At 27.8% G+C, this 40,853-nt stretch carries 38 protein-coding genes and 1 tRNA gene; 31 read left to right on the top strand and 8 right to left on the bottom strand.

The features are described from left to right. The 7 genes from GXK56_RS24565 to GXK56_RS24535 form a co-directional block, all read left to right on the top strand. Positions 1 to 170, top strand: a 170-nt coding sequence (locus GXK56_RS24565; RefSeq protein ID WP_202127940.1) for a transposase, incomplete at its 5' end; no start/stop codon positions are given. A 291-nt stretch (positions 171 to 461) separates the two neighbouring features. Continuing rightward, positions 462 to 1,067: a transcriptional repressor LexA gene (gene lexA, locus GXK56_RS24560; RefSeq protein WP_160692446.1), complete on the top strand. Its 606-nt coding sequence runs from the start codon at positions 462 to 464 to the stop codon at positions 1,065 to 1,067. 58 nt (positions 1,068 to 1,125) lie between these two features. Continuing rightward, complete coding sequence (locus tag GXK56_RS24555) at positions 1,126 to 1,398, top strand: helix-turn-helix domain-containing protein (protein ID WP_202127939.1); 273 nt, start codon at positions 1,126 to 1,128, stop codon at positions 1,396 to 1,398. A 322-nt stretch (positions 1,399 to 1,720) separates the two neighbouring features. Continuing rightward, entirely contained in the window at positions 1,721 to 2,359 is a 639-nt protein-coding gene (locus GXK56_RS24550; protein ID WP_160692444.1) for a hypothetical protein, read from the top strand. An 18-nt stretch (positions 2,360 to 2,377) separates the two neighbouring features. After that, positions 2,378 to 2,932, top strand: coding sequence for a hemerythrin domain-containing protein (locus GXK56_RS24545; protein WP_160692451.1), 555 nt, complete (start codon positions 2,378 to 2,380; stop codon positions 2,930 to 2,932). Positions 2,933 to 3,271: 339 nt separating this feature from the next. Beyond that, positions 3,272 to 4,909, top strand: coding sequence for a hydroxylamine reductase (gene hcp / locus GXK56_RS24540; RefSeq protein ID WP_160692442.1), 1,638 nt, complete (start codon positions 3,272 to 3,274; stop codon positions 4,907 to 4,909). Between the two features lie 238 nt (positions 4,910 to 5,147). After that, positions 5,148 to 6,392 carry an Nramp family divalent metal transporter gene (locus GXK56_RS24535; protein WP_160692440.1) on the top strand — a complete coding sequence of 415 codons (1,245 nt, stop codon included), beginning with the start codon at positions 5,148 to 5,150 and terminating at the stop codon, positions 6,390 to 6,392. Positions 6,393 to 6,461: 69 nt separating this feature from the next. Here the strand turns inward: GXK56_RS24535 and GXK56_RS24530 are convergent, their stop codons facing one another. From GXK56_RS24530 to GXK56_RS24520, 3 genes are all read right to left on the bottom strand, one after another. Then, the gene (locus GXK56_RS24530; RefSeq protein WP_160692438.1) at positions 6,462 to 7,283 is read right to left on the bottom strand and encodes an ABC transporter permease; all 822 of its coding nucleotides are present in this window, start codon (positions 7,281 to 7,283) and stop codon (positions 6,462 to 6,464) included. Next, positions 7,277 to 7,981 (bottom strand): ABC transporter ATP-binding protein, encoded by a 705-nt coding sequence (locus GXK56_RS24525; protein WP_243156252.1) that lies wholly within the window; start codon positions 7,979 to 7,981, stop codon positions 7,277 to 7,279. Before GXK56_RS24525 ends, GXK56_RS24530 begins: the two co-directional genes overlap by 7 nt. Before the next feature lie 74 nt (positions 7,982 to 8,055). Then, positions 8,056 to 8,424, bottom strand: a complete 369-nt coding sequence (locus tag GXK56_RS24520; RefSeq protein ID WP_160692434.1) for a GntR family transcriptional regulator — start codon at positions 8,422 to 8,424, stop codon at positions 8,056 to 8,058. A 338-nt stretch (positions 8,425 to 8,762) separates the two neighbouring features. Between GXK56_RS24520 and GXK56_RS24515 the strand changes: the two genes are divergently transcribed. From GXK56_RS24515 to GXK56_RS24465, 11 genes are all read left to right on the top strand, one after another. Further along, complete coding sequence (locus tag GXK56_RS24515; protein ID WP_160692432.1) at positions 8,763 to 9,809, top strand: PocR ligand-binding domain-containing protein; 1,047 nt, start codon at positions 8,763 to 8,765, stop codon at positions 9,807 to 9,809. Between the two features lie 156 nt (positions 9,810 to 9,965). Next, positions 9,966 to 10,904 carry a quinolinate synthase NadA gene (gene nadA, locus GXK56_RS24510; protein ID WP_160692430.1) on the top strand — a complete coding sequence of 313 codons (939 nt, stop codon included), beginning with the start codon at positions 9,966 to 9,968 and terminating at the stop codon, positions 10,902 to 10,904. Positions 10,905 to 10,906: 2 nt separating this feature from the next. Continuing rightward, entirely contained in the window at positions 10,907 to 12,214 is a 1,308-nt protein-coding gene (locus tag GXK56_RS24505) for an L-aspartate oxidase (RefSeq protein ID WP_160692428.1), read from the top strand. Beyond that, entirely contained in the window at positions 12,189 to 13,028 is an 840-nt protein-coding gene (gene nadC, locus GXK56_RS24500) for a carboxylating nicotinate-nucleotide diphosphorylase (protein ID WP_160692426.1), read from the top strand. The genes GXK56_RS24505 and nadC overlap by 26 nt, the downstream gene beginning before the upstream one ends. 199 nt (positions 13,029 to 13,227) lie before the next feature. Continuing rightward, entirely contained in the window at positions 13,228 to 13,518 is a 291-nt protein-coding gene (locus GXK56_RS24495; protein WP_160692424.1) for a nucleotidyltransferase domain-containing protein, read from the top strand. A gap of 10 nt (positions 13,519 to 13,528) precedes the next feature. After that, complete coding sequence (locus GXK56_RS24490) at positions 13,529 to 13,900, top strand: HI0074 family nucleotidyltransferase substrate-binding subunit (RefSeq protein ID WP_243156249.1); 372 nt, start codon at positions 13,529 to 13,531, stop codon at positions 13,898 to 13,900. 146 nt (positions 13,901 to 14,046) lie between these two features. Further along, entirely contained in the window at positions 14,047 to 14,781 is a 735-nt protein-coding gene (locus GXK56_RS24485; RefSeq protein ID WP_160692420.1) for a 4Fe-4S binding protein, read from the top strand. Positions 14,782 to 15,127: 346 nt separating this feature from the next. Further along, positions 15,128 to 15,559 (top strand): universal stress protein, encoded by a 432-nt coding sequence (locus GXK56_RS24480; RefSeq protein ID WP_160692418.1) that lies wholly within the window; start codon positions 15,128 to 15,130, stop codon positions 15,557 to 15,559. Between the two features lie 336 nt (positions 15,560 to 15,895). Beyond that, positions 15,896 to 16,135 (top strand): TIGR04540 family protein, encoded by a 240-nt coding sequence (locus tag GXK56_RS24475; RefSeq protein ID WP_160692416.1) that lies wholly within the window; start codon positions 15,896 to 15,898, stop codon positions 16,133 to 16,135. A gap of 31 nt (positions 16,136 to 16,166) precedes the next feature. Next, complete coding sequence (trpS, locus tag GXK56_RS24470; protein ID WP_160692414.1) at positions 16,167 to 17,186, top strand: tryptophan--tRNA ligase; 1,020 nt, start codon at positions 16,167 to 16,169, stop codon at positions 17,184 to 17,186. 39 nt (positions 17,187 to 17,225) lie between these two features. After that, positions 17,226 to 17,696, top strand: a complete 471-nt coding sequence (locus tag GXK56_RS24465) for a DUF3284 domain-containing protein (protein ID WP_160692412.1) — start codon at positions 17,226 to 17,228, stop codon at positions 17,694 to 17,696. Between the two features lie 42 nt (positions 17,697 to 17,738). Here GXK56_RS24465 and GXK56_RS24460 read toward each other — a convergent pair whose 3' ends face one another. Next, the gene (locus tag GXK56_RS24460) at positions 17,739 to 18,965 is read right to left on the bottom strand and encodes an aminopeptidase (protein WP_160692410.1); all 1,227 of its coding nucleotides are present in this window, start codon (positions 18,963 to 18,965) and stop codon (positions 17,739 to 17,741) included. A gap of 296 nt (positions 18,966 to 19,261) precedes the next feature. On the opposite strand from GXK56_RS24460, the gene polA reads away from it, so the two are divergent. The 4 genes from polA (at position 19,262) to GXK56_RS24440 (ending at position 23,606) form a co-directional block, all read left to right on the top strand. Beyond that, positions 19,262 to 21,865 carry a DNA polymerase I gene (gene polA / locus GXK56_RS24455; RefSeq protein ID WP_160692408.1) on the top strand — a complete coding sequence of 868 codons (2,604 nt, stop codon included), beginning with the start codon at positions 19,262 to 19,264 and terminating at the stop codon, positions 21,863 to 21,865. A 306-nt stretch (positions 21,866 to 22,171) separates the two neighbouring features. Beyond that, entirely contained in the window at positions 22,172 to 22,771 is a 600-nt protein-coding gene (gene coaE, locus GXK56_RS24450; RefSeq protein ID WP_160692406.1) for a dephospho-CoA kinase, read from the top strand. A 15-nt stretch (positions 22,772 to 22,786) separates the two neighbouring features. Further along, positions 22,787 to 23,422: a lytic transglycosylase domain-containing protein gene (locus tag GXK56_RS24445; protein ID WP_160692404.1), complete on the top strand. Its 636-nt coding sequence runs from the start codon at positions 22,787 to 22,789 to the stop codon at positions 23,420 to 23,422. A gap of 99 nt (positions 23,423 to 23,521) precedes the next feature. After that, positions 23,522 to 23,606, top strand: a tRNA-Leu gene (locus GXK56_RS24440). An 84-nt stretch (positions 23,607 to 23,690) separates the two neighbouring features. Here the strand turns inward: GXK56_RS24440 and GXK56_RS24435 are convergent. After that, positions 23,691 to 24,293 (bottom strand): tyrosine-type recombinase/integrase, encoded by a 603-nt coding sequence (locus GXK56_RS24435; RefSeq protein ID WP_160692449.1) that lies wholly within the window; start codon positions 24,291 to 24,293, stop codon positions 23,691 to 23,693. A gap of 378 nt (positions 24,294 to 24,671) precedes the next feature. Between GXK56_RS24435 and GXK56_RS28390 the strand changes: the two genes are divergently transcribed. Together GXK56_RS28390 and GXK56_RS24430 are read left to right on the top strand one after the other, a co-directional pair. Continuing rightward, the gene (locus GXK56_RS28390) at positions 24,672 to 24,932 is read left to right on the top strand and encodes an MCP four helix bundle domain-containing protein (protein WP_243156247.1); all 261 of its coding nucleotides are present in this window, start codon (positions 24,672 to 24,674) and stop codon (positions 24,930 to 24,932) included. A 146-nt stretch (positions 24,933 to 25,078) separates the two neighbouring features. Continuing rightward, positions 25,079 to 26,389 (top strand): methyl-accepting chemotaxis protein, encoded by a 1,311-nt coding sequence (locus tag GXK56_RS24430; protein WP_243156246.1) that lies wholly within the window; start codon positions 25,079 to 25,081, stop codon positions 26,387 to 26,389. Positions 26,390 to 26,626: 237 nt separating this feature from the next. On the opposite strand, the gene GXK56_RS24425 is transcribed toward GXK56_RS24430, so the two are convergent. Next, entirely contained in the window at positions 26,627 to 27,661 is a 1,035-nt protein-coding gene (locus GXK56_RS24425; RefSeq protein ID WP_202127938.1) for an alpha/beta hydrolase, read from the bottom strand. A 305-nt stretch (positions 27,662 to 27,966) separates the two neighbouring features. Here GXK56_RS24425 and GXK56_RS24420 point away from each other — a divergent pair, with 305 nt between their 5' ends. The 4 genes from GXK56_RS24420 (at position 27,967) to GXK56_RS24405 (ending at position 36,697) form a co-directional block, all read left to right on the top strand. Then, the gene (locus GXK56_RS24420) at positions 27,967 to 30,264 is read left to right on the top strand and encodes a YhgE/Pip domain-containing protein (protein ID WP_160692400.1); all 2,298 of its coding nucleotides are present in this window, start codon (positions 27,967 to 27,969) and stop codon (positions 30,262 to 30,264) included. Positions 30,265 to 30,290: 26 nt separating this feature from the next. Next, a complete protein-coding gene (locus GXK56_RS24415; protein ID WP_160692398.1) occupies positions 30,291 to 32,588 on the top strand; it encodes a YhgE/Pip domain-containing protein in 2,298 nt (765 codons plus the stop codon). Between the two features lie 166 nt (positions 32,589 to 32,754). Further along, positions 32,755 to 34,677 carry a HAMP domain-containing sensor histidine kinase gene (locus GXK56_RS24410; protein WP_160692396.1) on the top strand — a complete coding sequence of 641 codons (1,923 nt, stop codon included), beginning with the start codon at positions 32,755 to 32,757 and terminating at the stop codon, positions 34,675 to 34,677. Continuing rightward, positions 34,670 to 36,697, top strand: a complete 2,028-nt coding sequence (locus GXK56_RS24405; RefSeq protein WP_160692394.1) for a HAMP domain-containing sensor histidine kinase — start codon at positions 34,670 to 34,672, stop codon at positions 36,695 to 36,697. Before GXK56_RS24410 ends, GXK56_RS24405 begins: the two co-directional genes overlap by 8 nt. Positions 36,698 to 36,790: 93 nt before the next feature. Here GXK56_RS24405 and GXK56_RS24400 read toward each other — a convergent pair whose 3' ends face one another. Next, positions 36,791 to 37,576, bottom strand: coding sequence for an HAD family hydrolase (locus GXK56_RS24400; protein ID WP_160692392.1), 786 nt, complete (start codon positions 37,574 to 37,576; stop codon positions 36,791 to 36,793). A gap of 359 nt (positions 37,577 to 37,935) precedes the next feature. On the opposite strand from GXK56_RS24400, the gene GXK56_RS24395 reads away from it, so the two are divergent. Next, positions 37,936 to 38,667 carry a phosphatase gene (locus GXK56_RS24395; RefSeq protein ID WP_160692390.1) on the top strand — a complete coding sequence of 244 codons (732 nt, stop codon included), beginning with the start codon at positions 37,936 to 37,938 and terminating at the stop codon, positions 38,665 to 38,667. A 68-nt stretch (positions 38,668 to 38,735) separates the two neighbouring features. On the opposite strand, the gene GXK56_RS24390 is transcribed toward GXK56_RS24395, so the two are convergent. Next, positions 38,736 to 39,008: an acylphosphatase gene (locus GXK56_RS24390; RefSeq protein ID WP_160692388.1), complete on the bottom strand. Its 273-nt coding sequence runs from the start codon at positions 39,006 to 39,008 to the stop codon at positions 38,736 to 38,738. 281 nt (positions 39,009 to 39,289) lie between these two features. Here GXK56_RS24390 and ndk point away from each other — a divergent pair, with 281 nt between their 5' ends. Then, entirely contained in the window at positions 39,290 to 39,706 is a 417-nt protein-coding gene (ndk, locus tag GXK56_RS24385; RefSeq protein ID WP_160692386.1) for a nucleoside-diphosphate kinase, read from the top strand. A 192-nt stretch (positions 39,707 to 39,898) separates the two neighbouring features. Then, positions 39,899 to 40,756, top strand: coding sequence for a YcdB/YcdC domain-containing protein (locus tag GXK56_RS24380; protein ID WP_160692384.1), 858 nt, complete (start codon positions 39,899 to 39,901; stop codon positions 40,754 to 40,756). Positions 40,757 to 40,853 lie beyond the last annotated feature (97 nt).

The following is a 40,853-nucleotide window of genomic DNA, read 5'->3' as shown; positions in this document are numbered from 1 at the left end:
GAGTTCTAAAAAGTGATTATGAATTCAATAGATTTTTAACACGTGGAAAAAATAGTGTTAAAACTGAATTTGTTTTGCTTTGTTTTGGTTACAACATTAACAAATTACATTCCAAAATACAAAACGAAAGAACTCAACAGCATCTTCATGAATTAAAATCTACTGCCTAATTATGGAATAAAGTAACTGGGCTTATTTGAATGCGCTTAAAAGTCAGGAATCTTTGAATAATTGATGTCAAATTTAAAATTTTTGGAAATTTATTAGTTTAGACCGAAAAGGAGCATCGCTCCTGATTAAAATTTAATCATTTTGCAACACTCCCTTTTTTATTTACAAAATAATCTAAATGTAGTAACATTATATCGAACAAATGTTTGCAAGAATGAATGTTCTTGTGTGAAATCATAAATAATAAACTAAAGAAGGTATATTTTTATTAGAATAGCGAGGTATAAAGAATGGAAGAAGAAAGAAATAAACAAACTGAAATATATGAATTTTTAAAAGATTATACAGAAAATAAAGGATATCCACCTTCAGTTAGAGAAATTTGCGAAGCTGTAAATTTATCATCAACTTCAACTGTTCATGGACATTTAAAAAGATTAGAGGGAAAAGGATTAATAAAAAGAGATCCAACTAAACCAAGAGCATTAGAAATAGCAGAACTTTCACCCCCTAAAAAGGAAATGATTGATATACCTATAATAGGTAAAATAACAAAAGGAAAGCCAATACTTTATCATGATAATATAGAAGATACGTTTCCTATTCCATTAGATTACATAAGACATGACAAGGAACTTTATATGCTTAGGGTTAAAGATAAAGGAATGATAAAATTAGGGATTAATAGCAATGATTTAGCTATATTAGAAAATACTAAAGAAGTTACAGATGGAGAGATAATAGCAGCAGCTATAAATGATCATATTAAGATAAGAAGATTCTATAAGGAAGAGAGTTGTATTAGATTAGAACCTGAAAATAATGCAATTGAAACTATACTAATAGATGAGTGTACAATATTAGGTAAGTTGGTTGGAATATTTAGATCATTTTAATAGTAGAAAGAATGAAAATGTAGTAAGAGCTAAAAAGTAAAGGAGTTGGAGAATTATAATGGAGAAAAAATTAAAAGAACAAATTATTGATTTACTGAAAGAAATAGTAGAATCACTAAAGCAACCTAAAAATGAAAAGATACAAAAGATAACTTTCACAATTCAGGAAGCTGCACTTTATATTGGTACTTCACGCGAAAAGATAACCGAACTAGTATATAAAACAAATACTGATTTTCCATATTTTAAAGTTGGTGCTAAAACGCTAATAGATAAGAAATTATTAGATAAATGGATTGAAAAAATAACATATGAACATAGAGAGTTGTAATGAAAATAAAAATCTAGGATTATTCTTGGATTTTTATTTTTTTAAATTAAATAGTTTTTATCAATTTTCCATATAAAGTTTGTATTAAAAAATATGAAAATTGTAACATATGATACATAAAAGAAATGATAATTAGAGTATTATTACATCATAGAAAAAGCATAATACTAATTGTAGATATAATAAAAAAATGAATTCGTCAAAAAAACGTCAAAAACAAATGAATAAAATTATAGTATTTTGCACATTTTGAAAAATAATTAAAAAAGAAAAATGGCTTAACTGCAATATATTAAGCCATTTAAATGTAGGAGGAAATGATATGAGTTTATTTTTAGGAAAAATACATTATTGGTTATTTAATAAAATAGTTTGGTTCGAAGGTTTAGAAAAAGATGTAATAGAACTTGCAAAAAGTGAAAATCTTAATATAGAAGCTATAAGTGCAGAAATAGCACAAAAATATGGAGATATGCTTCCAGATAAGCCTTTAGAAGATATGATTGATACAGGAAATATTCATGGCTGGTTACAAGAAAAAATAACATGTGCTGAAGGAAGAATGGCAGCTTGGACTTTTAAAGTTCTTGAAAATGATAAAGATGGATTAAATAAATTAGAAAAGATTTATATTGAGCAAGGGATTAAGGCAGGTAATGAAGTGAAAGAAGCTTCAGAAGAAGTTGACAATGCTGTAGATATGTTCAATAAAATAAATGATTATATTTTAGATGGAATGCCTTGTGATAGAGTAAATGAAGTTATCATATCAGAAGAAAATATGGTTAAATGGGTTAGAAATGTATGTGTTCATAAGAATATATGGGAAAAAGAAAAGGTATCTGTTGATTTATTTTATAATTTAAGAGGTTTATGGATTAAATCATTTGTAAATACCATTAGTAGTGATTTTAAATATGTAGAAGATGAAGACAATACATTTACAATAGAGAAAAATTAAAAATAAGGAGTTGTTATGATGAATGCTATTGAAATAATGATGGAAGAGCACCAATGCATCTTGCGTATGCTTAAAGTAGTAAGAAAAGCATGTTATAAAGTGTTAAAGGGTTCTGAAATAGACTATGAAGATTTTTATTTAATAATCGACTTTATAAGAAATTATGCTGATGGACATCATCATAATAAAGAAGAAATAATGCTCTTTAATAGAATGGTAGAAAATTTAGGAGCTTTAGGTGAAAAAACTATAAAGTATGGAATGTTAGTAGAACATGATTTAGGAAGACTTTATGTAAATAATCTTGTTGCAGCCATTGAAAAAACAAAAGAGGGCAATGAAGAAGCGAAATTAGATGTAATAGCAAATGCTATTTCATATGGTGAGTTACTACAAAGACATATAGATAAGGAAGATAAAGTTATATATAATTTTGCAAAGAGAGAATTAAAGGCTGAAGTTATTGAAGTGATTGATAAAGAATGTTTAGAGTATGAAAATACTAACACAGAAGTTAAAGATAAAAATATTCTTATCTTAGAAAAATTAGAGAATAAGTATACACCAATATAAAGAGCAGCTATGCTGCAATAAGGAACTTCTCACCAATATAAAGAGCAGCTATGCACTTCTGAAAGGAGCAGCTATGCTGCAATACGGAACTTATCTGCAATTAGGTATTTAAATATAGGTAAGAAGTAAAAGAGAATGGTTTATCCATTCTTTTTTATGTTGAAAAAAGCTATTAAAAGTAAATCGATTCATAAAATTTTTGAAATAAAAAATAGTGTGTAACATATGAAACATACTATTAAACTATTTCAAGATAAAATAAGCTTACAGGGTTGGTAATTAACCCCTTGGTAAATTAAAAATAAATAATAATAATATATAAATGGAGGAGATTTTAGGATGGATAATAAAATGTTTTGTTTTCAATGTCAAGAAGCAGCAGGATGTACAGGTTGTACTGTAAAAGGTGTATGTGGAAAAACTCCTGACCTTGCAAAAATGCAAGATTTATTAATATATGTAACAAGAGGATTATCAGAAGTAGCAACAAGAGCTAGAGCAGAAGGAATTGAAGTATCACAAGCTATAAATACTACAGTAACAATGAACCTTTTTACTACTATAACTAATGCTAACTTTGATAAAGAAGTATTTTATGGAAGAGTTAAAGATACTTTAAAATTAAAAGAAGAATTATTAGGAAAATTAAGTAATAAAGAAAACTTAAGTGGGGCTGCTTTATATACAGCTGAAACTAGAAGTGAAATGGAAGCTAAAGCAGAAACAGTTGGAGTTTTAGCTACTGAAAATGAAGATATAAGAAGTTTAAGAGAACTTATCACATATGGATTAAAAGGATTATCTGCATACATGAAACATGCAAATGCTTTAGGATATGAAGATGAAAATATCTGTGCATTTATGCAAAAAGCATTATCATTAACAGCTGATAATAATGTAACTATAGATGAATATATTGGATTAACTTTAGAAACTGGAAAATTTGGTGTTGATGGAATGGCTTTATTAGATAAAGCTAATACTGAAAGCTACGGTAATCCAGAAGCAACAAAAGTTAATATTGGAGTTAAAGGAAATCCAGGAATATTAATTTCAGGACATGATTTAAAAGATTTAGAGCAATTATTAATACAAACAGAAGGAACAGGAGTAGATGTTTATACTCACTCTGAAATGTTACCAGCTCATTATTATCCAGAATTCAAGAAATATTCAAATTTAGTAGGTAACTACGGAAATGCATGGTGGAAGCAACCAGAAGAATTTGAAAGTTTTAATGGACCAATACTTATGACTACTAACTGTATAGTTCCTCCAAGAGATAGTTATAAGAATAGATTATATACTACAGGTTCATCAGGATATGAAGGATGTACTCATATTACTGCTGATGAAAACGGAAAGAAAGATTTCTCTGCAATTATTGAACAAGCTAAGACATGTGAAGCACCAGTTCAAATTGAAGAAGGAGAAATCGTTGGTGGATTTGCTCATAATCAAGTATTAGCATTAGCTGATAAAGTAGTTGACGCAGTAAAAACAGGAGCAATAAAGAAATTCTTTGTTATGGCAGGATGTGATGGTAGACAAAAAGCTAGATCATACTACACAGACTTTGCTGCAGCACTACCAAAAGATACAGTTATCTTAACAGCAGGATGTGCAAAATATAAATATAATAAATTAGACTTAGGAGATATCGGTGGAATTCCTAGAGTTCTAGATGCAGGACAATGTAATGATTCTTACTCATTAGCAGTAATTGCATTAAAACTTAAAGAAGTATTTGGTCTTGAAGATATAAATGAATTACCAATAGCATTTAATATTGCATGGTATGAACAAAAAGCTGTAATAGTATTATTATCATTATTACACTTAGGAGTGAAGAACATTCACTTAGGACCAACACTTCCAGCCTTCCTTTCACCAAATGTAGCTAACGTTTTAGTTGAAAACTTTGGTATTGGCGGAATTACAAATGTTGATGATGATATCAAAATGTTTTTAAACTAATACTAAGATTAAAATAAACCATCAAGAATTTATAGAGATTATAAATTCTTGATGGTTTATTGATTGTGTCTAATTATCAATGTTTAATACTTAATAAGTATGATAAACTTACAAAATTTACTGTGAATTGTGGATTATAAAATATAATATATATATAATTAATAATAAAAAGGTGATATAATTAAAAAAAGAGAATGAGAATAATTATCAATTAAAAGAAAGGATTTAAATATATATTATGAAGAAAGATAATTTTATTTATAAATGGAAAAAGTTCACAGGAAATGAATTTTTAAAATATGTAGGACCAGGAATTTTGGTTACAGTAGGATTTATTGATCCTGGTAACTGGGCATCAAATATTGCAGCTGGATCTAGCTATGGTTATAAATTACTTTGGATTGTTACGCTATCAACAATAATGCTTATCTTGCTTCAGCACAATGCGGCACATTTAGGTATAGTAACTGGACTTTGCATTTCGGAAGCAATAAATAAACATATGAAACCATCTATTGGAAAATTAATAACTGGAACAGCAGTACTCGCAGCTATAGGTACTGCAATGGCAGAAATATTGGGAGCAGCTATAGCATTAAAAATGTTATTTCATATACCTATAAAAATAGGTTCTACAATATCCGCAATACTAATTATATTTATGTTATTTACAAATTCATATAGAAGAATAGAAAAAGTTATTATAGGTTTTGTATCAATAATAGGGCTATCATTTATCTTTGAGACAGCACTTGTAAATGTTAATTGGGGTGAGGCAGCAAAAAGTTTAGTGATTCCTAATATTCCAAATGGTTCATTGCCAATAATAATGAGTGTTTTAGGTGCAGTTGTTATGCCTCATAATTTATTTTTACATTCTGAAGTAATTCAAAGTAGAAAGTGGAATTTAAAGGATAAAACAGTAATTGAAAAGCAACTAAAATATGAATTTATGGATACTTTGTTATCAATGATAATAGGTTTTGTTATAAACAGTTCAATGATATTAGTTGCAATAACATTTTTTGATAATGGTGTTAATGTAACAGAACTTGAACAAGCCCAAGTAATGTTAAAGCCATTATTAGGAAGTAGTTCGGCTTTAGTATTTGCAATAGCTTTGCTTTTTGCAGGAATAGCATCTTGTATTACTGCAGGTATGGCAGGAGGATCTATATTTGCTGGCTTGTTTGCAGAAGAATATGATATAAATAATAAGCACAGTAAAGTAGGCGTATTAATTACTATTTTATTAGCTTTATTAATAATATTTTTTGTTGATAATCCATTTAATGGTCTGGTATATTCACAAATGTTATTAAGTGTACAACTTCCTATAACTATTTTTAGTCAGCTATATTTAACTTCATCAAAAAAGGTTATGGGAGAATATAAAAATACATTAACAGAAAATATTATTTTATGGATTATTGGTGGAATTGTAACAATTCTAAATATTATGTTATTAATAAGCAGCATTTAAGGTATGTGAAAAACCTCGTTATGCATTATGAAAATATGCTAACGAGGTTTCTAATTTTATCTGTTTTAATTATTCTAAGTTTAATTTATTTTTTAATATATAAGTTGTGATTATAAAATATGCTATGAAGAATAATAAATTAAATACAGTAACTCCAATTATAAAACCATGAACTACTATAAATGCAGAAGCACCATTTAAATGTATATTTTGTAAATGATCAAGGCGGTTACCTATAATTGAAAAAGTTAATCCTACAATACTAGAAATTGCTCCTGAAATGAAACTTAAACCTATAAATGCACCAAAAGCGGAAAGTATTCTGTGTTTACTAAACAAATGCCCAATTGATATTGAAGCATAAATCATTGAAAGAGATCTTAAAAGAGCAACAAGCATTAAAATAATTATTTCAAAAATAAATACATAAAGCTGCATACCGATTTCTGAGTAACCTTTTGATAGTGCATCAAACATTTCTGAGAAGAATTTACCAAACTCTACAGGATCAAATGCCATTATAAGTATAGAAATAATTGCAACAAAGCCACTTATAATATTCCAAAAACCAGCAATCGAAAGTTTACTTGTTATGTTTGTTATTGTACTTACAGGTATAGTATTCATTAAATAGCCTTCATCTCCAAGTAAATTTTTATAAAATCTTTGGATTATTACAAAGAAAGTAACTATAAATACTGCAGCCATTGTACATCCGTAGCCAAAGATACTAAGAATAAATGGTATTGAACCAAAACCTTCAAGTTTATGAGCAAGACCTGCTCCTATAAAAATTTTATTAATAATTGCAAAGGCTAATAATGCAATGTAAAGAGGAATAAGGGTTCTAGCCGTAGCTTTTAATTCGTATTTCATTAATTTTCCTAACATCTAAATACCTCCCTAAATAGAGTATCAACACTCTTACCTTCATTTTCTCTAATCTCATCAACACTCTTAGTTAAGAATATATTTCCATATGAAATAAAGACTACATCATCTAATATTCTTTCAATATCTGAAATAAGATGAGTTGATATAATAATAGTAGCATTTTCATTATAATTAGTTATTATAGTATTTAAAATATAATCTCTAGCAGCTGGATCAACGCCAGCTATTGGTTCATCTAATAAATATAAATCAGCTTCTCTACTCATTACTAAAATCAGCTGAACTTTTTCTTTGGTACCTTTAGACATAGTCTTTAATTTATCATTAGGATTAATATTTAGTTTTTCAAGCATAGCATATGCTTTTTCAGGATTAAAATTATCATAAAAATCTTTGAAGAAATTAATAATATCAGAAACCTTCATCCAGTCATTTAAATAAGTACGTTCAGGTAAATATGATACAATTTTTTTTGTTTCAACTCCAGGTTTGTTTCCAGCAATTAATATTTCTCCACTAGATGGTGTTAAAAGACCATTTGCAAGCTTTATAAGTGTACTTTTTCCACTCCCATTAGGTCCCAATAAACCAACGATTCTTCCGCGATTAATAGTTAAATTAATTCCTTTTAGAGCTTGTGAATTAGCATAAGTTTTAACTAAATTTCTACATTCTAAAATAGGGCTGTTATCCAAGCTACTATTTGCAAAGTCAGAAGTTGAATTAATTTTATTATTGTCGTAAAGCATATTATTTTCATCATTATTCATTATTTCATCTCCTTAGATATTATTTTTATAAGTTCTATTGCTTCTTGCTTTGTATATCCTATTTTTTCCATATTAAAAAGGAATTTTTGAATTTGTTCTTTGGCTAAACCATTTCTAATATCTTTAATCATATTACTATCCTCCGTAATAAATCTGCCACTAGTTCTTTGTGTATAAACCAAACCTGTTCTTTCTAGTTCTGTAAGTGCTTTTTGCATTGTGTTAGGATTAACCGATGCATCACTTGCCATTTCTCTAACAGATGGTAGTTTTTCACCAACTTTATATATACCTGAAACTATTCTAAGTTGAATTTGTTCCATAAGTTGTAGATAAATTGGTCTTTCGTCATTAAAGTTCCATGACATAAGCTCACTCCTTTTTCAAAAAGTATTTTGTATTATTGTACTAAGTCGTTAATACAATAATACAATCAAGATTAATATTTGTCAATAGATGGAATGGAATAATTTATTTCAAAAAAATTACAGAAAAGTTAAGTGAATAGTGTGATAAATACAAAAAAATCAAAAAAATAATCCAAAAACATTCAAGTTAGTAAAAATTAAGTCGATAATTAAAATGATAAATAAAACGAATAAAAAAGGATGTAAAAGAATTTTAGAGATTAATTCAAAATAATGTCTAAAAAAATCGGAAGAATAAAGGATTTATTAATATTTTCTAAAGGGAAAGGAAGATTGCTATGATAAAAATGTTAGATGATAATCGCTTGGATATGGATGAGTTAGAGATAAAGGACATAATAGATATTAAATTGCTTCAAAAATTTCAAGATGATTTCGCTTTTGCAATGAATTGTGCTAGTGTTACAGTGGATAAGAATGGAACGCCTGTAACAGACCCAAGCAGTTACACAAGATTTTGTGATGGTTTTGTTCACTCTACTAAAAAGGGTGATGATAGATGTGCTGCATCTCATAAGAGAATGGGAGAAGAGGCGGCAAGAACTGGAAAACCATATGTAGGTGCTTGCCATGCAGGCCTTGTAGATTTTGCCGCACCTATTATTGTAGAAGGAAAATTAATAGGAACAGTTTTGGGTGGACAAATGTTAACAGAAAAACCTAAAGAAAATAATTTTATACAAATTGCAAAAGAGATTGATGTAAATCCACAAGGCTTTGTAGATGCAGCTAATGAAGTTAACATAGTAGATTTTAGACATATAGAAAAAGCTGCGAATGTGCTATTTATTGTTGTAAATTCCTTGGCTAAAAATGGATATAATCAAATTGAATTAGATTTAGTAGCAAAAAGATTATCAAATAACTCTATGAAAGTATCAGCAACAGTAGAAGAGCTTTCTGCATCAGCAGCAGAAATCGCATCTCAACAAGGAGAATTAAACAATGAAATAGCTCAAGTAGGAGTGGTTACAGAACAAATAAATACAATACTTGATGCTATAAAAAGTATTGCAGCTCAAACCAAAATGCTTGGACTTAATGCTTCTATAGAAGCTGCACGTGCAGGAGAAGTTGGTAAAGGATTTTCTGTCGTAGCAAAAGAAATAAAGAATTTAGCTGAAAGTTCAAGAGAAACAGCTAAAACAATTTCAGACCTAACAACTAAAATACAAGAATCAGTGAATGGAACTATTAAAAATTCTAAAATAACTTTAGAAACGACTCAGGAACAATCAAAGGCTATGGAAGAAGTTAGTGCGAATATCCAAGATTCTGTATATATAGCAGAGCAATTAAGTGGTATGATGGAAAAATTAAAATAATAATAAGTAATAATCATCTTAAAATGACCAAGTGTATACTGTTTGTTTTGAGGTGATTTTTTTATGTTTAATTTAGTTGAACATATAAAATTGTAGTGATATAATATGTTTATTGGTGTATATACACCTGTAAAAGTAAAATGAAGAGGTGTAAATATGGAGAGAGATTTAGTACAAGAAATATTAAGACTGAAGAAAGAAAGAAATGCGATTATTCTTGCTCATTTTTACCAGCCGGGAATTATTCAAGAATTAGCAGATTATGTGGGGGATTCATATTATTTGAGCGAAATTGCTAGAGACTGCAAGGAAGAAGTTATAATGTTTTGTGGAGTTAGATTTATGGCAGAAAGTGCAAAGATTTTATCACCTGAGAAGAAAGTTATAATGCCATGTCTTAGTGCAGGATGTTCTATGGCAGATATGGCGAGCGGTAAAGGGGTAATAGAACTTAAGGAAAAATATCCAGAGGCATATGTAGTGTGTTATATAAATTCAACATATAATGTAAAAGCACATTGTGATTTGTCCGTAACATCCTCAAGTGCATTAAACATATTAAAAAATGTACCTAATAAGCAAATACTATTCTTACCAGATAGAAATTTAGGGGGATATATTGCTGAGTTTTTCCCAGAAAAAGAATTTATATTATGGGATGGATTTTGCAGATGCCATAATAAAATAAGCAGAGAAGATATATTGGAAGAAAAAGAAAAACATAGAGAAGCTAAAGTGTTAGTTCATCCAGAATGTACAAAAGAAATAAGAGATATAGCAGACTATGTTGGAAGTACAAGCGGAATTATAGAGTATGCAACTAAAGATGAAGGTAATGAATTTATTGTAGGAACAGAAGAAGGAATTTTACATGAATTAAAAAAGAAAAATCCAAATAAAAGTTTTTATATTCCGGGAGATAGCATTTGTTGTCAAGACATGAAGAAGACAACCCTTGAAAATTTGCATGATACCCTATTAAATATGAAAAATGAAATAATTTTAGATGAAGAAATTAGAATAAAGGCTTTAAGATCTTTAGAGAATATGCATAAATTAGGATCTGTAAAAGCTGAAAAGGTATCAGGTAATTAAAAATGAATAAATTTATTGATGTACTAATAATAGGCTCAGGGGTATCAGGCCTTTATTGTGCATTAAATTTAAGAAGAGATTTAAATATATTAGTAGTATGCAAAGAAAAAATAAGCTGTAGTAATACCTATCTTGCACAAGGAGGGATATCCGTTGCAAGGGGATTTAAAGATATCCCAGTTTATATAGAGGACACATTAAAAGCTGGAAAATATAAAAATGACTTAGAAGCTGTTAAAGTTTTAACCTCTGAGTCCATGGAAAATATAAATTCATTAATTGAAATGGGAATGAAATTTGATAGAAATGAAGACAATACTTTAGATTTCACTAAGGAGGGAGCACATTCCATAAACAGAATAGTGCATACCAAGGATAACACAGGAGAAAGTACAGCTAAAATTCTCATAGAGAGAGTAAAAGAAAGAGAAAATATAAGTGTTTATGAAGATACATATTTTGTAGATATAATAGTAAAAGGCTCCAAATGCATCGGTGCCATATTAGTAAGAGAAAATGAGCAGATAAATATCTATTCTAAAACAGTTATATTGGCAACCGGTGGAATAGGCGGATTGTTTAATAATTCAACTAATCAAAGGATATTGACTGGAGATGGAATTGCAGTTGCAGTTAAACACAATTTAAAGTTAAAAGACTTGAATTATATTCAAATTCATCCAACAGCTTTTTATGAAGAAAAAAGTAATCAAAGAAGATTTTTAATATCTGAATCATTAAGAGGTGAAGGTGGAATTCTCACTAATGTAAGAGGTGAAAGATTTATTAACGAACTTTTGCCAAGAGATGTAGTATCAGAAGCAGTATATGAACAAATCAGACAAACTGAAACTCCATATGTAAATTTAGATATAAGATTTTTAGGAAAGGATTATATAGTAGAAAGATTTTCAACTATATATGAAGAGTGTTTGAAAAGGGGAACAGATATAACAAAAGAGTGTATAAAGGTTTCACCAGCACAACACTTTTTTATGGGTGGCATAAAGGTAGATTTAGATTCAAAAACATCTATGGAAAATTTATATGCAGTTGGAGAGACAAGCTGTACAGGAATACATGGAGCAAATAGGCTTGCAAGTAATTCACTACTTGAAGGATTGGTATTTTCAAGAAGAGCTGCTTTTTCTATTAATAAAATTGTGGATAATGTAGATATTGAAGTATTGCCAGTAAACCAATTAAGCCAAACTATAGATGAAATAGCTGTTGAAAACAAAGAATTGGTTATGAAGGTCATAAAGGAAAGTGGGGGAAAGCTGGATGCTGAATTTCTTAGTTATAGATAAGATAATAAAAGATGCACTTTTAGAAGATGTTCCAAGTGAGGATATAACAACAAATTCTATTATAGGTGAAGATAGTACTGCTACAGTAGAGTTATTATGCAAAGAAGAAGGTATAGTTGCAGGACTTCAAGTCTTTAAAAGAGTATTTGATATATTAGGAGGAGTAGAAGTTCAATTATTTAAAAGAGATGGAGATAAGGTATTCTTCAAAGAAAAAGTAGCGTTTTTAAAAGGAAATACAAGAAATTTGTTAGTTGGAGAAAGGGTAGCATTAAATTTGCTTCAGAGAATGAGTGGAATAGCTACATTAACAAATAAGTATGCATATGAAATTAAGCATACAAATACAAAGCTATTAGATACGAGAAAAACAACACCAAATCTTAGAATATTAGAAAAGTATTCCGTAAAAGTTGGTGGCGGATGTAATCATAGATTTAATTTATCAGATGGAGTTATGCTTAAGGATAACCATATAAGTGCAGCTGGTGGAATAAAGAAGGCCGTTGATTTCGCACGAAGTAATTCTTCATTTGTTAGAAAAATAGAGGTGGAAACAGAAAATTTAGAAATGGTTAAAGAAGCGTTAGAAGCTGAAGCAGACATAATAATGTTAGATAATATGAATTTAGATTTAGCAAGACAAGCAATAGAGATAATAGGTAATAAGGCTTTAACAGAGTTTTCTGGAAATGTAGAGCTAAGCAATATTAAAAAAATTGCAGAACTAGGTGTAGATTATATATCAGTAGGTGCATTAACCCATTCATCAAAAATATTGGATTTTAGTATGAAAAATTTAACTTTAATTTAGAAAGTAAAGAATAGTTATAGGTGAATCATATGCATCTATAACTATTTTTGTATAGTGTTTCATATATCGATACTAATATAGTCGTATATTTTATTGAAACAATTAATATAAGTGGTTTATAATAATATTAAAATTAAGCAGTCATAATGATTTAGGAATATAAAAATAGTAATGTTTCCTAAATGCGGAGGGAGATACTTTGAATTTAGAAAAGAGAATAATTGATGAAATTAAAGAGATTGCAAGCAGATATCAATGTATAAAAAAAGTAACGCTTTTTGGTTCAAGGGCAAGAGGAGATAATGGAAGTAAAAGTGATATTGATTTAGCTGTATATTCAGATGGGTCTATATCAGAATTCATTGAAGATATTGAAATGAATACGCATACTTTGTTGGAATTCGATTTTTCAGATATGAATTGTATAAAGGATGATTTTTTTAAAGAACAAATAAATAGTGAAGGAATAGTAATTTATGAGAAGTATTGATTTTAAATATATGAATTTAAAAAGAGCTTATGATAGACTTTTGGAAGTGAGAAATTTATATGATGGTAAAGATGATATAGTTAGAGATAGTCTTATTCAAAGGTTTGAATTTACCTATGAACTTACGCATAAGACTCTAAAGGAATTCATGAAGTACCTAGGAGTAACACTTGAAAATTCATTTCCGCGAACAATATTTAAAAAGGCATATGTAAATAACTTAATTTCAGATGATTTAGTTTGGATAAGTTTATTAGAAGATAGAAATTCTACTTCTCATATTTATAATGAAAAATTAGCTGATGAAATAGCTGATAGAATTGTGAATAAATATGTTGATGCTATTGGTGAACTGGTTGTAAACTTAGAAAAATTAAAATAATATTATTCTGTCACAAATGAAACAGAAATAAAAGTTACATTTTTGTATAATAACATCATAAAGTAAATCCTTTGATACAAATAGTGAAGAAGAACGGTTTATTTAATATAAATATAATTCTAAATAATAATAGGATGGTGAAATTTATGATAAGAAGAGTGATCAAGATAGATGAGGAAAAATGTAATGGTTGTGGACTTTGTGCAAGTGCTTGTCATGAGGGGGCAATTGGAATTATAAATGGAAAAGCTAAGTTGTTACGTGATGATTATTGCGATGGACTTGGAGATTGTCTTCCATCATGTGCAACAGGTGCTATAACTTTTGAAGAACGTGAAGCTGAGCCTTATGATGAAGAGGCTGTAAAAATAAATATGGAAAAGAGAAAGGCAGAACAAAAGAAAATACAAATGAACAATAATGAAAAAATATCTTTTGGATGTCCAGGATCTCAATCAAAGGTAATTAATCATAATAAAGTAGAGGTTAAAAAGGAGATAGCAATTGGTGAAATTGGTTCACAATTAAATCAATGGCCTGTTCAAATTAAACTTGTGTCACCAAATGCGCCTTACCTTAATAATTCTAATCTACTTATAGCAGCAGATTGTACAGCTTATGCATATGGTGATTTTCATAATAAATTTATAAAGAATAGAATAACATTAATAGGATGTCCAAAACTTGATGAAGGTGACTATTCAGAGAAGTTAACAGCTATTTTAAAAATGAATGAGATAAAAAGTCTTACGGTAGTAAGAATGGAGGTTCCTTGCTGTGGTGGAATAGTAAATGCAGTTAAAAATGCACTTAAGGCAAGTGATAAACTAATTCCTTGGCAAGTAGTAACAATTTCAACTGGTGGAGAAATTATTGAATAAGATTAAATTATAATTAAGATGTATTTTTGTCAGGACTTCTGATAAAAATACATCTTAATCTTTATTGGTAATAGTCACCACTTTATTAATGGAAAAATATACACCTATGAAAAGAGCAGCTATGCTGCAATACGGAACTTTCCTGCAAATAAAATCATTTCACCAATAAAAAATAGAGGATATTAAGGCCATTATGTAGAATAATTATGCACCTATGAAAAGAGCAGCTATGCTGCAATACGGAACTTTCTTGCAAATAAAATCATTTCACTAATTAAAAATAGAGGATATTAAGGCCATTATGTAGAATAATTATGTTAACTAGATATTTAAAGGGGGAGTATATATGAATAAGAGGAAAGTATTAGTACCAATAGATGGAACTGAAAGAAGTATGCATTCTTTAGAATTTGTTAGGGAGATATTTCCAAAAGAGTCTGCTGAAATACTTATCATGCACGTAAAAGAACTGGTATTGATAAATGAAATGATAGTTGCGGATGAAATTAAATTTGCACAGGAACTAGGCGAAGAAATACTAGAAGCAGCAAGAGAAAAGATGAAAGATTACAAGACAGAAACATATTTTACTTTTGGATATCCAGGAGATGAGATTATAAAGAAGGCAACTGAAGAAAATGTGGGAATAATAGTTATGACAAAGTCTACTAAAAGAGGGTTAACTAGAATTATTGGATCAGTAACAACAAATGTTGTAAAACGAGCAAAATGTATTGTAATGATAGTTCCTAATGATTTCACAATTAGTATTAAATAATTTTATAAGTCGTATGAAAATAAATTTTAAAACTATCTTATAAAAGTTTTATTTTAGGGTATTATTTAAATAAAATAAAAAATAATAGACCAGCATGCTTATCTATTTTGCACCATATTGTATTGGCAATTCTGATAATAGCTCGCTACTAAAAGAATTTTCCATTTGTCTGATACGAAGTAGATGTAGCTTTTTGGTCTATTATTTTGTTTTATGTGTATTAGGTTTGAATATGGAATTTTCCTATATATAATGATATAATAAATCGAAACTTATTTACTAAGATAGATTCAAATAAATCTTTAAAAATATATTTTTAGTGTTAAGGAGAAAGAGATGAGAGCAGTTTACAGAAACCCTAAAGAATTAGCAACATGTTTAAAGGATATCGTAGATACATATGAAGATGATTTAATTTCATATGAAAAGATGGAAGAAAGAATCGTGAAAATTGTTGAAGCTAATAAGGAAGCTATTTATAAAGAAAAAAACATGTCAGTAAAAATAGCTAATGTTTTAGGAGATAAAAGGGTAGAGATCATAAATAAGATAGTACAAAATAAAACAGAAGCTTAGTTATTATTTGCGTTTTAGGAGTGAATTTTAAATGGATAAGAAAATTATATTGACAGGAGATCGACCTACTGGAAAGTTACATATAGGACACTATATTGGGTCTTTAAAAAATAGAGTAACATTGCAGGAATCAGGATTATATGAAAGCTTTATAATGATTGCAGATCAACAAGCTTTAACAGATAATGCAAGAAATCCTGAAAAAATTAGAAACAGCTTAACAGAAGTTGCATTAGATTACTTGGCAGTTGGAATTGATCCAAGTAAATCAACTATATTTATACAATCACAAATACCTGAATTGAATGAGCTTACTATGCATTATTTAAATCTTGTTACATTATCAAGATTAGAAAGAAATCCAACAGTTAAGCAAGAGATAAAACAAAAGAATTTTGAAAATAGTATACCAGCAGGATTCCTAATTTATCCTGTAAGTCAGGCTGCTGATATAACAGCCTTTAAAGCAACTACAGTTCCAGTTGGAGAAGATCAATTGCCTATGATTGAACAAACTAGAGAAATTGTAAGAAGTTTTAACTCAATATATGGAGAAGTTCTAGTTGAACCAGATGCGGTTCTACCAAGTTCCAATGCAGGAAGACTACCAGGTACTGATGGAAAGGCTAAAATGAGCAAATCAATAGGAAATTGTATATATTTATCTGATGATGCAGATACAATTAAAAAGAAAGTTATGTCTATGTATACAGATCCTAATCATATTAGAGTAGAAGATCCAGGGCAAATTGAAGGAAATACTGTATTTACTTATTTAGATGTTTTTGCACAAGACAAAGCTGCAGTTGAAGAAATGAAAGAGCATTATAAGCGTGGTGGACTTGGGGATGTTAAAGTTAAAAAATACTTAAATGAAGTAATACAGGCAGAACTTGAACCAATAAGAAATAGAAGATTAGAATTTGCTAAAGATATTGATGCTGTATACGATATGCTGAAGGATGGCAGTGATAAAGCTAGAGCAGTAGCAGCTAATACCTTAAGAGAAGTACGCGAAGCAATGGGGATTGAATACTTTAGTAAAAGATAAATGGATGAATTAATTCATTAAAAGGGGTGTGTAATCAAATTGAAGGCTTTTGGAATAATAAATTATAAATTGGAAGATGCATTTCGTATTTTTATAAAAAATGCCAAAAAAGATTTTTCTGATTTTAATGAAGAAAATCCAGTAGGATGTAAGATAAAAAAAAGCATACAATCAGCAGGCTCTAAACCATTGGATTGTACAATTGAAATAACTGATTATATAAAAAATGAAAAGTATCAAATTACAACATCAACGGTTTTTACAACTGGGGAATCCAAATGTGTATCAACATATATTTTTAAAGCACAAAAAGATGGTACAACTAAATTAGTAATTGATGAAGATCAAGGTGCAGAGAAATTTATGTCATATGCAACTTTATGGCTTCAAAGATTTTTAGCTAAGCGTAATTTTAAGGCTAAGGTTAATAACCTTGTTGAAAGTCTTAATAATGAGTTAAAAACATATTATAATAACCTTGAAAGAAATAAACCTAAAAATGTAAAATAATAAAAAAGAAACTTGGGAATACAATCTCAAGTTTCTTTTTTATTAAGCCCAATTTCCATCTTTGAAAATTTGAACTTTTTCACCATTACTTTTTATTCCAACAATATTTGTGTCTTTAGTTCCAATCATAAAATCAACGTGAGTAATAGAAGTATTTGCTCCAGCTAATTTTGATTCTTCTTTTGTCATGCTTTCACCATCTTTTATGCAGCAAGGATATGAAGAGCCAAGTGCTAAATGACAAGAAGCATTTTCATCGTATAATGTATTGTAAAAAATAATATTTGAACTTGATATTGGAGAGTCATATGGTACTAATGCAACTTCACCTAAGCGGTTTGAAGTTGCATCAGTATTTAACAATTCTTTTAAAATTTCTAATCCAGTTTCTGCTGTATAGTCTACAACTTTTCCATCTCTAAAGGTTAATGAAAAATTTGTGATTAAATTTCCACAATAGCTTAATGGTTTCGAACTAAAAACAACTCCATTAACATTATCTAATTTTGGCGTAGTATAGACTTCTTCTGTTGGCATATTTGCAATAAATTTAAGGCCGTCTTGTTTAGTATCTTCTCCACCACACCAAATGTGGTTTTTTACCAAGCCAATTTTTAAATCAGTTCCAAGTGAATTTGTGAAATGTAAATATTCAAATTCATGTTTATTTAATTCTTCAACTTTATTATGAAGAAGATTCACATGATGATCCCAGGCGTAAATAGGATCATCTTCCTTTAATCTCATAACAGTAAAGATTGCATCCCATAAATTTTCAACAGCTTCTTTAGAATCAGCCTCGTTAAATACTTTTTTAGCCCAATTTTCAGTTGGAATTGAAATAATGCACCAAGAGTTTCTATTAGAGGCACAGGCATTATGATATTTTTCTAAAGCTTTGCGTCTGCTTTTTTGATAGGCTGAAATTTTATCAGAGTCCACATCTTTAAAAATATCTGGATCAGAAGCAGAAATACTTAAAAATGCTGCATCTTTTTCAACATAATAATTATATTTATCACGTTCAAAATCAGGAATAAAAGAAAGAACTTCCTTGCTAGAATTATTAAATCTGATTTTGTTAAACTCTTCGTCAATATAGTTTATAACAACGTCAGAAGCACCAGCTTTATATGCTTCTTCAGCAATCATTTTTGCAAAATTATTGCATTCAATAGGACTATTTATAATTAACAGACCATTTTTCTGAATATTTATACCTTTTACAACGGCAAGCTTTGCGTATTTTAATAATAAATTATTAAACAATTATATCACCTCATAAGTCATTTTTTATCTCTCTAATTATTGCATTAAATTTGGAAATTAGCAAAGTAAAAGTCTATTTGGTTTATAAACCTATACTTAAAGGGATATAATATAGTATAATAAATTAATATTGCAAGTTGTGATAGTACTATTCATTTTTAAAGAATATAATTCTTGAAAGATTATCCAATGATAAAAAATGAGTAGAGAGTGATTCTAATGAAAAATTGCAATGATGATTTAATTGTGTAATTTAATATAAATAAAATTTTGATAGTAAACGTAGGAGGTTTTTAATGAAAAAATTATTGATTTTAGACTCAAATTCACTTATGAATAGGGCTTTTTATGCACTGCCTCCAATGAATAATAGTGATGGAATAAATACTAATGCCATATACGGTTTTGTAAATATGCTACTTAAGATGAAGGAGGAAATTGTACCTGACAGTATAATTGCTACTTTTGACTTAAAGGCACCAACTTTTAGACATAAGGAATATGCAGAATATAAGGCAGGAAGAAATAAAATGCCGCCAGAACTTGCTGAACAATTCCCCATTATTAAAGAATTGTTAAAGTATATGGGAATAAAGATTTTTGAAATAGAAGGCTTTGAGGCTGACGATTTAATTGGCACAGTCTCTAAATTTGCTGAAAATAATGAAACAGAAGTTTTTGTAGTTACAGGAGATAAAGATGCACTTCAATTAGCATCTGATAATACTAAAATAGTAATTACCAAAAAAGGTGTAAGTGAAACAGCAATTTATGATAGAAAAGCTTTTATTGATGAATTTGAAGTAACACCAAATCAATTTATAGATGTTAAAGGACTTATGGGGGATAAATCTGATAATATTCCTGGGGTTCCTGGGGTTGGAGAAAAGACCGCCTTTAAGCTTATTAAAGAATATGGTTCTATTGAAGCGGTATTAAATAATATTGACAATATTCCAGGTAAAAAACTTAAAGAAAATTTAGAAGGAAATGTAGAACAGGCTATCTTCTCTAAAAAACTTGCTACAATTATGAGAGAGGTTCCAATTGAGTTAAAAGTTGAAGATATTAATTCAAGTGAAAAAGAAAATATAGCGGAAATAAAAAAAATGCTTATAAAGCTTGAAATGAAATCAATTTTAGCAAAATTCAAAGATGATATTCCAGCGGAAGCTTCTAAGATCGAAATAAAAAATGTTGATACATTTGATGAAATGATAGAAATATTTTCACAAAAAAAGGATATAATTTATATAGATTATACTTTAACAGATGCTTCTATATATTCTAAGTTGGAGCTTGAATATTTGATTTTAGGTGAAGAAAATGTAGGAATAAACATAAACTTTAAAGAAATTAATGCTAATAATAATGCAGAAGCTATTGAAGCATTAAAGACACTAATGGAAAATGAAAATATTAAAAAGGTTATCCATGATGGAAAAAACTTGGTTACTTTCTTAAACAAACATAAAATTGAAATTAAAGGATTTGAATTCGATACCGCAATAGCAGCTTATTTAATAGATTCTTCTAAGAGTAAATATGAAATTTTAGAGCTTGTTAATCATTATATTGGTGAAAATCCAAGTGAAGAAGGAACTAATCTTAAAATAATTCTATCAAGCTATTTGCCGTTGATTTATGAAAAATTAAAGGAAAGGCTTCATAAGGAAAATATGGATAAACTTTATTATGAAGTTGAACATCCATTAATATATGTACTTTCATCAATGGAGAGTATAGGATTTAATATAAATGAAACTATGTTAGATGAATTGAAAATAAAGTTTAAAAAAGAAATAGATAATACTCAAGAAGAAATATATAAATTGGCAGAAGAAGAATTTAATATAAGCTCGCCAAAGCAGTTAGGAAAGATATTATTTGAAAAATTAGATTTGCCAGTTATGAAAAAGACTAAAACAGGATACTCAACTAATCAAGAAGTTTTAGAAAAACTAATGGATAAGCATGAAATAATTCCTAAGATTATGTTTTATAGACAAATTACAAAAATTTATTCTACATATATAGAGGGATTAAAAAATGTAATTGATGTAGATGGAAGAATTCATTCAAATTTCAATCAAACAGTTACAACTACAGGAAGATTATCGAGTACAGAGCCTAATCTTCAAAATATTCCAATAAGACATGAATTGGGAAGAGAAATAAGAAAAGTATTTATTCCTATGGAGGAAAGTGATATACTTGTATCTTGCGATTATTCTCAAATAGAATTAAGAGTGCTTGCGCATATTGCAGACGATGAAAATATGATAGATGCCTTTAAACATCATAGTGATATTCATACAAAAACAGCTTCAGAAGTTTTTAAAGTTCCAATTGAAGAAGTTACATCTCTTATGAGAAGTAGAGCAAAGGCAGTAAACTTTGGAATTGTATATGGAATAGGGGCATTTAGTTTAGCTCAAGATCTAAAGATTTCTAAAAAAGAAGCTGAAGAATATATGAGTATCTATTTTGAAAGATATCCTAAGATAAAAAAATATTTAGAGGATATTGTTAAAGATGCAGAGGAAACTGGATATGTATTAACTATTTTAAATAGAAGAAGATTCATTCCAGAAATAAAAGCTTCTAATAAAATAGTAAAGGCTTTAGGAGACAGATTAGCTATGAATGCTCCAATTCAAGGAAGTGCTGCAGACATAATAAAGCTTGCTATGGTAAATGTTTATAATAGATTAAATGAAAAAAGATTAAAAAGTGAATTAATACTTCAAGTTCACGATGAGCTTATTTTAAATGTTAAAAAAGATGAATTTGAAGAAGTAAAGAAATTAGTTCAAAGCGAAATGGAAAATGCCATAAAGCTAAAAGTAGCGCTAGACGTAGATGTAAACTTTGGAAGCACATGGTATGAAGCAAAATAATTATAGGTTAATTAGTTGTAAAAAGTTTAAAAATGCGCAGTTAACAAATGTAAATTTAGATAAGAGTGCTATGTGCTAAACTGAAATTAACTATCATAGGGTTAATAAAGGAATATTAATTATAAGTTCAAAATATATTAATATTTAATTAAACTCTTAACTAATTTTAAGTTCCGTATTGTCGCATAGCCACTCTTTTTAGAAGTGAAAAGATATTTATTGCAGCATAGCTGATTTATTTAGAAGCGCATAGCTACTCTTTTCATAGGTGTAGCTCTTAACTGAATTAAAGGTGGTTTATATAAAATGATCAAAATTGGTTTGACAGGAGGCATTGGTACAGGGAAAAGTACTGTATCAGCCATCCTAAAAAATGAAAAATTTAAAATTATAGATGCAGATTTTATATCTAAAGAAGTTCTTGAGAAAAACCCTCAAATTCTTGAAATTGTCCGTACTCAGTTTGGAAGTGGTTTTTTTGACTGGAGAGGGGAATTTAGAAGAAAAGAATTTGGAAATCATATTTTTAGGTTTCCAAAGCAAAGAATTAAATATGAAGCTATAATAATGCCTTATATAAAAAAAGAAATAGAAGAAAAGATAGAGGCATATGAAAAAAAAGGTGAAAAGATAGTAATATTAGATGCTCCAACTTTAATTGAAAATAATATGCATGATGAGATGGATTATATCATTTTGGTTCATGCTGATAATTCAGTTCAAATTCAAAGAGTAATGAATAGAGATAAATTGACAAAGGTTGAAGCAGTTAGTAGAATCAATTCGCAAATGCCTATGGAGGAAAAAAAGGAATTTGCAAATATTATTATTGATAATAATGGAGATTTAATTGAAACTCAAAAACAAGTTTACGATTTAATAGATTTTATAAAATTAATATGCTAGATTAAGGAGAAAAGAATGAAATTTCTAAAAAGAATCTTTTGTAGACTAGTAATCTTAGCAGTAATTCTTGTAGTAGTTCTAGCAGGTGCTAGATATGTTATTAAGGAGAATTTTTTCCCATATAAGTATAAGGAATATGTGGATAAGTATAGTATAGAGTATAATTTGGATCCGTTATTTGTATTAGCAGTTATAAAAACTGAAAGTAAATTTAATGAAGATGCAAAGTCCCATAAAAATGCAGTAGGTCTTATGCAGATAACTGTTGAAACTGGAGAATGGGCAGCTAAAGAAATGGGATATAGCACATTTTCAAAAGAAAATTTGTATGATGAAGAATATAATATTAGAATGGGGTGCTGGTATCTTAGAAGGCTAAATGACATTTTTAATGGAGATTTAGATTTAACAATTGCTGCGTATAATGCAGGACCAACTAATGTACAATCATGGCTTCAAAATGAAAAGTATTCGTCAAATGGTAAAAGTATAGACTATATACCTTTTGGGGAAACTAAGAAGTATGTTGATAAAGTAGATACTTATTATCATGTATACCAATATTTTTATAATAAAGATAAAAGTTTATTTAATACAGATGAAGTTATAGATATATTAAAAAGTGTTTTTAATATATATTTCTTAAGTTAATTCTTAGATTAAAGTTTAAGAATTAACTTAAGTATTTTATAAAACTTACTTGAATTTTTAGTGAAAATGAATTATTATTAAATAGTTAGTTTAATATTTGCAGGTGTGGTGGAATGGCAGACACGCTATCTTGAGGGGGTAGTGTACAATGTACGTACGGGTTCAAATCCCGTCACCTGCACCAATTATTAAATGCGGAAGTCTTATAATATAGAGGGCTTCCGTTTTTTTATTACTTATATATTTGAGTCCATTATGAGTGGTTGTATTAAAAAGTAGCTTTATTAAGAGTACTAAGAGTATTTTGTATTAATCTGCTAGTTTCTTCTTTAGTATTATTATTGTAAATATATCCAATTGTTGTATCAAGTGTTGAGTGACCAAGAGATTGACGTATCATTTCAAGTGGTATAACATTTTTATGCATTTTGGAGGCTACAGTTCTTCTTATATCATGAGCAGATTTTACATCTATACCAGTCTTAGTACATAATTTATGAATGCGATTATCTATTTCACGTATTTTTGTACGTCCATCAGAATCACAGAATACAAAATCATCATCTTTATAACCATAATCAATGTTAATAGATTTTACTTTTTCAAATATCTCTATTTCATAGTCACTAAGTGGAATGCTATTGACATAGGAACTTCTTTTCTTAGTATGATTAACTACAACTGGATGATGTTTTCCGTCAACACCAGTATCTAATGTTTCCATTCGATGTATATGAATTTCATTGTTTGTGTAATCAATATCTGAAAATTTTAATGCAGAAACTTCCCCTATTCTTAGTCCTAATTTAAATAAAATTAATATTGCATAAGAATCCGTATTTTCTGGATAATCAGATAATAAATATGTAATTAATTTGAATAATTTTTCGACTTACTTTTGATTGTATACACGACCAGAATCATTTTTGTGAACTTCTGGAATACAAGAAGATGTTTTTATTTCAACATTACTTACAGATCTAAAATTCATAATTTTAGGCATGAGAGTTGGTATATCTTCATAATATCTTCACAATAATTTGGTATGATTAACTAAGTATAAGTAAGTTGACTTTATGTGGAATTAAAAATAATTTTTATTAAATGTAATAGAATTACTTCAAATAAAAGTAGTTTTATAAATAAGGAAAACGTTTTGGTGGGGGGGAGTAAGTAAATCTATTTTGGAGTAATATTTAAAACAATAAGTATTATTGTTAAATTGTACAAAAGAAGAGGGGGAATACTAATGAACTTTAGTAAAATTAAGTTATCAAACAAACTAATTATAGGATTTTCTTTAATGATTATTCTAATAATGGGGGCGTCCTCATTAGCTATATTTAAGTTAAACCAAATCAATGGAACTGTTAATCAATTAGTTGACTTAGAAAATGAGAAGGTATTAACTGCTTATAAGATGAGAGGAAGCATTAACAAAATTGCAATTAGCATAAGAAATATTTCAATTAGTAATGATATGAAGTATATGGAGGAACAAAAAAAATAATAGACGAGAATAAAATTATATATTATGAAAACGAAAGCAAACTTGGTAGTTTAATTTATACTGAAAAAGGCAAGGAAATATTTAAGGAAATAAGCAGCAATTCTAAATCAGCATTTTCAGTATTTGATGAGGCTATTAATTTAGGGATGAGAACTGGAGTATCAACTGAAGAACTTCAAAATATGATTACTATCATAGAGAAACCACAAAATGAAATACTTTTAAGTATAGAAAATATGTTGGATGCTCAAAATGCTTTAATGAAATCACAGGGAAAATTTTCTCAAGAAACAACAAATAGTTCTATACAACAAATGATTATATTATTAGTAGCAAGTATCATTATAGGAATTTTATTTATGTACTTAATCAGAAAAAGTATCGTAAATCAAGTTAAAGAAGTAATGAATGGCGCGGCTAAATTAGCAGATGGTAATCTAGATTTGCAAATGGAAGTAGCGGCTAAAGATGAAATCGGAAATACAATTATTGCATTAAATGGGGCGGTTGAAAAACTGAATGAAAGTATGCTATTTATTAAAGATAAAAGTAAGGGGATTCTTGAGAGCAGCGAATTAACAAATAAAATGTTTTCTGAGGTAAGTCTTCAAGTAGATCAAATATCAGCTGCAACAGAAGAAATATCAGCAGGAATGGAAGAATCCTCAGCGGCAGTTGAAGAAGTTACATCTATGGCTATTACTGTAAAGGAGGAAGTGAACTTAACGGCTGAAAAAGCACAAGAAGGATTAAAAGTCGCATTAAATATACAGGAAAAAGCAGTTTCAATTAATAACGATTCTATTAAATCAAGAGAAAATGCAGAAAAAATATATAGAGAAACAAAAATGGGGTTAGAAAAAGCATTAAAGGAAGTAGAAGTTGTAAATGAAATATCAAAGATGGCAAAAAGTATAAATGCAATAGCAGAGCAAACTAATTTACTTGCACTAAATGCAGCAATAGAGTCTGCTAGAGCAGGGGAAGCAGGTAAAGGATTTGCTGTTGTAGCAGAAGAAGTTAGAAAACTTGCAGAACAGTCATCAGTAACAGTTTCTGAAATTCAAGATAAAATAAATGCTGTATTAACTTCAGTTGGAAAACTATCAGGTTCATCACAAGATATCTTATTGTTTATAGAAAACGAGGTTCTTAAAGATTATGATAAACTAATTTCTATCAGTACTGAGTATAAAAAAGATGGGGATACTGTTAAAGAAATTATAGGTAAATTTGCAGAAGTTTCTGAAAGTGTTTCTGAGTCTGTTGATCAAATCTCAAAAAGTATGGAAGATGTTGCGATTTCAGTATCGGAAGTAGCTAAATCATCTGCTAATATTGTTGCGAATGTTATTGAAGTAAGTGGCAAAAATGAATCTATATTAGCTGCATCTAATAATAATGCAGAAAGTGCTTTAAAGTTAGAAGAACTTATTGAGCAATTTAAATTAAAGTAAAATTTGATTGAGTCTATTATTGAGTACATAAGAATTTAGATGAGTTTAAACTCCTTTCTTTACTATATTTTGTGGTGACAGAGGAATTCAAGTCCCGTCACCTGAATTAATTAGAGGATTTTAAAATTTCAGTTTTTAATTTGCATGCATGTCTTTTCTAAAAGTAGTTGAAGAGTGTGTGCATTTTTTATGTTATTAAATTTATATAATTTGAACGTAAGTATATGGTATTGTTTTTTATTTTGAAAATTCAAGTTTTAAATATGATGAAATTTCATTTAGTGCTTCATCTGATTTACTGATAATCCTATCCATTGTAATAAAACCATGGGTAACGCCATCAATTCTTAGAATTTTAGCTTGAATTCCAGAGTTACTTAATTTATTTGCATAAGCTTCTCCTTCATCTCGAAGAGGGTCAATTTCTGCTGTTATGACAAGTGTATCTGGTAAACCATTGAAGTTATCAGCTAAAAGAGGTGAAGCATAAGGAGTTTTTCTATCTTCTTTTTTAGGTATATATATTGAAATATATTTTTCCATATCTTCTGTTGATATATTGAAATAATTAGCAAATTTAGACCAAGATCCACTATTTAAGTCATATATGTTTGTAGAAGGATATATTAAGACCTGGCAAGTAATTTTAGGACCATTTTTATTTTGTGAAATCAAAGAAACTGCGGAGGTAAGATTTGCACCTGCACTATCACCAGCAATAGCTATGAGTCTTTTATCAACATGTATGCTTTCTGCATTTTGGTATGTCCATTGAAGGACATTATATACATCATTAAGACCTGCAGGAAAGGGTTTTTCAGGAGCAAGACTATAATCAACTGATATAACGACTGCTTTTGTATTTTTTGAGAGCTTTCTACAAATATTATCATGAGTATCAAGGTTTCCTGCAATCCAAAAACCACCATGGGAATAAATGATTAGAGGAAGGTTACTGGCATCCTCTGGGGTGTAGATGCGGATAGGTATTTTTTCGGAGTCTGTTGGCACATAAGTATTTTTTATGTTTGAAAATGGTATTGATGATTTAGATAATTTAGATGAATCTCTATTTAATTTTTCCCTAATTTGTTCTATAGATGCTTGATCTGTATTTAATTTGGGGTTAAAAAGTTTATCCAGCATTAAGTTTAATGTAATGTATGAATTAATTTTTTTGTTTTTTTGTTCAATAAAGTTTTTTATTGTGAAGAAGGAAATAAAACTAATTAATATTAAAAGAAATGCTATAAATTTATTTTTTGTTTTCACATTTTTTACCTCCATTTATTCAGATATATTCTTTACACTAAAGTGTTACATTAGTTATGTAAATTTTACTTTTATAGTATTTGTCTTATTATTATTAATATTCTGCTTAAATTAAAATAAATGATTAATTACGAGTATTTTAGTGTATAATATTATGAGATAATTTAAAAGTTTGAAATAAAAGTGTAGTAAAAATAAAAGTAATAAAAAATATATAAATATTTATATAAAAAAATGACTCTTAGTCATTTTTTGTGATATAATCAATAAATAATAATTAATATTCTAATAGAGGTAGTATAAGAATGAGGAATGTAATAAAGATTTTTACAAGAGATTTAAAAAATATATTCACTAATTGGGCTGCAACAATTGTAGTAATAGCATTAATAGTAATACCATCTTTATATTCTTTAATAAATATATATGCGTCTTCAGATCCATATTCTAGTACAAGTGGAATAAAGATTGCTGTAATTAATGAAGATAAGGGAACTGTATATGAAGAAAAGGATATAAATTTGGGAAATGAATTAGTTGATAAATTAAAGGACAATGATAAACTTGGATGGGTTTTTGTAGATGATATAGATGAAGCTAAACAAGGTTTATTAATGGAGAAATATTATGCAACTATTGAAATACCAGAAGATTTTTCTGAAAATGTAACTACAATAACTAAAAAAGAAATAAAAAAACCTAAGTTAATATATACTGTAAATGAAAAAATGAATGGTATTGCTGCAAAAATGACAGATGCGGGAGTAAAAACTGTTAAAAATCAATTAGATGATAATATAGTAAAAACTATTTCTGGAATACTATTCAGAGCTTGTAATGAAATAGGCGTAGACATACAAAATAATAGGCCTGAGCTTAGAAATATATTTGATTCGGTTTATAAATTAGATGAGAACATGCCTGAATATGAAGTATTATTGGATGAAGCTATTAATGGGACAATTAGCATTTCTGAGTTATTGGAAAAGGGAAATGAAATTCTACCAATAGCATCAGATAGTATAGATTCAACAACACAATTTTTAAATAGGACTCAAAATTATATAGACGAAACTCAAGGAGACTTAGATAGTGATACACCGAAGATAAAAGAGGATTTGGTAAATGCTGAAAATTTCCTTGATACTTCTAGTGTTATGCTTGGAAATCTTGATGATAAAATTTTGCCAGAAATGGCTAAAAAGACATTGATTCAGGTTTCAGATTCAGCTAAAGCAACTAAAACTAGTGTAGAAGATGCCAGATCTAAGTTGAAAAAAATAAAGAAGGCTATGGATTCTGCAAGTAAAGCCGAAATTCCTAAGCCATCAATTGATCAAAACACTCAAACTCCAGAACAAATAGCTAAAATTAATGAAAGCATTGATAAACAAGCTAAGGCACTAGAAAATGCTCAAGGTGCATTAAAAGAAGAAAGTAAACATATTTCTAAAATAATAAGCAATTTAGACACAGTAGATGAGCAACTTGATTTATTAATAAATAGGGTAAATGAAAAACTTGATAAATTAAATCATGGAGAAAGATTACATACTCAAAATCTTACAGATACAAGAAAAGTTTTAGATGATGCTCATACTTTAGTTTCTGATGTTTTAAATAATTATGATTCAGAAATAATACCAACTATTAATAGTGGTTTAGATTCAGCTAGGGAAATTTCAGATCAAGGTTTAAATTTAGCTGCACAAGGAAAAAATATTTTACCAGATGTTCAGGAATTAATAAATACATTTTCAAATACAGCAAGTTTATCCAATGATGAGTTGAATAAATTAAAAGAAAAATTCCCTGATATTAAAGATAATGTTCATGAATTAGCCCAAAGACTTAAAAAAATAGATAATAAAGAAGATATTGATGAATTATTAGACATGATTTCAAATGATTGGGAAGCTCAAAGTGATTTCTTTGCAAGTCCAGTTGAAATTCAAGATAATAGATTATTTTCATGGCCAAACTATGGATCAACAGTTACACCGTTTTATACAGTTCTATGTCTTTGGATTGGAGGTTATATGCTTTCGATCATACTTGGAACAGAAGCACATTCTCTTGAAGAAGATAAAAAATTGACTCACAATGAAGTTTATTTTGGAAAGATGTTACTATTTTTAATGATAGGAATAGGGCAAGCACTTGTTGCTAGTTTAGGTGCTTTATTCTTATTAAAGAGTTATGCTGTTCATCCGACAATGTTTGTTTTATATTCTATATTTGTAAGTATTGTATTTACAATAATTATTTATACTGCAGTTAGTGTTTGGGGACATGGTGGTATAGTAATGGGAGTTGTATTGCTAGTAATACAGGTAGCAGGAACTAGTGGTAATTTCCCTATAGAAGTTAATCCATCGATTTTCCAAAAACTATTTCCTTTATTGCCATTTACTTATGCTATAAGTGGTGTAAGACAGATAATGGCGGGAATAGTTTATTCCATATTAATTAGAGATACTATTGTTTTATGCGTATTTATGGCAATATCCATTGTTATAGGTATATTATTTAAGAAGGTTTCAAATAAGAAAAGAAGAAAGTATGTTGAAAGATTAAAAGAAAGTTCAATCATGAGCAGTTAATAATATATATTTAGAGGGATTAAATTATGAAAAATGTATTTAGAATTTATAAAAGAGATATGACTAAAATATGTACTAATTGGGTAGCCTTAATTATGATGTTGGTTATTATAATTATTCCTTCCTTATATTCCTTAATAAATATAGATGCTTCATGGGATCCATATTCAAATACTAAAGGAATAAAAATTGCCATCATCAATGGAGATAAAGGAACATATTTCAAGGGACAAGATGTAAATATAGGAAACGAATTAGTAGATGAACTTAAAAAAAATGATAAATTAGGCTGGGAGTTTTTAAATGACAAAGAAGCAGCTAGAAAAGATTTAATATTAGAAAAATATTACGCAATGATAGAAATTCCAGAAGATTTTTCTGAAAAAGCAACAACTTTTGTATCTAAAAGTGTTGTGAAGCCAAAGTTAATTTATACTGTAAATGAAAAGAAAAATGCAATAGCCCCTAAGATGACAGATTCAGGAATAAAAAATGTTAAAAATCAACTTGATCAAAATATAAATAAAACTGTTTCGGGAGTATTATTTAAGGTTCTTAATGAAAAAGGAATAGATATACAAAATAATAGAGAAAAAATAAGGAAAATAGTTGATAATATTTATGAACTCGATGATAATATGTCGGAATTAGAGAAGCTGTTAGATACAGCTATATCTGGAACAAATGACCTTTCAAAGGTGTTAAATAAGACTAATGATATGATTACGCCAATGTCTGACATGCTTAATTCAACTAGTGATTTCATAAATAATAGTCAAGAAACATTAGATAAAACACAAGGTGAATTATCAGACATATCACCAATAGTAAAAAAGGATTTAGTATTATCAGAAAGGATACTTGATAACTCAAGTACAGAACTTAAAAATCTTGATGAAAAAATACTTCCTGAAGTAGCTGAAAAGACTTTAAGGACAGTATCTGATACAGCTAAAGCAACACAAGAAAGTGTAAATAATATAAAACATAAACTTAAAAGTATAAAAAAGTTTTTCAGTAATGTTAGCAATATAGATACAGAATTACCTCCAGGTAGTGAGGAATTGAACTCAATAAAAGAAGTCCAAGATTTAAGAGAACAGTTAAAGAAACAACAGCAATCAATTCAAAGCATGCAAGGAAATTTGAAAGACATAAATAAAGTAATATCAGACACAATAGATAAGTTAGATACTATTGATGAAAAACTTGATATATTGATTAATAGAACTGATGATGATATTGATAAATTAAAAAATGGTGAAGGATTAGATACCCAAACATTAAAAGATACTATAGTTGTAATGGATCAAGTACATACTTTAGTAGCAGATATTTTAAATATTTATGATTCAGAAGTTGTATCATCTGTAGAAAATGGATTTGATTCCATAAGAGGAATTTTGGATGATGGATCAACTTTAGTAAAAGTAGGTCAAGATACAATACCTCAAATTGAAGATTTATTAAGTGTTTCTCAAGATGCAACAAGTTTATCTAATGAAGAATTAAATAATTTAAAGGGTAAAGTTCCAGAAGCAAAAGATAAAATTAAAGAATTAGCAGATAAGCTTAGGGAAATGGATGATGAAGACAGAATAGATCAATTGTTAGATATGATGTCAAATAGTTGGGAAAATCAAAGTGATTTTATGCAAAGTCCAGTTGAAATTGAAGATAATAGGCTATTTGGATGGCCCAATTATGGTTCCACGGCTACACCTTTTTATACAGTTTTATGTTTATGGGTTGGAGGACTTTTAGCTTCAGCATTGTTAACTCAAGAAGCACCAGAATTTGAAGATGGAACAATTATAAGACCATATGAAATGTATTTGGGAAAATTATTGTTGTTTATCACTTTAGGGATATGTCAGGCAATAGTAGCAAGTATGGGAGCCTTGTTTATCTTAAAGAGTTATGCAGTACATCCTATAATGTATATTTTTTATAGTATTTTTGTCAGTATTGTATTTGTTACTATTATATATACAGCAGCCAGTATTTTACATGATGTTGGAAAAGCAATTATAATAGTTACTTTAGTACTACAAATGGCTGGTTCAAGTGGTAATTTTCCAATTGAAGTAACACCTGTTCTGTTTCAGAAAATATATCCGTTTTTACCATTTACTTATGCAATAAATGGAATGAGGCAGGTAATGGCTGGAATAGTTCATTCAATATTGCTAAGAGATATGGGGATACTATGTGTTTTTATGATTATCTCATTATTGATTGGTCTATTATTAAAAGGTGTATTAAGCAAACTTGTTGCAATGTTTGTAGGGAAATTAACTATGAGTGAAGTATTACGTCATTAGAAAATAATAGTAAATATGAAGAATAGTCTAATTTAAAAAATTTATGGCTATTCTTTTTTTGCAAGCTAATTCAAGATATATACATTTCAATGGAAATAAAGTAATATATAAGGTGAAATGATATGGTTTAAATATGCTAAAGACTTTAATAAAGCAGGGAGGAAAAATGGAAGCTTATATAGAAAAAGCAAATAAATTTTATATAAATAGATATAAAGTTCTATATATTTACATAACTAGTATATTAGCATATTTTATACTAAAGATGTTTGCTGTTAATGAAAATGTAAATATACCTCTTATGTTTAGAAGTTTTTATATAATTTTAAGTATAGTTTTATTTGTATTATTACAACAAGTTAATAAATTTTACAAACAATATATATCTAAAATTGTAGCTGAATTTTTTTCTTTAATGATTTTTATTTCAGCTGTAGGATTAATAATAAATATCAATGAAAAAAATTTTCTGAGTCAAAAAAATTTAATTTACATAGCTATAAGCAAAGAAAGTATTTTATTAATTGAAACCTTTTGCATTTATGCATTAAGTCAATATATTTATAAAAATATTGAATTAAAAAAATCTGCTTATCAAGTAGTTATTTTAATTATCGCAAGTTTAGGATTGAGTTATTACTATGATGAAACCACTTATCTTGTAAAAATTGTATACTTAATTATTGGGATTCCTTTGTTCGCAAGAATTGTTATAAATATAAAAAAAGTATGTATATTCAAAGCAGAAGAATATAGTATGCTTAAAATTTATATATGCTCTACAATTATAATATTAATTGCAAATATATATAATTTTTATGGAAATGAAACTATTGGTAATGCAGTTATTGAAATTATTCATTTAATAAACTTTAGAATTACTTGGAATTTTATTGTTATTAAGCTCATAAGAGAGCCATATAAAACTTTATCAAATTCTTTGAACGAAAAAAATAAGGAATTAGATAGGTTGAATTTAAAAATATTGGAAGGAAATAAGGAATTGGAGAAATCAATAAATCTTCTTAAAAGCGAAGAATATTTATACTCTACATTTTTTAGATTCATGCCACATCCCATTATAATTTTAAATGCAGCTAATGATAGAATTTTATTTGTGAATAGGCAATTTTTAAGAATTATAGGCATTTCTAAGGCTAGAGATATCATTAACAAAAAAATAAGTAAATATCTTGAATATATGCCACCAAGTGAAGTTAATGAAAACTACAATGCGATTATATATATAGGTGAAGAAAGACGTTTTGTCGAAGCAAAATTATTATCAAATTATTCTGATGAAAATAAAAAATTGATATTGATTAAGGATAACACTTCAAAAGTTCAAACGGAAGAAATAAAAAAAGAAGTTGAAAATAGAAAATTAGATGAAATTATTAGAGCAGAGTTTCTTTCTAGTATAAGCCATGATTTAAAGACACCTATAAATGTAATTTATTCTGCAATGCAGGTTGAAAAAATATATATAGATAAAGCTGATTTAGAGATTTTACAGAAGTATAATAATATATCTAGGCAAAATTGTATTTCATTAATCAAGCTTACTAATAATTTAATTGATAATTCTAAGATTAATTCTCATTTTTTAGTTCCTAGATTGGAATATATCAATATCGTAGAAGTAATCGAAGAAAATGTAATGTCTTTAATTGATTATGTAAAATGGAGTAACATAGATTTGATTTTTGACACAAATACAGAGGAATGTTACTTAAATGTAGATCATGAGTTTATGGATAGGATAATCTTAAATTTAGTTTCAAACGCAGTTAAATATACTCCAGATGGCGGAAAGATTTATGTAATCATTTCTGATTATGGAGAAGATGTTAATATATTAGTAAAAGATAATGGGAGTGGAATTGAAGAGGAGTTTATTTATCAAGCTTTTAATAGGTATGCGGTGGGAGAAGCTTGTAAGCCTGATAGAAAAAGCGGTACAGGAATAGGTCTTTCAGTAGTAAAGCAATTGGTTGAATTGCAAGGAGGAACTATTCAAATTAAAAGAAATGAAGAGGTAGGAACAACTATAAGTATGAAATTCAAGAAGGAGAATAAGAATGTATAAAGATGCAATACTTCTATGGTGTAATAATATAATGAAAAGTCTAAAAAAGCCTAAAGTAAGAAATATTATTATTGCTGTTTTTGTAGTGCTGACGTATTCTCTGATTACTAGCGAATATAATATTTATTTAATTTTAAATAGTATCATAACAATATCAATGATTACAGTATTTATCTATGTAAATCTGATAAGAACAAAATTTGTTGATAAAACTTTTATGAAAAGTTTTCAAATAGGTTATTTTATATTAATTGGGATAATAATTTTAAATATAGTTGGGTTCATGTTATTATTTGAATATACTCCTAGAATTTATTTTATACTCTTGTTTAATGTACAGGCTATTTTGGAATGCTGTGCATTAGAAAATTTCTTGAAATTTAAGGGAAGTACTACAAAAAGTGCAGTGATTTTGATTTTTTATTCAATATGGTTTGTTGTATTATTCTACATATTTAAAAGCAATACGTACTTTTATCAAAGAAGTGAAGCGTATTTTTTAATACGAACTATTATAATAAGTATTTTAATTAGTATAGTAATGTGTATATCAGTTTCAAGAAAAGTAATTAAAAACAAAGAAATTTTTTTACTTGATGAGTTTAAGCAGATTACGGTTTACATTAGTTCAATAATGCTCTATTATATTGGATTAATAGCTATAATTTTAGGATATAAGAGATTTTCTGAAATCATTATATTCATAAAATGCATTATATTTTATAGATTTTATAATTTTATAATTGGAAAAGTACTGGACAATTCTCTATTTAAAATTAATACAAACATAGATATGGCTACAAAAACTAAAAAACAACTTAATGCTATTTTAATAACCAGAAATAGAATCTTAAATGAAAACAATATAGTTTTGAAGAAAAGTCAGGAAAAAAATAATCAGTTAATAGATTCTATTTATGGAGGTGTATTTTTATTTTTTAATGAAAGGCTTCAATATTTTAATAAAAAGACATTAGAAACTCTAAAAATTAAAAATGATGAAATCATAGGATTATATTTATCTGATTTTATTTATAAGTATTTTGATATTACTTTAAAAGATGTAGAGAAGGCTGGAAATTATATCCCTTTTGCAAAGATGAAATATACAGGTTTAGAAGTTGAAATATTTTTATCTTATGTAGATGAGAATAGTATAATTCTTTACATCCACGATATTAGTGCAATAAATGAAAATAAAGAAATAAAGAAAATACTTGAAGAATATCTGGAAGAAGAAGAGATAAAAAAAGAATTCTTTGCCAATATTTCTCACGAATTAAAAACTCCTATAAATTTAATATATACAGCACTGCAAATGAATCAAATTTATCTTGGGGAAAATAATGTTGAAGGTATTGAAAAAAATAGAAGAATAATAAGACAAAACTGTCTCCGTCTTATTAGAACAATAAATAATTTTATTGATGCAAATAAAATTTCTGAAGGATATATGATACCGGAATTTAAAATACATAATATTGTTGAAGTTGTTGAAAATGCTTCGCTTGCTTCTAACAAATATATCCAGTTAATTGAAAATTCTTTGACATTTGATGCAAATCAAGAAGAAATTTATGTTAATTGCGATAAAGAAATGATTACAAGAATAATTTTGAATATCCTTTCTAATTCTGTTAAGTATGGTAAAAAAGATGGAAACATAAAGGTTAGTGTAGGAATTTTTAAATTCGAATATGTAATGATAAAAATTCAAAATGATGGATTAGAAATTGATAGGGAAACTATACCGTATATTTTTGATAAATTTACAAAACTAAATAAAGCATTTAACAGATTAAAAGAAGGAAGTGGGTTAGGATTATTCTTGACAAAAGCACTAGTTGAACTTCAAGGAGGAACTATAAGATTAAGATCAAATAATAAAGGGAATGAATTTATTATAACCTTGCCTAGAATAACTAAGCTAGAAAATAAGGAAATGGTTCATGAAGAATGGGAGACGAACCAATTAGAAGAAAAGATTGATATTGAATTTTCGGATATATATATTGAATAATTGATTTTTATTCATTAATGAAAAAGCCACACTAAATATTTGTTTTTTATCAAATATTTACGGTGGCTTTTTAGTTTAGATTTTTAAAACTTCTTAAAGTGCATATTCAAGAATAGCTCTTAAAACCCCTGCTTCTGTATTACTTGCAGCTATGTATTTACCGTATTGTTTCATGTCTTCTGGAGAATTTTCCATTACAAAGCTAAATTCAGCTTTTTGAAGCATTTCTATGTCATTATAATAATCCCCGAAAACCATAGTTTCTTCCTTTGAAACATTATATGCATTCATTAGAGTTTCAAGTGCTGTTCCTTTAGTTACATTTTTATTTGAAATATCAATCCATATTAGACCAGACCCTACTACATTTAATTTATCTTCAAATTTTGGTTTGAAAAAATTATCCAAATTTTCATGAGAATTTTCTAAGTTACAAATAGTTATTTTAATTATAGGATCAGTAATTTGGAATAAATCATCAACGACTTTAAGACAAGTATAATATTTCTTTATTTCTGCTAAGTGCTCTTCTGAACAATTTTCAACGTAAGCACAATTTGCAGAGCATAAAATTACTACATTGCTGTCTATTTCTTTTGCAGCTGTAAGTACTTCTGAAACAGTGCTTGTATCAATAACGCTTTCATAAATTACTTTATCATTATCTACTACTAAAGCACCATTTTCACATATAAAAGATAAATATCTTCCAATTGGACCGAAGTTTGATTGTAATGTGTAGTAAGGTCTTCCACTTGCAGCAACCCATTTAATATCTTTAGCTTTTACGCGATTAAAAATATCCATAAATCCTTCTGGTAAATGACCTTCTTCGGTTAATAATGTTCCATCCATATCTGTTACAATTAATTTGATCATAAGTTGTTTGTACTATTCACAGTAGTATTATCTTAATAATAAACACTTACTTTATTTAAAATGAATAGTAGTACCTCCTTTTCATTTTTATTTAATTTTATTGCCTATAATATTATAACCTATCTGAATATAAGCAATCAACTTATGAAAATATGGAATAAAAATCTGTATAATAAATAATTTTAAGAGATGATAAAATTTTATAGTGATTAATATAGAATAATTGCAAGTATATAATTTTTAAACGTTTATAATGTATCATTGCATATATTTATGGATCTTGCTTTAGTTTAATTAACGGTTAAAGTATGTTAATATAAATTTAGTAAAGAAATTTTATAAGGAAAAAAGGTGATTTAATGAAATACGCATTAGATGTGCATACTCATACTATAGCTAGTGGGCACGCTTATTCAACTTTAATGGAAAATGCAAAGGCAGCAGCTGAAAAAGGGCTAAAAGTATTAGGAACTACAGAACATGGAATTGGTATGCCTCATTCTCCTCATATTTGGTATTTTCATAACTATAAGGTACTGCCAAGAGAAATGTATGGAGTTACTATGCTATATGGAGCAGAAGCTAATATAATTGATTATGAGGGAAATTTAGATATGGATGATTTTACAATAGAAAAAATGGATATTGTAATTGGAAGCATACATGAAAATATATATAATCTTGGAACTGTAGAAGAAAATACAAGAGCTTTTATAAATGTAATCAAAAGCGGCAAGATCGATATTGTTGGTCATCTTGGAAATCCAGCAGTGCCTGTTGATTTTGAAAGAGTTGTAAAGTGTGCAATTGAAAATGATGTGTTAATAGAAATTAATAATAGTTCATTTACAACTTCAAGAATTGGAAGTTTAGGTAATTGTACTGAGATAGCTTCATTATGCAAAAAATATGGTGGTAAATTAATAATGAATAGTGATGCTCACTTTTGTACATTAATAGGCGAATTTACTAAGGCTATTAGCATGCTGGAATCAATAGATTTCCCAGAAGAACTTATAATTAATAAAGATCCAAATGAGTTATTGCTTAGATTAAAGAAAAAAGGGAAACTAGAAGATTTGGAGTTATGATTAAATATAATATAAATAAAGTAAAGATGTATTGGTTTAATTACAAAATCAATACATCTTTACTTTATTTAATATTTTATAGAATATTTTTTTTCGTTATTAATAACAGGAATATTAACCACTTTTACATTGCTGATACGGCAAAAATTATTTCCTTGCTTAATTTTAGAGATAAACAAATTAATATTTTCCTCCAAACCTTGGACTTCTATTTGAACTTTTCCATCTATTAGATTTTCACAGTAGCCAGTCAAATTTAAGGTAGAAGCTGTAACTTGAGTAAAATAACGAAAACCGACACCTTGCACTCTACCATCAACTAATATTGAATATCTAACCATATTTATCCTCCTAACTATAAAGATTCTAAATTAGATGACTATATTGAAATAAGATTTCTTAATAAATTAGTATTTTCACCAAAATTCAGTTGACTATGTAATAAGAAATTTTTATAGATAGATCCGTTATTTTAATACATATGTTATAGAAAAATTATATCAGCAATATAATAAATATGGAATAACATTATAAAAGTATTTATAATTTTCGGAAAATTTAGTATAATATTTTTGTAAAGGGTAATAATATCAAATAATTTACATAATAGGGAGGGCTTAAAATGGTTGAAAAGAGTATGGTTTTAATAAAACCAGATGGAGTTGAAAGAAATATAATTGGGAATATAATAAGTTGCTATGAGGCTAATGGACTTAAAGTAGTAGAATTGAAATTAATGCAAGCAACAAGAGAAATAGCAGAAAAACATTATTGTCAGCATAAGGGAAAGGTGTTCTATGAAGAATTAATAACTTTTATTACAAGAAGTCCATTATGCGCAATTATTTTAAAAGGTGAAGATGCAGTTGCAAGAGTAAGAAAGATTAATGGAGCTACAAGTCCAACAGATGCTGAAGAAGGAACTATAAGACATAGATATGCAAGAAGTAAAACAGAAAATTGTGTTCATGCCTCTGATACAGTAGAAAGTGCAAAAGAAGAAATAGAACTTTGGTTTCCAGAATTGAATAACAAATAAGTAAATTCAGGTATAGATAAAATTTGAATTTATTAAAGGTTTATCTTCAAAATAATCATTTGATGATAAGCCTTTTGTATTTAGATTTCTGCTATAACATTATTTTGTGTGTTAATCCTTGAAATTATCAAGGATTTAGTATGAAAAGTATGTTATAATAAAATTAAATTTATATGAGGCAGGAGGTTATTAATGAAGTTTAAAAGAGCTAGTATTATAGGTGGAATGACTTTGGGAGGTCTACTTATAATAATATCTGTGATACTATATAATTTTATTGGTCCTGGTGCAAAGGAAATTAAAGCATCTAAGGATTTTATGACTAAATTATATTCAATTAATGCAGTAAATACGGATCAAAAATTAGATGCTATAAAATATGAAAGAATTAAAACCATAAATAGCCAAAATGAATTGGTTTATAGAAGTATATCAACTCAAAATTTTGGAATAGATTTAGATAAAAATAATAATGTAATAGGATTTGCAAAAAAAGATAATCAATTAAACATTATAAAAGTAAAGGTAGAAGATGCTAAAAAAAACGCAGAAGATTATTTGAAAAGTATATATAATGGAGATGTGGTATTAAAATCTGTTAATATGAATGAAGGAGCCAAATATCTTCCGTATTATTCTTTTATATTTACCAAACAAAAAGATGGATATCCGTTTTATTTTGATGAGATAAAATTAAATATTAATAAAGAAAACGGTTTTTTGGATGGATATTCAAATTCTACTCTGCAAAAGGAATGTAAACAGCCAGTAATAAATATAGCTAAAGAAGAAGCAAAGGAAATCGCTTTAAATGCCTTTAAGAAGTATAACAAGGAAGGTGCAAATAATGATAAGATAGATTTGGTTTATGCTGATAACAAAATGGAGAAAGAGGTAAGTCAAATCTATGAATTATGCTATATTGTAAATGTTAATGGTAAAAGTGATAAAGATGTTAATATTAGTTGGAAAATTTTTGTAAGTGCTGAAAGCGGTAAAATACTGAATATATTAAAAGATGGTGCTGAAAAAGATGTTAAAACTAATTAATAATTAATGAGTATAATAAGAGTTATGAATTATTAATGAGAAGGGAGTGTCGCAAAATGATTAAATTTTAATCAGAAGAGATACTCCTTTTCGGTTT

This window comes from Clostridium sp. C2-6-12, from assembly GCF_009928485.1.
GTDB lineage: Bacteria > Bacillota > Clostridia > Clostridiales > Clostridiaceae > Clostridium.
The sequence above is the reverse complement of the archived record's forward strand: the minus strand, read 5'-3'. Positions and strand labels throughout refer to the sequence as shown.

Coding starts and splice junctions, on each gene's coding strand:
- GXK56_RS24550 (WP_160692444.1), top strand. CDS start 1,721: ATGAGTTTATTTTTAGGAAAAATACATTATTGGTTATTTAATAAAATA.
- GXK56_RS24485 (WP_160692420.1), top strand. CDS start 14,047: ATGATAAGAAGAGTGATCAAGATAGATGAGGAAAAATGTAATGGTTGT.
- polA (WP_160692408.1), top strand. CDS start 19,262: ATGAAAAAATTATTGATTTTAGACTCAAATTCACTTATGAATAGGGCT.
- nadA (WP_160692430.1), top strand. CDS start 9,966: ATGGAGAGAGATTTAGTACAAGAAATATTAAGACTGAAGAAAGAAAGA.
- GXK56_RS24390 (WP_160692388.1), bottom strand. CDS start 39,008: ATGGTTAGATATTCAATATTAGTTGATGGTAGAGTGCAAGGTGTCGGT.
- GXK56_RS24430 (WP_243156246.1), top strand. CDS start 25,079: ATGAGAACTGGAGTATCAACTGAAGAACTTCAAAATATGATTACTATC.
- GXK56_RS24480 (WP_160692418.1), top strand. CDS start 15,128: ATGAATAAGAGGAAAGTATTAGTACCAATAGATGGAACTGAAAGAAGT.
- GXK56_RS24395 (WP_160692390.1), top strand. CDS start 37,936: ATGAAATACGCATTAGATGTGCATACTCATACTATAGCTAGTGGGCAC.
- GXK56_RS24520 (WP_160692434.1), bottom strand. CDS start 8,424: ATGTCATGGAACTTTAATGACGAAAGACCAATTTATCTACAACTTATG.
- GXK56_RS24445 (WP_160692404.1), top strand. CDS start 22,787: ATGAAATTTCTAAAAAGAATCTTTTGTAGACTAGTAATCTTAGCAGTA.
- GXK56_RS24535 (WP_160692440.1), top strand. CDS start 5,148: ATGAAGAAAGATAATTTTATTTATAAATGGAAAAAGTTCACAGGAAAT.
- GXK56_RS24405 (WP_160692394.1), top strand. CDS start 34,670: ATGTATAAAGATGCAATACTTCTATGGTGTAATAATATAATGAAAAGT.
- GXK56_RS24410 (WP_160692396.1), top strand. CDS start 32,755: ATGGAAGCTTATATAGAAAAAGCAAATAAATTTTATATAAATAGATAT.
- GXK56_RS24420 (WP_160692400.1), top strand. CDS start 27,967: ATGAGGAATGTAATAAAGATTTTTACAAGAGATTTAAAAAATATATTC.
- ndk (WP_160692386.1), top strand. CDS start 39,290: ATGGTTGAAAAGAGTATGGTTTTAATAAAACCAGATGGAGTTGAAAGA.
- GXK56_RS24415 (WP_160692398.1), top strand. CDS start 30,291: ATGAAAAATGTATTTAGAATTTATAAAAGAGATATGACTAAAATATGT.
- GXK56_RS24515 (WP_160692432.1), top strand. CDS start 8,763: ATGATAAAAATGTTAGATGATAATCGCTTGGATATGGATGAGTTAGAG.
- GXK56_RS24530 (WP_160692438.1), bottom strand. CDS start 7,283: ATGTTAGGAAAATTAATGAAATACGAATTAAAAGCTACGGCTAGAACC.
- nadC (WP_160692426.1), top strand. CDS start 12,189: ATGCTGAATTTCTTAGTTATAGATAAGATAATAAAAGATGCACTTTTA.
- GXK56_RS24545 (WP_160692451.1), top strand. CDS start 2,378: ATGAATGCTATTGAAATAATGATGGAAGAGCACCAATGCATCTTGCGT.
- GXK56_RS24380 (WP_160692384.1), top strand. CDS start 39,899: ATGAAGTTTAAAAGAGCTAGTATTATAGGTGGAATGACTTTGGGAGGT.
- GXK56_RS28390 (WP_243156247.1), top strand. CDS start 24,672: ATGAACTTTAGTAAAATTAAGTTATCAAACAAACTAATTATAGGATTT.
- GXK56_RS24555 (WP_202127939.1), top strand. CDS start 1,126: ATGGAGAAAAAATTAAAAGAACAAATTATTGATTTACTGAAAGAAATA.
- GXK56_RS24490 (WP_243156249.1), top strand. CDS start 13,529: ATGAATTTAAAAAGAGCTTATGATAGACTTTTGGAAGTGAGAAATTTA.
- coaE (WP_160692406.1), top strand. CDS start 22,172: ATGATCAAAATTGGTTTGACAGGAGGCATTGGTACAGGGAAAAGTACT.
- GXK56_RS24400 (WP_160692392.1), bottom strand. CDS start 37,576: ATGATCAAATTAATTGTAACAGATATGGATGGAACATTATTAACCGAA.
- GXK56_RS24505 (WP_160692428.1), top strand. CDS start 10,907: ATGAATAAATTTATTGATGTACTAATAATAGGCTCAGGGGTATCAGGC.
- hcp (WP_160692442.1), top strand. CDS start 3,272: ATGGATAATAAAATGTTTTGTTTTCAATGTCAAGAAGCAGCAGGATGT.
- lexA (WP_160692446.1), top strand. CDS start 462: ATGGAAGAAGAAAGAAATAAACAAACTGAAATATATGAATTTTTAAAA.
- GXK56_RS24475 (WP_160692416.1), top strand. CDS start 15,896: ATGAGAGCAGTTTACAGAAACCCTAAAGAATTAGCAACATGTTTAAAG.
- trpS (WP_160692414.1), top strand. CDS start 16,167: ATGGATAAGAAAATTATATTGACAGGAGATCGACCTACTGGAAAGTTA.